The 57,671-nt window shown below is 56.5% G+C and carries 50 protein-coding genes and 1 pseudogene (2 of these 51 running past the window's edge); 21 read left to right on the top strand and 30 right to left on the bottom strand.

Annotated features, from left to right (window positions below; genetic code table 11):
* The 5 genes from KIF87_RS06095 to bglX form a co-directional block, all read right to left on the bottom strand.
* Positions 1-462 carry the 5' portion of an ABC transporter permease gene (locus KIF87_RS06095; RefSeq protein ID WP_213328204.1) on the bottom strand. The gene continues 276 nt to the left of window position 1, outside the view, so only the first 462 of its 738 coding nucleotides appear in the window; it begins with the start codon at positions 460-462; the stop codon falls past the left edge of the window.
* Positions 446-1,396 (bottom strand): ABC transporter ATP-binding protein, encoded by a 951-nt coding sequence (locus KIF87_RS06090; protein WP_213328203.1) that lies wholly within the window; start codon positions 1,394-1,396, stop codon positions 446-448. The genes KIF87_RS06095 and KIF87_RS06090 overlap by 17 nt, the downstream gene beginning before the upstream one ends.
* Positions 1,389-2,546, bottom strand: a complete 1,158-nt coding sequence (locus KIF87_RS06085) for an ABC transporter permease (RefSeq protein ID WP_213328202.1) — start codon at positions 2,544-2,546, stop codon at positions 1,389-1,391. The genes KIF87_RS06090 and KIF87_RS06085 overlap by 8 nt, the downstream gene beginning before the upstream one ends.
* Before the next feature lie 12 nt (positions 2,547-2,558).
* Positions 2,559-3,476 carry a glycine betaine ABC transporter substrate-binding protein OsmF gene (osmF, locus tag KIF87_RS06080; protein WP_213328201.1) on the bottom strand — a complete coding sequence of 306 codons (918 nt, stop codon included), beginning with the start codon at positions 3,474-3,476 and terminating at the stop codon, positions 2,559-2,561.
* Positions 3,477-3,623: 147 nt separating this feature from the next.
* Positions 3,624-5,921, bottom strand: a complete 2,298-nt coding sequence (bglX, locus tag KIF87_RS06075) for a beta-glucosidase BglX (protein WP_213328200.1) — start codon at positions 5,919-5,921, stop codon at positions 3,624-3,626.
* A gap of 189 nt (positions 5,922-6,110) precedes the next feature.
* On the opposite strand from bglX, the gene dld reads away from it, so the two are divergent.
* Positions 6,111-7,859: a D-lactate dehydrogenase gene (dld, locus tag KIF87_RS06070; protein WP_213328199.1), complete on the top strand. Its 1,749-nt coding sequence runs from the start codon at positions 6,111-6,113 to the stop codon at positions 7,857-7,859.
* Between the two features lie 112 nt (positions 7,860-7,971).
* Entirely contained in the window at positions 7,972-8,526 is a 555-nt protein-coding gene (locus tag KIF87_RS06065; RefSeq protein ID WP_213328198.1) for a GNAT family N-acetyltransferase, read from the top strand.
* Positions 8,527-8,618: 92 nt separating this feature from the next.
* Here the strand turns inward: KIF87_RS06065 and pbpG are convergent, their stop codons facing one another.
* Together pbpG and KIF87_RS06055 are read right to left on the bottom strand one after the other, a co-directional pair.
* Positions 8,619-9,542: a D-alanyl-D-alanine endopeptidase gene (pbpG, locus tag KIF87_RS06060; RefSeq protein ID WP_193939434.1), complete on the bottom strand. Its 924-nt coding sequence runs from the start codon at positions 9,540-9,542 to the stop codon at positions 8,619-8,621.
* A gap of 167 nt (positions 9,543-9,709) precedes the next feature.
* On the bottom strand, positions 9,710-10,297 hold the full coding sequence (locus KIF87_RS06055) for a Yip1 family protein (protein ID WP_033146018.1): 588 nt from the start codon (positions 10,295-10,297) through the stop codon (positions 9,710-9,712).
* Between the two features lie 157 nt (positions 10,298-10,454).
* Between KIF87_RS06055 and KIF87_RS06050 the strand changes: the two genes are divergently transcribed.
* Positions 10,455-11,027, top strand: coding sequence for a DedA family protein (locus KIF87_RS06050; protein WP_213328197.1), 573 nt, complete (start codon positions 10,455-10,457; stop codon positions 11,025-11,027).
* 96 nt (positions 11,028-11,123) lie between these two features.
* Here the strand turns inward: KIF87_RS06050 and KIF87_RS06045 are convergent, their stop codons facing one another.
* Positions 11,124-11,888, bottom strand: coding sequence for an SDR family oxidoreductase (locus tag KIF87_RS06045; RefSeq protein WP_213328196.1), 765 nt, complete (start codon positions 11,886-11,888; stop codon positions 11,124-11,126).
* Between the two features lie 50 nt (positions 11,889-11,938).
* Positions 11,939-13,357, bottom strand: a complete 1,419-nt coding sequence (gene mdtQ / locus KIF87_RS06040; protein ID WP_213328195.1) for a multidrug resistance outer membrane protein MdtQ — start codon at positions 13,355-13,357, stop codon at positions 11,939-11,941.
* Between the two features lie 204 nt (positions 13,358-13,561).
* Between mdtQ and yohP the strand changes: the two genes are divergently transcribed.
* Entirely contained in the window at positions 13,562-13,645 is an 84-nt protein-coding gene (yohP, locus tag KIF87_RS23575) for a small membrane protein YohP (protein ID WP_015572324.1), read from the top strand.
* Between the two features lie 39 nt (positions 13,646-13,684).
* Here yohP and KIF87_RS06035 read toward each other — a convergent pair whose 3' ends face one another.
* The 6 genes and pseudogenes from KIF87_RS06035 to KIF87_RS06010 all read right to left on the bottom strand — a co-directional run bounded on the left by KIF87_RS06035 (position 13,685) and on the right by KIF87_RS06010 (position 21,502).
* The gene (locus KIF87_RS06035) at positions 13,685-15,079 is read right to left on the bottom strand and encodes a glycoside hydrolase family 1 protein (protein ID WP_213328194.1); all 1,395 of its coding nucleotides are present in this window, start codon (positions 15,077-15,079) and stop codon (positions 13,685-13,687) included.
* Positions 15,080-15,091: 12 nt separating this feature from the next.
* Positions 15,092-17,058, bottom strand: a pseudogene (bglF, locus tag KIF87_RS06030) (PTS beta-glucoside transporter subunit IIABC).
* A gap of 24 nt (positions 17,059-17,082) precedes the next feature.
* The gene (gene licT, locus KIF87_RS06025) at positions 17,083-17,916 is read right to left on the bottom strand and encodes a BglG family transcription antiterminator LicT (RefSeq protein ID WP_032658940.1); all 834 of its coding nucleotides are present in this window, start codon (positions 17,914-17,916) and stop codon (positions 17,083-17,085) included.
* A 166-nt stretch (positions 17,917-18,082) separates the two neighbouring features.
* On the bottom strand, positions 18,083-19,372 hold the full coding sequence (locus KIF87_RS06020) for a carbohydrate porin (RefSeq protein ID WP_502757624.1): 1,290 nt from the start codon (positions 19,370-19,372) through the stop codon (positions 18,083-18,085).
* A 358-nt stretch (positions 19,373-19,730) separates the two neighbouring features.
* Positions 19,731-20,663 carry a tRNA dihydrouridine(16) synthase DusC gene (gene dusC / locus KIF87_RS06015; protein WP_213328191.1) on the bottom strand — a complete coding sequence of 311 codons (933 nt, stop codon included), beginning with the start codon at positions 20,661-20,663 and terminating at the stop codon, positions 19,731-19,733.
* Between the two features lie 41 nt (positions 20,664-20,704).
* Positions 20,705-21,502: an AraC family transcriptional regulator gene (locus KIF87_RS06010; RefSeq protein ID WP_213328190.1), complete on the bottom strand. Its 798-nt coding sequence runs from the start codon at positions 21,500-21,502 to the stop codon at positions 20,705-20,707.
* Between the two features lie 59 nt (positions 21,503-21,561).
* Between KIF87_RS06010 and KIF87_RS06005 the strand changes: the two genes are divergently transcribed.
* From KIF87_RS06005 to KIF87_RS05980, 6 genes are all read left to right on the top strand, one after another.
* Positions 21,562-22,272 (top strand): type 1 glutamine amidotransferase, encoded by a 711-nt coding sequence (locus tag KIF87_RS06005; protein ID WP_213328189.1) that lies wholly within the window; start codon positions 21,562-21,564, stop codon positions 22,270-22,272.
* A gap of 184 nt (positions 22,273-22,456) precedes the next feature.
* Positions 22,457-22,852, top strand: coding sequence for a CidA/LrgA family protein (locus KIF87_RS06000; RefSeq protein ID WP_213328188.1), 396 nt, complete (start codon positions 22,457-22,459; stop codon positions 22,850-22,852).
* A complete protein-coding gene (locus KIF87_RS05995; RefSeq protein WP_063143785.1) occupies positions 22,849-23,544 on the top strand; it encodes a CidB/LrgB family autolysis modulator in 696 nt (231 codons plus the stop codon). The genes KIF87_RS06000 and KIF87_RS05995 overlap by 4 nt, the downstream gene beginning before the upstream one ends.
* Positions 23,545-23,673: 129 nt before the next feature.
* Positions 23,674-24,558, top strand: coding sequence for a cytidine deaminase (gene cdd, locus KIF87_RS05990; protein WP_213328187.1), 885 nt, complete (start codon positions 23,674-23,676; stop codon positions 24,556-24,558).
* 126 nt (positions 24,559-24,684) lie between these two features.
* On the top strand, positions 24,685-25,401 hold the full coding sequence (gene sanA / locus KIF87_RS05985; protein WP_008500918.1) for an outer membrane permeability protein SanA: 717 nt from the start codon (positions 24,685-24,687) through the stop codon (positions 25,399-25,401).
* 124 nt (positions 25,402-25,525) lie between these two features.
* Positions 25,526-26,914, top strand: a complete 1,389-nt coding sequence (locus KIF87_RS05980) for a glutamine synthetase family protein (protein WP_213328233.1) — start codon at positions 25,526-25,528, stop codon at positions 26,912-26,914.
* A gap of 49 nt (positions 26,915-26,963) precedes the next feature.
* Here KIF87_RS05980 and mglC read toward each other — a convergent pair whose 3' ends face one another.
* The 7 genes from mglC to KIF87_RS05945 all read right to left on the bottom strand — a co-directional run bounded on the left by mglC (position 26,964) and on the right by KIF87_RS05945 (position 35,157).
* Complete coding sequence (gene mglC / locus KIF87_RS05975) at positions 26,964-27,974, bottom strand: galactose/methyl galactoside ABC transporter permease MglC (RefSeq protein WP_029740401.1); 1,011 nt, start codon at positions 27,972-27,974, stop codon at positions 26,964-26,966.
* Between the two features lie 15 nt (positions 27,975-27,989).
* Positions 27,990-29,510 (bottom strand): galactose/methyl galactoside ABC transporter ATP-binding protein MglA, encoded by a 1,521-nt coding sequence (gene mglA, locus KIF87_RS05970; RefSeq protein WP_029740402.1) that lies wholly within the window; start codon positions 29,508-29,510, stop codon positions 27,990-27,992.
* Between the two features lie 79 nt (positions 29,511-29,589).
* The gene (gene mglB / locus KIF87_RS05965; RefSeq protein WP_063143782.1) at positions 29,590-30,588 is read right to left on the bottom strand and encodes a galactose/glucose ABC transporter substrate-binding protein MglB; all 999 of its coding nucleotides are present in this window, start codon (positions 30,586-30,588) and stop codon (positions 29,590-29,592) included.
* A 294-nt stretch (positions 30,589-30,882) separates the two neighbouring features.
* Positions 30,883-31,905, bottom strand: a complete 1,023-nt coding sequence (gene galS / locus KIF87_RS05960) for an HTH-type transcriptional regulator GalS (RefSeq protein ID WP_213328186.1) — start codon at positions 31,903-31,905, stop codon at positions 30,883-30,885.
* 155 nt (positions 31,906-32,060) lie between these two features.
* Positions 32,061-33,218: a DUF418 domain-containing protein YeiB gene (gene yeiB, locus KIF87_RS05955; RefSeq protein WP_213328185.1), complete on the bottom strand. Its 1,158-nt coding sequence runs from the start codon at positions 33,216-33,218 to the stop codon at positions 32,061-32,063.
* A gap of 19 nt (positions 33,219-33,237) precedes the next feature.
* Positions 33,238-33,906 carry a GTP cyclohydrolase I FolE gene (gene folE / locus KIF87_RS05950; RefSeq protein ID WP_008500927.1) on the bottom strand — a complete coding sequence of 223 codons (669 nt, stop codon included), beginning with the start codon at positions 33,904-33,906 and terminating at the stop codon, positions 33,238-33,240.
* Between the two features lie 102 nt (positions 33,907-34,008).
* Complete coding sequence (locus KIF87_RS05945; RefSeq protein WP_032658970.1) at positions 34,009-35,157, bottom strand: YbfB/YjiJ family MFS transporter; 1,149 nt, start codon at positions 35,155-35,157, stop codon at positions 34,009-34,011.
* Positions 35,158-35,295: 138 nt separating this feature from the next.
* On the opposite strand from KIF87_RS05945, the gene fghA reads away from it, so the two are divergent.
* A complete protein-coding gene (gene fghA / locus KIF87_RS05940) occupies positions 35,296-36,123 on the top strand; it encodes an S-formylglutathione hydrolase (protein WP_213328184.1) in 828 nt (275 codons plus the stop codon).
* 103 nt (positions 36,124-36,226) lie between these two features.
* Here fghA and cirA read toward each other — a convergent pair whose 3' ends face one another.
* From cirA to yieE, 3 genes are all read right to left on the bottom strand, one after another.
* Positions 36,227-38,197: a catecholate siderophore receptor CirA gene (cirA, locus tag KIF87_RS05935; protein WP_213328183.1), complete on the bottom strand. Its 1,971-nt coding sequence runs from the start codon at positions 38,195-38,197 to the stop codon at positions 36,227-36,229.
* A gap of 224 nt (positions 38,198-38,421) precedes the next feature.
* Positions 38,422-39,891 carry an amino acid permease gene (locus KIF87_RS05930; RefSeq protein WP_213328182.1) on the bottom strand — a complete coding sequence of 490 codons (1,470 nt, stop codon included), beginning with the start codon at positions 39,889-39,891 and terminating at the stop codon, positions 38,422-38,424.
* 180 nt (positions 39,892-40,071) lie between these two features.
* Positions 40,072-40,938 carry a DNA-binding transcriptional regulator YeiE gene (gene yieE, locus KIF87_RS05925; protein WP_023312476.1) on the bottom strand — a complete coding sequence of 289 codons (867 nt, stop codon included), beginning with the start codon at positions 40,936-40,938 and terminating at the stop codon, positions 40,072-40,074.
* A 97-nt stretch (positions 40,939-41,035) separates the two neighbouring features.
* Between yieE and KIF87_RS05920 the strand changes: the two genes are divergently transcribed.
* Both KIF87_RS05920 and nfo read left to right on the top strand, forming a co-directional pair.
* Complete coding sequence (locus tag KIF87_RS05920; RefSeq protein ID WP_213328181.1) at positions 41,036-42,082, top strand: YeiH family protein; 1,047 nt, start codon at positions 41,036-41,038, stop codon at positions 42,080-42,082.
* Between the two features lie 64 nt (positions 42,083-42,146).
* Positions 42,147-43,004 carry a deoxyribonuclease IV gene (gene nfo / locus KIF87_RS05915; protein ID WP_213328180.1) on the top strand — a complete coding sequence of 286 codons (858 nt, stop codon included), beginning with the start codon at positions 42,147-42,149 and terminating at the stop codon, positions 43,002-43,004.
* 47 nt (positions 43,005-43,051) lie between these two features.
* On the opposite strand, the gene fruA is transcribed toward nfo, so the two are convergent.
* The 3 genes from fruA to fruB are packed head-to-tail and all read right to left on the bottom strand — an operon-like array spanning position 43,052 to position 46,822.
* Positions 43,052-44,737, bottom strand: coding sequence for a PTS fructose transporter subunit IIBC (gene fruA, locus KIF87_RS05910; protein ID WP_023312479.1), 1,686 nt, complete (start codon positions 44,735-44,737; stop codon positions 43,052-43,054).
* A 16-nt stretch (positions 44,738-44,753) separates the two neighbouring features.
* Positions 44,754-45,692, bottom strand: a complete 939-nt coding sequence (gene fruK, locus KIF87_RS05905; protein WP_023312480.1) for a 1-phosphofructokinase — start codon at positions 45,690-45,692, stop codon at positions 44,754-44,756.
* Positions 45,692-46,822: a fused PTS fructose transporter subunit IIA/HPr protein gene (gene fruB / locus KIF87_RS05900; RefSeq protein ID WP_023336356.1), complete on the bottom strand. Its 1,131-nt coding sequence runs from the start codon at positions 46,820-46,822 to the stop codon at positions 45,692-45,694. Before fruB ends, fruK begins: the two co-directional genes overlap by 1 nt.
* A gap of 362 nt (positions 46,823-47,184) precedes the next feature.
* Here fruB and setB point away from each other — a divergent pair, with 362 nt between their 5' ends.
* A complete protein-coding gene (gene setB / locus KIF87_RS05895) occupies positions 47,185-48,366 on the top strand; it encodes a sugar efflux transporter SetB (RefSeq protein ID WP_032658989.1) in 1,182 nt (393 codons plus the stop codon).
* On the opposite strand, the gene KIF87_RS05890 is transcribed toward setB, so the two are convergent.
* On the bottom strand, positions 48,363-48,617 hold the full coding sequence (locus KIF87_RS05890) for a YkgJ family cysteine cluster protein (RefSeq protein WP_023312483.1): 255 nt from the start codon (positions 48,615-48,617) through the stop codon (positions 48,363-48,365). The two genes, setB and KIF87_RS05890, sit on opposite strands and share 4 nt — an antisense overlap.
* A gap of 164 nt (positions 48,618-48,781) precedes the next feature.
* Here KIF87_RS05890 and yeiP point away from each other — a divergent pair, with 164 nt between their 5' ends.
* Positions 48,782-49,354, top strand: coding sequence for an elongation factor P-like protein YeiP (gene yeiP, locus KIF87_RS05885; protein ID WP_008500940.1), 573 nt, complete (start codon positions 48,782-48,784; stop codon positions 49,352-49,354).
* A 116-nt stretch (positions 49,355-49,470) separates the two neighbouring features.
* On the opposite strand, the gene uxuA is transcribed toward yeiP, so the two are convergent.
* Complete coding sequence (gene uxuA, locus KIF87_RS05880) at positions 49,471-50,661, bottom strand: mannonate dehydratase (protein WP_213328179.1); 1,191 nt, start codon at positions 50,659-50,661, stop codon at positions 49,471-49,473.
* Between the two features lie 205 nt (positions 50,662-50,866).
* Between uxuA and KIF87_RS05875 the strand changes: the two genes are divergently transcribed.
* From KIF87_RS05875 to KIF87_RS05850, 6 genes are all read left to right on the top strand, one after another.
* Positions 50,867-52,333 (top strand): mannitol dehydrogenase family protein, encoded by a 1,467-nt coding sequence (locus KIF87_RS05875; protein WP_213328178.1) that lies wholly within the window; start codon positions 50,867-50,869, stop codon positions 52,331-52,333.
* Positions 52,334-52,457: 124 nt separating this feature from the next.
* The gene (locus KIF87_RS05870; RefSeq protein WP_213328177.1) at positions 52,458-53,444 is read left to right on the top strand and encodes a CobW family GTP-binding protein; all 987 of its coding nucleotides are present in this window, start codon (positions 52,458-52,460) and stop codon (positions 53,442-53,444) included.
* Positions 53,445-53,477: 33 nt separating this feature from the next.
* Complete coding sequence (locus KIF87_RS05865; protein ID WP_213328176.1) at positions 53,478-54,191, top strand: phosphatase PAP2 family protein; 714 nt, start codon at positions 53,478-53,480, stop codon at positions 54,189-54,191.
* Between the two features lie 415 nt (positions 54,192-54,606).
* Positions 54,607-55,176: a bifunctional murein DD-endopeptidase/murein LD-carboxypeptidase gene (gene mepS, locus KIF87_RS05860; RefSeq protein WP_008500946.1), complete on the top strand. Its 570-nt coding sequence runs from the start codon at positions 54,607-54,609 to the stop codon at positions 55,174-55,176.
* Between the two features lie 127 nt (positions 55,177-55,303).
* Complete coding sequence (pdeN, locus tag KIF87_RS05855) at positions 55,304-56,860, top strand: cyclic di-3',5'-guanosine monophosphate phosphodiesterase PdeN (RefSeq protein WP_213328175.1); 1,557 nt, start codon at positions 55,304-55,306, stop codon at positions 56,858-56,860.
* 74 nt (positions 56,861-56,934) lie between these two features.
* Positions 56,935-57,671: the beginning of an extracellular solute-binding protein gene (locus KIF87_RS05850; protein WP_213328174.1), read on the top strand. 1,069 nt of this gene lie beyond the right edge of the window; only the first 737 of its 1,806 coding nucleotides appear in the window; its start codon is at positions 56,935-56,937; its stop codon lies beyond the right edge, outside the window.

Below are 57,671 nucleotides of genomic sequence, written 5' to 3'. Positions count from 1 at the left end.
ACTCATCCCCATCCCTTCAGCCACGCTTAGCACCGATGCCGGTACCGCCGCGAGGCCCGCCAGCGTGCCCTGCAGAACCGGCAGTACGCCGTATAAAATTAGCGCAATAATGGCGGGCTGCTGGCCAAAGCCCATCACCGGAACCGCTATCGCCAGCACCGCCACCGGGGGAAACGTCTGACCAATGGCCGCTATCGTCTCCACCAGCGGACGAAACTCCTTGCCCGCGGGCCGCGTGACCGCGATGCCTGCCCCTACCCCCAACACAACCGCAATGAAGCTTGAGAGCGCCACCAGCCAGAAATGCGCCAGGGCGAGATTAATAAAGCTCTCCTGCTGATAGACCGGCCGCGGCAGCCCGGGAAAAAGGGCGTTAAACAGCGCCGCGCTGTGGGGCATCAGAAACAGTAAGGCGACAAAGAGCGCTACCAGCCAGAGGAGCGGATCACGCAGTGCCTTCACGCGTCACCTCCCCGGCCAGCAGATCGCGAAAATGTAAGGTTCCGCACGGCGCCCCGCGTGAGTCCGAGACGGGCAAAACCTCGCACTGGCGAGCGACAAACGCGGAGAGAGCATCCCGCAGGCTCATCTGCGCCTGCAGCGGTTCGCCGCTCACCGGGATCTCCTCCCGACGCATATAGTCGCTGACCGTCCGCAGGGAGAGCAGCCTCACGCCCAGCTCGCTGCGGCCAAAAAACTCGCGCACAAAGTCGTTCTTCGGCCATGTTAATAGCTCAAGCGGCGAGCCCTGCTGCACCACTTCGCCATGATCCATCAGCACCAGATGGTCGGCCAGGCGCAGAGCTTCATCAATATCGTGCGTCACGAGAACGATCGTGCGTCCGAGAATGCGGTGAATGCGGGTCATCTCCGCCTGCAGCGCCCCGCGCGTGACCGGGTCCAGCGCGCCGAAGGGTTCATCCATCAGCAGCACCTGCGGGTTGGCCGCCAGCGCGCGCGCCACGCCCACGCGCTGCTGCTGGCCTCCGGATAACTGATGAGGATAGCGGTCGCGCAGCGCGGGCTCTAACCCCAGCAGAGACATCAGCTCATCCACCCGGTCAGCGATTTTTGCCCGCGACCATTTCTCCAGCTGCAGCACGGTGGCGATGTTCTGCGCCACCGTCCAGTGGGGAAACAAGCCGATAGACTGAATGGCATAGCCCATCCGACGGCGCAGCTCCAGCACCGGCAGGCTGCGGATCTCTTCTCCGGCAAAGCGGATCAGCCCGCTGTCATGCTCAACCAGCCGGTTGATCATCTTCAGGGTGGTGGATTTTCCCGACCCGGAGGTGCCAATCAGCACGGAAAACGCGCCCTCGGCAAAGTTCAGGTTCAGGTGGCTCGCCGCCGGACGGCCGGCAAAGGTCTTACTGACGTCATGAAATTCAATCATTGGCTCTTCTCCTGAGCAGCGCGAGCCATAAGGCAAACAGCGCGTCGACGACAACCGCCAGCGCAATCGTGGGCACTACGCCCAATAACACCAGATCGAGCGCACTGCTCAGCAGCCCCTGGAACACCAGCGCGCCAAAGCCGCCCGCGCCAATCAGCGCCGCAATCACCGCCATGCCGACGGTTTGTACCGCCACCACCCGCAGGCTGCGCAGCAGCAGGGGCAGCGCCAGCGGGAGCTGAATTTTCCAGAAACACTGCCGTGCGCTCATGCCCATCGCATGGGCGCTTTCCAGCACATCCGGCGCGACCTGACCCAGGCCCGCGACCACGCCGCGTACCAGCGGCAGCAGCGCATACAGCACCAGCGCGATGAGGGCGGGCGTTAGCCCCGTTCCGGCTATGCCGAGCGTTCCCAGCGCCGGGAATGACTTCACCAGCCCGGCCAGCGGGGCAATCAGCAGGCCAAACAGCGCGACGGAAGGAATGGTCTGGATCACGTTGAGCACGGCAAAGATCCCACCCTGGCGTGAAGGATGGCGATAGCACCACATGCCGAGCGGTATCCCGAGCAGGAGCGCCGGAAAGAGCGTGCCAAAAAGGATCGTCAGGTGTTGCGCCAGGGCATCATCAAACACCTCCTGACGGTTAGCGTACTCTTTTAACAGCGAGAGATTGTTCAGCTCACCGCTGAACAGCAGGAACAGTGGAATGCACCATATCTGCGCGTTAAGCACCCAGCGCCAGACGGCGCTGGAGATGAGTCGACGAATGGCATCGCTGCTGGCCAGCAGACACAGCGCCAGCCACAGCCAGAGGCCGCTGCCCACCGTGGTTCTCGCCAGCGGACTTTCCGCTGACGCCATATGCGTCGCCGCCTGCCCGGCCCCCCAGAACAGGATGATAAACAGCCCTTCCGCGAGAAGCAGCGTCAGCCACTGCGCCGTACGCCCTTGCCAGAGCGATAGCGCAACCCACGCGCCCAGCGCCGCCGCCAGCCACCACGGCGTGAACGCCCACACTTCCCAGAGATAGCGCCCCTCCCCTGACATCAGGCGGTTTGGAGCAACATTCACAAACGGCAGCGCGACTGCCGCGATGGCCACGCAGGCCAGCAGCAGCAGTACGCGGTTATGACATTTTATTGGCACAGCCCTTTCCCGTTACTTCACAAGCCCTTGTTGTTTCAGGAAGTCGGCGGCCACTTTTTTGGCATCCAGCCCCTCGACGGCAATGCTGGCATTCAGCTGCTGCAGCGTTTTTTCATCCAGCTTTTCGAAGACCGGTTTAAGCCAGTCGGCAATCTCCGGATAGGCTTTCAGCACCGCCTCACGCACGACCGGGGTCGGGGCGTAAATCGGCTGTACGCCTTTAGGATCGGTCAGGGTTTGCAGACCGAGCGCCGCCACCGGGCCGTCGGTGCCGTAGGCCATGGCCGCGTTAACGCCAGAGGTTTGCTGCGCCGCCGCTTTGATGGTCACCGCGGTATCCCCGCCCGCCAGCGAAAGCAGCTGCGCCTGGTCGAGCTTGAAGCCATAGGCTTTTTCAAACGCGGGCAGCGCGTCAGGGCGTTCGATAAACTCCGCGGACGCCGCGAGCTTAAAGTCGCCCTTCTCTTTCAGATAGCGGCTAAGATCTGCAAGCGAGGTCAGCTTACCTTTCTCCGCCACGTCCTTGCGCACCGCGATAGTCCAGGTATTGTTGGCCGGTGCTGGGGTCAGCCAGACCAGTTTGTTCTGTTCCGCATCGAGTTTTTTGACTTTCTCATACCCGGCGCTGGCGTTTTTCCATGCCGGATCGTTTTCTTGTTTGAAGAAGAATGCGCCGTTGCCGGTGTATTCCGGGTAGATATCCAGCTCGCCGGAGGTAATAGCACCGCGCACGACGGGCGTGGTACCGAGCTGAACTTTGTTGACCGTTTTGACCCCGTGACTCTCAAGCACCTGCAAAATAATATTGCCGAGCAGCGCCCCTTCGGTATCAATCTTTGATCCCACTTTGACAGGCTCAGCCGCCTGAAGCGGCAGACTCAGCGCCGCCAGCAGCACCGCAGATCCCAACATCCCCTTTGCAATCGTCATTCTACTATCCTCATTTATTTTGCTGCCTTTTTCAGAGGCTTGAGAGAAAAGCGTAGCTTAAAACGGCCGAATTAACCGTCAAAATGCCTTTTTAGCATAAGGTAAGACGCATCCCCCGCAGAGCGGGGGATGCAAAGGAGGGAAAGGTTACAGTAGCTCGAACTCGCCTTTATTCACGCGGGCAGAATCCACCCCGATAAAGACGTTAAACTTGCCGGGTTCCGCATCGTATTTCATCTGCTGGTTCCAGAACTTCAGCGCGTCCACGTCAATCGGGAAGCTGATGGTTTGGGTTTCGCCAGGCTTCAGGTTGACCTTCTCGAAGCCGCGCAGCTGCTTCACGGGACGGCTCATCGACGCGGTGACATCCTGCACGTACATCTGAATCACCGTTGCCCCTTCGCGCTTGCCGGTGTTGGTCACCTCAACGCTGGCGGTGACTTTGCCGTCACGCTTCAGGCTCGGTGCCGACATTTTCACGTCAGAGACCTTGAAGGTGGTGTAGCTCAGGCCGTAACCAAACGGATAAAGCGGGCCGTTAGCTTCGTCGAAGTAACGGGACGTGTACTTGTTCGGCTTGTCGGCGTTGTACGGGCGACCGGTGTTGAGGTGGCTGTAGTAGACCGGGATCTGCCCGACGGAACGCGGGAAGGACATCGGCAGCTTGCCCGACGGGTTGTAATCACCAAACAGCACGTCGGCGATGGCGTTACCGCCTTCGGTACCGGCGAACCAGGTTTCCAGAATAGCGTCAGCCTGCTGATCCTCTTTCACCAGCGCCAGCGGACGCCCGTTCATCAGCACCAGCACCAGCGGCTTGCCGGTGGCTTTCAGGGCGGCGATCAGATCGCGCTGGCTCTGCGGAATGGTGATATCGGTACGGCTGGAGGCCTCGTGCGCCATACCCTGCGCTTCTCCCACGACCGCGACCACAACGTCAGACTGCTTCGCGGTATTCACCGCCTCGTCAATCATCTCCTTCGGCGTGCGCGGATCGACCTTCACCGCTTCCTCATACTGGTTAAGGAAGGTGACGATGTCTTTATCGTTGGTGACGTTCGCCCCTTTGGCGTACACCACTTTCGCGTTATCACCCACGGCGCTCTTGATCCCAGTCAGCACGGTCACGGACTGATCGGCCACGCCCGCGGCAGACCAGCTGCCCATCACGTCGCGCTTGCTGTCGGCCAGCGGGCCCACCACGGCAATGGTGCCGGATTTTTTCAGCGGCAGCGTGTCGAGACGGTTTTTCAGCAGTACCAGACTTTCGCGCGCCACTTCACGCGCGTCTTTGCGGTGCAGGCGGCTTTCGGCATTGGTATCTGCCGGGTCAGAATCTTTCGGCCCCAGGTGGCTGTACGGATCGTTAAACAGCCCCATGTCGTATTTCACGTTCAGCACGTGGCGCGCGGCATCGTCCAGCTCCGCCATCGTGACCTTGCCGCTCTTCACCAGCCCCGGCAGGTATTTGCTGTAGTATTCGTCGCTCATGCTCATGTTGATGCCGGACTTGAGCGCCACGCGCACGGCGTCTTCCGGATCGGAGGCGGTACCGTGTTTGATCAGCTCTTTAATCGCGCCGTGGTCAGAAACGGTGATGCCTTTAAAGCCCCACTGGTCGCGAAGCACGTCTTTCAGCAGCCAGGAATCGGAGGTCGCAGGCGTACCGTTCAGCGAGTTCAGCGCGACCATCACCGCGCCGCTGCCCGCATCCAGCCCTGCCTTGTACGGCGGCATGTAGTCGTTGAACAGGCGCTGCGGGCTCATGTCGACGGTGTTGTACTCTTTACCGCCTTCCACCGCGCCATAGGCCGCGAAGTGTTTGACGCTGGTCATCACCGAGTAGCGATCCGCCGGGCTTTTGCCCTGCATCGCTTCCACCATGGTTTTACCCATCGTGGAGGTTAAATACGTGTCTTCACCAAAACCTTCCGAGCCGCGGCCCCAGCGCGGATCGCGCGAGACGTCCACCATCGGCGCCCAGGTCATGTTCAGGCCGTCATCCGCCGCTTCATAGGCGGACACGCGCCCGACGGTTTTCACCGCATCGAGGTTAAAGGAGGAGGCTAAGCCGAGGCTAATCGGGAAGACGGTACGCTGGCCGTGCACCACGTCATAGGCGAAGAACAGCGGAATTTTCAGGCGGCTGAGACCCATCACCTGATCCTGCATCTTGCGGATATCCTCGCGGGTGACGGTATTAAAGATCGCCCCTACCTGCCCGTCTTTGATCATCTCGCGGATGGCCTCTTTCGGGTTATCCGGGCCGACGCTGATAAGACGCAGCTGGCCGATTTTCTCATCGACCGTCATTTTCTTGAGCAATTCAGTGACAAACGCGTCCCGTGCTTCAGGCGTGAGCGGGTGATTACCAAACAAATCCTCTGCCAGCGCAGGTTGCAGCGCCAGGCTGACGGCGACACCTACAGAACATAGCCATTTCATGTCGTTTTACTCTCTCATCAATAACCGCCGGACGATCTCGGCCATACCGTGCGAAAAGCGCAGTGTGCCACAAACCCTCTGAACGTTGCAGGGTTATTCTCTGATTTTTCTCGTGAATACTCGACCGCTTAACAGTTAATCGCGCTATGCTTTACAGCGAGAAATTTGCCCCACCACAAGGAGTGGAAGATGTCTTCTGTTCGAACAAACGATAACACGGCTTTTATTAACGAACTGTCGCGCCTGGTTGGCTCCTCTCACCTGCTTACCGACCCGGCCAAAACCGCCCGCTACCGTAAGGGTTTCCGCTCTGGTCAGGGCGAGGCGCTGGCGGTGGTCTTCCCCGGCACGCTGCTGGAGCTGTGGCGCGTCCTGAGCGCCTGCGTCGCCGCCGACAAGATTATTTTAATGCAGGCCGCCAATACCGGCCTGACCGAAGGCTCCACGCCGAACGGCAACGATTACGATCGCGACATCGTGATTATCAGCACCCTGCGCCTCGACAAGCTGCACCTGCTGGATAAAGGCGAGCAGGTGCTTGCGTTCCCCGGCACGACGCTCTACTCCCTGGAAAAAGCGCTTAAGCCGCTGGGCCGCGAGCCGCACTCGGTGATTGGCTCCTCCTGTATTGGCGCCTCGGTGGTCGGAGGGATTTGCAACAACTCCGGCGGCTCGCTGGTGCAGCGCGGACCGGCCTACACCGAGATGTCGCTGTTTGCCCGTATTGACGAAAACGGCAAGCTGACGCTGGTGAACCATCTGGGCATCGATCTCGGCGTGACGCCAGAGCAGATCCTCAGCAAGCTTGACGACGATCGCGTGAAGGACGAAGACGTGCAGCACGATGGCCGCCACGCGCACGATCACGACTACGTGACCCGCGTGCGGGATATCGATGCCGATACGCCAGCGCGCTACAACGCCGACCCGGACCGCCTGTTTGAATCCTCCGGCTGCGCCGGGAAGCTTGCCGTTTTTGCCGTGCGTCTGGATACCTTCCCGGCAGAGAAAAAGCAGCAGGTGTTTTACATCGGTACCAATCAGCCTGAGGTTCTGACGGAGATCCGCCGTCACATTCTGGGTGAATTCAGCCATCTGCCGGTGGCGGGCGAGTACATGCACCGGGACATTTACGACATCGCCGAACGTTACGGCAAAGATACGTTCCTGATGATCGACAAGCTCGGCACCGACAAAATGCCGTTCTTCTTCACCATGAAGGGCCGCACCGACGCGATGCTGGAGAAAGTGTCGCTGTTCAAACCCCACTTCACCGACCGCTTTATGCAGAAGCTAGGCAACGTTTTCCCGGCGCATCTACCGGAGAGAATGAAAGCCTGGCGCGATAGGTACGAACACCACCTGCTGCTGAAAATGGCCGGAGACGGGATTGCCGAAGCGCAGACCTGGCTGACTGAATTTTTCAAAACCGCCGAAGGCGATTTCTTTGCCTGTACGCCTGAAGAGGGCAGCAAAGCCTTCCTGCACCGTTTTGCCGCCGCAGGCGCCGCCATCCGCTATCAGGCGGTGCATTCCGAAGAGGTGGAAGATATTCTGGCGCTGGATATCGCCCTGCGCCGTAACGACACCGAGTGGTTTGAGCACCTCCCGCCGGAAATCGACAGCAAGCTGGTGCACAAGCTCTATTACGGCCACTTTATGTGTTATGTCTTCCATCAGGATTACATCGTCAAAAAAGGGGTCGATGCACACGAACTGAAGGAGCAGATGCTCGCCCTGCTGCATGAACGCGGCGCACAATATCCTGCGGAACATAACGTCGGGCATCTTTATAAAGCCCCTGACGCACTTAAGCAGTTTTATCGCGAGAATGACCCTACAAACAGCATGAATCCCGGGATTGGTAAAACAACGCGGAAGAAATACTGGAAAGAGAGCGAAGATGCGGAGCAGCGCATAACGCAAGCGTCTGATTAATTCCTACAGCCAAATTTGAGAGATTGTTTAGCGCGCCTTAATCGTAATAGAGTGACTCTCTGACGCCGGAGTAAGGTTTCTCCGGCATTCTATTACGAGGAGCAGGCACATCATGTCGGCTGTTGATGTTTTATCCGAGACCGAACTGGAAGTGCGCGATGCCCTTCCCGATGATGTGCATGCCATCGCCGCCATCTATGCCTGGCATGTGCTTCACGGGCGCGCGTCATTTGAAGAAGTCCCCCCGACTATCGACGAAATGCGTCAGCGTATGAAAAGCGTGGCTGAGAGCGGTTTGCCGTGGCTTATCGCGCTGTATCGCGGCATCGTGGTGGGCTACTGCTACGCCACGCCTTATCGTCCGCGACACGCCTACCGCTATACCCTGGAAGAGTCGATTTACGTGGATGCCAGCATTACCGGGCGCGGTTTTGGCTCGGCGCTAATGTCTGCGCTGATTGAACGCTGCGAGCAAGGCCCGTGGCGGCAGATGATTGCCGTTGTGGGAGATGGCAACAATAATTCCGGCTCGCTGCGGCTGCATAAAAAGCACGGCTTCGAGATTGTCGGTCAACTGCGCAGCGTGGGGTATAAGAAAGGCGACTGGCGGGATACGGTGATTATGCAGCGCCCGCTCAACGATGGAGACTGGACGCTGCCGGAATAAAAGCAAAACGGTAACCCAGGTTACCGTTTTTAGTGTTTTCTCCCTCCCCGTGGGAGAGGGTCGGGGTGAGGGCATCAGCGCGCACAAACGGCTCAGTCGTTCTGCGCCGTCGCCATCTGTTCCGCTTTCTGCTTTTTATACGTCAATGCTGCGGCCGGAACGGGCTGCACTTTCCCGGTCTCAATCCAGGTACGCAGGCGGCTCGCGTCCGCAAAGTGCGTATATTTGCCGAAGGCATCCATCACCACCAGCGCCACGGGCTTACCGTTAAACACCGTGCGCATCACCAGACAGTGTCCTGCCGCGTTGGTAAAGCCGGTTTTCGTTAACTGAATATTCCAGTTATCACGGTATACCAGGTGGTTAGTATTGCGGAACGGCAGCGTATAGGCCGGGTTCGCAAAGGTCGCCATCTCTTCACGGGTGGTACTGAGCTGACCAATCAGCGGATACTGTTTGCTGGCAATCAGCAGTTTCGTCAGATCGCGGGCCGTGGAGACGTTGCCGATCGACAGCCCCGTCGGTTCAACATAATGCGTATTGTTCATCCCCAGCGATTTGGCTTTCGCGTTCATCGCGCGGATAAAGGCGTCGTAGCCGCCCGGATAGTGGTGCGCCAGGCTCGCCGCCGCACGGTTTTCAGACGACATCAGCGCCAGCAGCAGCATATTTTTACGGCTGATTTCACTGTTCAGACGCACGCGAGAGTAGATCCCTTTCATCTCCGGCGTGTGGCTGATATCCACTTTCAGCTTTTCGTCCAGCGGCAGATGGGCATCAAGCACCACCATCGCGGTCATTAATTTGGTAATCGAGGCGATCGGGCGCACCAGGTCCGGGTGGCTGGCGTAGATCACCTTATTGGTGTTGAGATCGACAATCATCGCGCTGCCGGAAGCAATTTGCGGTTGGGCAGCGGCGGCGGTCACCGCGGGCGTTTTAGCGACAGCCGGCACGGCAGCGGACGCGCCCAGCAGCAGCGCCAGGCTAAGTAAAGAGACTCGGAATTTCAGCATGGTGAGACTTCTGATAATTATTCACGCACGTCATGACGTACACCGCCTGTATCAACGGATAAACACAGGCTGGCTTCGGCATCATAGCGGTCACCGGACGTTGTCGCCAGCGGATAATCGTGAACAGATGCTGCATTGCTGGCATTTACGCCAGCAATGCAGTGAACTCAGAAGAGACGGTATCCATAACCCCAAAGAATAACCGTCAGCGCCAGTAGTGCCTCCAGCACCAGCACCCCGATAGCGAGCGTTGAACTGGAAAAACTCAGGCCCTCTTCTTTGTTGATATTCAGGAAGGTTGGAACCCCCAGATACAGCAGATACCCGGTGTAAAAGAGGGCAATGGTACCGATCAGCGCGCACAGCCAGACCAGTGGATAGAGCGCAACAATACCGCTTAAGAACAGCGGGGTCGCGACGTATCCGGCAAAGACCATACAGTGCGCCAGCGATGGACGCTGTGGGTAGTTACGCGCCATCCAGTGAATGACGCGCCCCATTATCGCCACACCCGCCAGCATCAGGCCATAAAAAACAATGGCAAGATAGAGCCCGGTAAACCAGGAAAGCTGAACCACGGTGCCGTCACCGAAGTTCCAGCCGATTTGTGTTGTTCCGATAAAAGCGCATATTACCGGCACCGCAGCCATCAGCAGCACATGATGCGTGTAATGATGCGAGACCGTTTCGTTCTCACTTTTAATGACATGCATTTCACGATCGGGATGGGAGAAAAGTCCCCAGACATGGTTCATAGCGCCCCCTTGTTGTCGGCCCGTCAGCGATACCTTAAGTATAATGCAGGCTTTAGATTATTTTCTGTACAGTGGGAAATTTCCGTTGATTTCCCCGCTGTTGATTCATGGGGTATATGATTAAACGAGGTACGCAGAGGGAGATAACATTTACGTAATGGATATTAACGCACTCATTGAACAATATGGCTATGCCGCGCTGGTCATCGGTAGCGTGGCAGAAGGTGAAACCATCACGCTGTTAGGCGGCGTCGCCGCGCATCAGGGATTGCTTAAATTCCCGCTGGTCGTTGCCGCGGTCGCGCTGGGCGGGATGATTGGCGATCAGCTGCTCTACTTTCTCGGGCTGCGCTTCGGGCCCGCGCTGCTTAAGCGTTTCGCAAAGCATCAGAAGAAAATCCGCCGCGCTCAACGGCTCATTCAGCGTCATCCCTATCTGTTCGTCATCGGCACGCGCTTTATGTATGGCTTTCGCATCATCGGGCCGATACTGATTGGCGCCAGCCATTTGCCGCCAAAAATTTTCCTGCCGCTCAACATTGTGGGTGCGATTGCCTGGGCGCTGATTTTTACGACGCTCGGCTACGTCGGGGGAGAAGTGATTGCGCCATGGCTGCATAATCTCGACCAGCATATTAAACACTGGGCTTGGCTGATTCTGGTGGTGGTTGCGGTGATTGGGGTCAGGCTGTGGCTGAAGCATCGGGAAAAGACGCGGGATGAGGAGTAAGTGCGGCCTGATGCCCTCACCCCGGCCCTCTCCCAGAGGGAGAGGGGGTTTTTAGTTCCCTCTCCCTCTGGGAGAGGGTTAGGGTGAGGGGGAAACTTACCCCTCCGGCTTAAACTGCGGGTTCGCCAGCATAAAACCCCCGTCGACAATAAACGATTGCCCCGTCGTGTAGCTGGCGTCGCTGTCGCACAGCCACGCGACCAGGCTGGCAATCTCTTTGGTGTGGCCCGGTCTTGCCAGCGGGATTTCCGGCATTGAACCTTCCTTCACTTCGCTGTCGTCCATGTCGTTCATCGGTGTGGCAATGGCTCCCGGCGCGACGGCGTTCACCAGAATATTGTGCTTAACCAGTTCCATCGCCATGGATTTGGTTAACCCGCCGAGCGCATGTTTTGCCGCGGTGTAGGCGCTCGCCTCCGGCAGCGGCGTGTGCTCATGCACCGAGGTAATGTTTACAATTCGCCCCCCTTCCCCCTGCTTCACCATCTGCCGCGCGGCAATTTGTGAACAGAGAAACGCGCCGTCCACGTCGACGGTGAAAATTGTCCGCCAGTCGTCAAACGGCATATCAAGGAACGGCGCTTTGGTCATCGCACCCGCATTGTTGACCAGCACGTCCAGCCGACCAAAACGCGCAATCAGCGTTTCAATGGCCTCTGCACCTTCCGGCAGGGTGCTTAAATCAAGATGGATAGCCTCTGCGCGCTGCCCCTGCGCTTCGACCTCGCGGCAGGTTTCCAGCGCCCCTTTTTCATCCGAGTGCCAGGTGACGCCAATATCAAACCCGCGTTCTGCCAGCATCAGCACGGTAGTTTTACCGATACCGGAATCCGATGCCGTTACAATTGCTACTCGGGTCATACTCACCTCCTGAAAATGTGCAAAGAGGTAAGTATAGATAATGACCTTTTTTAGCCGTGGTGATAGCCACCGCCCAGGGCGGACGTCAGCTGTAGCGTGGCTTCCACGTACTGCCCTTTCAGGGTCAGCGTAGCGATATGTTCCTTCAGTGCCGGAATTTTGGCCTCGCTAACGCGGGAACCTGCAATAATCCCGGCGCTGAAACGCGCCTGTGCCAGTGCCACCACGCGCGCGGCATCTTTCTCGACCTGCCGCTGCTGCTGGTTTTTGGCGGTCAGAGTTTCAACTTCACTGGCCGTGCGCGCCACCTGGTTAACGGCATCGACCACTGCCTTGTTGTAGTTCGCCACCGAAAGATTGTTCTGCGCCTGGGCGATATCCAGATTCGCATTCAGCCTGCCGCTGTCGAAGATCGGCAGCGTCAGGCCGGCGGTGACGCCCATTTGCTGGGCGGAGGAACGGAACAGATCGCTCAGATGGAGGGCATCCTGCTGCAGGAATGCCATCAGGTTCACGTCAGGATAGAAGGCGGCTTTGGCGGCATCCACTTCGCTAAGGGAAGCTTCAATGTACCAGTGCGCCTCCTGCAGATCCGGACGGCGAGCCAGCAGCTCGTATCCCAGCGTGGCGGGCAACGCCGCTTCCGCTGTCGGTAAAGCATGGCGAGTCAGTTTCATAGAGGAGGTGTTGGTCAGGGCCTGCAGACGTGCCTCAACGGCTTTCATTTTGCCTTTTACCCCGGCAAGCTGCTCTTCGGTTTTACTGGCATTAATATCGGTTTCGACACCTTCTACCGAAGAGGTGATCCCGTGCTGATACAGCTCCCGGTCGGCACCGATGATATTTTCCTGCTCGTGTTTAATCTGCACGAGGACATCCCCCACCGCGGCCTGAGTCTGCCACTCCCAGTAAAGCCGCGCGACGCTGCTGGCCAACAGCTGACGGGTCTGCTCCATCTCGGCTTTTTGGGCGTTGACCTTGCCGATGCGGGCTTCAACCTGCGCGCGTTTTTTGCCCCACAAATCGAGATCCCAGCCCGCTGTCAGGCCAAATGTTCCGTTGGTGTACCATGGCCCGGTGGTGCCCGCGGCCGGATCGGTAATGGCGAAGGGTCCCATCAACCCTTCCGCAGACATTTTTTGCCGTTCCGCATCGGCGGAGAAATCAATCTGTGGGCCGTCTGCCGCCATGGTGGCTTTCGCCTGCGCTTCCGCGAGCGTAATACGCTGTCGGGCGATTTGCATATCCGGCGCATCATTTAGCGCCTTCGCAATCAGCGAATTAAGCTGCGGATCGTTATAGTCTTTCCACCATTCGTTTTTCGGCCAGCTGGTTTGACTTAGCCGTGTATTCACCGACGCCGCAGCGGCTTGCGTTTTAATCGGCGACACGCTGGCATGTTCCGGCGCGCAGGCAGCCAGCATTAAGACAAGAGGAGCACTCAGAGATAAAATATGAGAACGTTTCATTACGCCATAACTCAAAAAATTAAAGGCGCAAATTACGCTTGATGCCGCTCTGTTTTTTAGTAACGCGTGGCAATCCGCAAATTGTCATACATTTTCATATTCGGCAATTTATTTCCAACCACAATGAATAAATTCAATATATTCATGCGAATTATAAATTGGCTGCTACACTTATTCAGTGTCATACACGGGCAGGAGAAGGGAATGAAAATATTACTGTGGGTTATTTTAATTATATTTTTGATAGGGCTGTTAGTGGTTACCGGCGTATTCAAAATGATTTTCTGATCTATTTGCCCGGCACTGCGCCGGGCGATGTTATTCATCTCAGGCTTTCAGCGAAGCGCCTTTCGTGGCAATAACCTCTTTATACCAGTAGAAACTTTTCTTACGGCTGCGCGCCAGCGTGCCGTTACCGCTATCATCGCGATCGACGTAAATAAAGCCGTAACGCTTAGAAAGCTCAGCTTTAGACGCGCTCACCAGGTCGATTGGCCCCCAGCTGGTATAGCCCATCACCTCAACGCCGTCTTCAATCGCTTCACGCACCTGTACCAGATGGTCGTTAAGGTAGCTGATGCGATAGTCATCCTGCACCACGCCGTCCGCATCCGGTTTATCCTTCGCGCCGAGGCCATTTTCCACGATAAATAACGGCTTCTGATAGCGATCCCAGAGCACGTTCAACAGGATACGCAGACCGATGGGGTCAATCTGCCAGCCCCATTCGGAACTGGCCAGATGCGGGTTTGGCACCATGCTCAGGATGTTGCCCCGCGCCTGCTGGTTGAGGGCCTCATCCGCGGTGACGCAGCCCGTCATGTAGTAGCTGAACGAGATAAAGTCGACGGTCGATTTCAGCGCCTCGCGGTCGGCATCCGTGACCTCAAGCTGGATACCGTTGTCGCGGAAGAAGCGCTGCATATACCCCGGGTAGGCGCCGCGGCACTGTACGTCGCCAAAGAATTGCCAGGCGCGGTTTTCCTGCAGCGTCTCCAGGACATCTTCCGGCTTGCAGGTCAGCGGATACATCAGGCCGCCCAGCAGCATGTTGCCGATTCTGGCATCCGGGATAATCTCATGGCAGGCCTTCACCGCCAGCGCGCTGGCCACCAGCTGATGGTGGATCGCCTGATATACTTCCCCTTTGCTGCTGGTTTCCGGCAGGCCCACGCCGGTCATCGGCGCGTGCAGGGACATATTGATCTCGTTGAAGGTCAGCCACAGCTTTACCTTCTCCCTGTAGCGCGTAAAGACAGTACGGGCGTAGCGCTCGAAGAAGCCAATGGTCTGGCGGCTGCCCCACCCGCCGTACTGCTTCACCAGCCCCCACGGCATTTCGTAGTGCGACAGCGTCACCAGCGGGGTAATGTTGTGCGCGGCCAGCTCGTCAAACAGCCTGTCGTAAAACGCCAGCCCCGCCTCGTTCGGCTGCTGCTCATCGCCGTTCGGAAAAATGCGGGTCCAGGCAATGGAGACGCGCAGGCAGCTAAAGCCCATCTCAGCGAACAGCTTGATATCTTCCGGGTAGCGGTGATAGAAGTCGATGGCGACATCCTTGATGCCGCTGTCGCCCGCCACGCGCTCAACCACCGGGCCGAAGACCCCCTGCGGCTGAACGTCTGAGGTGGACAGCCCTTTGCCATCCTCCAGATACGCGCCTTCTACCTGATTCGCGGCAACCGCGCCGCCCCATAAAAAATCGTCCGGGAAAGTTTTCATCACATTCTCCTGTTATTGATGGCTTACGCTGAGCAGCGGTGCACCGGCGTTGACGGACGTTGCCGCCACGGTCGCCACCTCGCGATACTCGTCGCTGTTACTGATAATAATCGGGGTCGCCAGGTCGTATCCGGCGTCGATAATCGCCTGTCGGTCAAACTCCAGCAGCAGGTCGCCCGGCTGCACCCTGTCGCCCACCTTCACGTGGGCGGTAAACGGCTTGCCGTCGAGCTTCACGGTGTCGATCCCCACGTGGATTAACACTTCAATCCCGCTGTCGCTGAGCAGGCCGATGGCGTGTTTGGTCTGAAACAGCGAGGCAACAACGCCCGCAAACGGGGCAACCACCCTGTTGTCGGAGGGAATGATCGCGGCACCGCTGCCCAGCAGGCCGCTGGCAAAGGTGGTATCGGGCACCCGATCGAGCGCCAGCACGGTGCCGGTCATCGGTGCCAGCACATCGTTTTCACTCGCTGGCGCAACCGCCTCGGGCGCTGAGCGTGCCGGCATGCCCGCCGCCAGCGTCAGGACGCAGCTCAGCACCAGCGCCACCGCGGTGCCGATAATGCCGCCCCACAGCGTGGCGTCTACCCCACCCGGCGGGATCATCTGGGCGATAGTAAAGACGTTGGCAAAGCCAAAAGAGTACACGTGGGTGTCGCTGAAGCCGACAATCGCGCCGCCGATTGCCCCCGCCACGCAGCCGAAAATAAACGGTCTGCGCAGCGGCAGGTTTACGCCATACACTGCGGGCTCGGTGATGCCGAAGATCCCCGCCGTCACGGACGACCCGGCCAGCATTTTCTGACGCGCGTCACGGGTACGCAGGAAGATCCCCAGCGCCGCGCCGACCTGGCCAAACACCGCGGGCAGCAGCATCGGCAGCATGGAGTCATGCCCCAGCACCGCCAGGTTGTTAATCATCAGCGGCACCAGTCCCCAGTGCAGGCCGAAGATGACGCAGACCTGCCACAGCGCGCCCATCGCCGCGCCCGCCAGCCACGGTGCCAGGACGTAAATCCACTGGTAGCCGTTGGCCAGCAGCTGGCTGAGCCAGGTCGCCAGCGGGCCAATCACCAGGAAGGTCAGCGGCACGGTTAATCCTAAGCAGATCAGCGGCGCGAAGAAGTTTTTCATCGAGGACGGCAGCAGCCTGGTGCTCTGTTTTTCCAGCCAGCAGCTGACCCACGCGGCGAGAATGATTGGGATCACCGACGAGCTGTAGTTAAACCAGGTCACCGGGATGCCGAGAAACGCCTCGGAAACCGCCCCCGGCTGCTGGCTTGCGTTAAACGCCGCAATCATCATCGGATGGGTGAGCGCCCCGCCGATCACCATGGTAATAAACGGGTTGCCGCCGAATTTTTTCCCGGCGGTATAGCCCAGCACCAGCGGAAAGAAGAAGAACAGCGCGTCGCTGGCGGCGAACCAGATTTTATAGGTGCCGCTCTCGGTGCTGAGCCAGCCGCACACCACGGCCAGGGCCAGCAGCCCTTTCAGAATACCGGACGCGGCCAGAATACCGATAAACGGGGTGAAGATCCCGGAGACGATGTCGATCAGGCGACCCAGCAGGTTGCCCTTGTCGCCCTTCTCTTCCACTGCTGGCGCGTCATCGGTAAGGCCTGCTTCATTGCGCACCGCCTGCCACACGTCGTGAACGTGGTTGCCAATCACCACCTGAAACTGGCCGCCGCTTTCGACCACCATGATCACGCCCGGGTTTTTCTTCAGCCCTTCCGCATCCGCCCGTTGATTCTCTTTTAGTTTGAAGCGAAGCCGGGTGGCGCAGTGTACAAGACTGACGATGTTCTCTTTTCCGCCAACGTGGCCGAGAATATCCTTCGCTAAAGCCTGGTATTCCATCTCGATTTCCTTACATCCGATGCCTGCAGGCACCTGTTGACTGAGTACAAAAAATAAAAAAACCCGAGAACGTCCTTCTTACGAAGGCCGCGCTCAGGTTTTGCCTGCGTGATGCAGTAACAATCCTGTTTTGAGGCTTAACGCCCCTCTTTTCTCACCCGCTCGATATGAATGGCGAGGAACATAATTTCTTCGGTTGTCAGCTCACGCTGATAGCTTTTGTTCAGGTGCTGAGCGATTTTCTCAGCGCATTTCCACGCTTTCGCGTAGTTGTCTTTTACCGCGGTATGCAGCGAGACGTCGTCATCTTCCACCACCGTGCGGGTCAGCATCCGCTGGGCAAAAAACTTCAGATGCGTGACAAAACGCTGATAGCTGAGCGAGTCTTCATCGTACTCAAGCTGCAGCTGATACTTCACCAGCTGCAGGATCTCCTGCATCACCCGCGTCACGTGCATCACTTCCGGCATTTCGCTGTTCAGCTGCGCGGTGACCAGATGCAGCGCGATAAACCCGGCCTCATCCTCCTCCAGTTCGACGTTAAGGCGTCTGGCGATAATGGCCCGCGCCTCCTGCCCTAATTCGAACTCCTTCGGATACAGCCGTTTAATATCCCACAGCAGCACGTTTTTGATGGCCAGCCCGTTCTTCTGCCGCTCAATCGCAAAGTAGCAGTGATCGGTTAGGGTGATATACAAACTCTCCTGCAACTTGCCCAGCCGCTGCGCCGCCAGCCCGATGATGCGGTCGCAGGTGGTCATCACCTCCAGCGGAATTTGACTCAGCAGCTCCCCAAGTCGACGCACCAGCTCATCGCTTTGTAACGCAAACACCTTTTCAACCAACGCGGTATCCAGCGCTTCACCGACGCGCTTCTGAAAGGCCAGCCCGCGGCCCATCACCACCTGTTCGCGCCCGCGCTCATCCTGAACAACCACCACGTTATTATTGAGTATCTTGGCGATTTTCATCTGAACCCCAGAAACAAAAAAACCTGACCTCCGGCAGATGCCAGAAAATCAGGTTTTGCCTGCCTAAGCAGTAACAATCCAGTTCTGGCACTCTATCAGTTTCATTCGTAGCCTCAATGCGTCACGCATCAGAAACGTGACGCGGATCGAACTTGCTACGCTGATATCAGAAGCTCACCACCGTTTTCAGCTCGGTGACCCAGGCATCCTGAGTGCGACTGACCCCGCCGGGATGGTGCCAGTACTGAATGCCCGGCTGCAGTTCAAGCCATGACACCGGACGAAAACGGTAGTAAAACTCGCCGTTCAGGGAATGGCCCGGCACCGGGTGATATGCCGGATTGGTGTAATCGCTATCGCCGCTCAGGCTGTTCAGGTAACGCTGATTGCGGGCGTAATGGCTGCTCATATCAATCCAGGTTAAGCCAAATCCAATCCAGTCCTCCGGTCGCGCATCAAACAGCCCCCGATAGCGCAGCGAGGCGGCGTAAACCTGATGCATGTAGTTAGTGCTCTGATCCGCAAGGCTCATGCTGAAAGAGGTGCTCAACCCGCGATTCGGGTCATCCGGATGCTGCGTAAGCTGCTGATTTAGCCCGGCGTACATGAACCAGGTCCGGCTGTGGGTATCAAACCCGTCCGGATCCGTCGCACCCGCCCCGCCGGATTTGCCGCGATAGAGATCGGTTTGCGGCGCGTTGGTAAACACCACGCCCAGGTTGTACGCGCCCGGCAGGCCGTTAATCAGCGGACGCGCTTCGATTTCAACCGGCAGCAAGACCCCTTTGCTGCCCTTCGTCGACCAGCTCCAGGCGTGGCTGCGGCTGGAGGCGTCAGGATTTTGCTCCATCACGCCGCCTTTTAAGGTGACGGCTGGCGTGAGCTTATACTCCAGCGTGGTGCCCCAGGTATGAACGTTCCAGTTGTTCCAGGTCAGCGAGTTGGCTGACTTCCCGCCGCACTGCGACAGCAGTTGGAAATCACAGGGGATAATTTGATCGAAGGTTTGCACCTTGTTCATCATCCCGATGCGCCAGGTCAGACGCCGGTCGTCAAAGCTGCGGGCAAAGGTCAGCCAGCCGAGACGAGTAATCGACTGTCCGCCCCAGCTCTCCTGGGTCAGGTCGTTAAAGTTGACGCGAGGGTCCTGCACGCGTTTGGTGGTGAGGTCGTCATTGTGGTTACGGTTGACGATGTTCCCCTCGATGCGCGCATCCGGGATACCGGTCCAGCGCTCCAGGTCCTGGTTGAAGGTCAGCGCAAACTGGTCAATATAGGCCACGTGGGAGTCGTGGTTATATCCGCCACCGCCGTTCCAGCCAATTTCATTCAGGTATCCGAGGTTATAGGTAAAACCGTTATCGTTAAGGATTTTACGTATGCCGAGCATTTCGCCCAGAACAGGCTCCGGCGGAGCTTCAAATCCTAATACCGTTCCGTTCCAGTCCTGCGCCATCGACAGCGGGGATATCGCCAATAAGGCGAACGCGTAGAGTTTATTTTTATATGCCATGATAACAACCTGTGCTTGAGTATTGAGTGCGTAACCGGCCGCAGGAAATTTTCTATTTCCTGTCGAGATTTCATTTTTTTAAAATCGGTAAAAAGCGCTAAGCCAAATGTCTCTCCTGCGTAAACGACAGGCAAAAAAAAACCTAAGCGCTCCACAGCGAAAATGCTGTGAAACGCTTAGGTTTTGCCTGTTAACCAGTAACAATCCTGCGTTGAAAACAGTGGCACCTTAACACCGTCGCGCCACGTTGAAAACCTGAACTGTTTTCTGGTTTAAAAAAGTGTGAGCAATTTAACGCTTATTATTTGGACTGAATCACCCGGGCAATATCAGCAGAAGTCTGTAATGTCCGAATCTCCTGAAATAACCCCAGCGCTTCATCGTACTCTTTGCGTAAATAGCTCAGCCACTGTTTAATTCGCGCGACGTGATACAAGCCGGTGTCGCCCTGCTTTTCCAGACGGCTGTATTTTTGCAGCAGCGTGACGACGTCTGCCCACGGCATCCGCGGCTCGTTATATTTCACCACCCGGCTGAGGTTGGGCACATTCAGCGCGCCGCGACCGATCATTACCGCATCGCAGCCGGTGGCGTTCAGACAGGCCTGCGCGCTCTCGTAATCCCAGATTTCGCCGTTGGCGATCACCGGAATGGTGAGGCGTTTGCGGATCTCACCGATAGCCTGCCAGTTAATGCGTTCGGCTTTGTAGCCATCCTCTTTGGTGCGGCCATGCACCACCAGCTCGGTGGCCCCGGCCTGCTGCACCGCATCGGCAATTTCAAACTGCCGCGCGTCGCTGTCCCACCCCAGGCGCACCTTCACCGTCACCGGCAAATGCGAAGGCACGGCCTCACGCATGGCTTTCGCGCCGCGATAAATCAGCTCAGGATCTTTCAGCAACGTCGCCCCGCCGCCGCTGCCGTTAACCAGCTTCGACGGGCAGCCGCAGTTGAGATCCACCCCGTAAGAGCCCAGCTCAACCGCGCGGGCGGCGTTTTCCGCCAGCCATTCGGGATACTGGCCGAGCAGTTGAATACGCACCAGCGTGCCGGAAGAGGTCCGGCTCTGGTTGTGCAGCTCGGGACACAGGCGGAAGAAGGATTTTACCGGCAACAACATATCGACCACGCGCAGAAACTCCGTCACGCAGAGATCGTAATCGTTCACCTCGGTCAGAAGCTCGCGCACGAGGGAGTCGAGCACGCCTTCCATTGGGGCCAGTAAAACACGCATAGCAGTACCTGTGAAAAAAGACGCGCTATAGTAGCCGCTCTCTATATCGCTGGGAAGCGCTTCTGTTCAGGGAAAAAGTCAGCCGGCGTTGCCCCGACAATGGCGCGAAACGCCGCCGCAAATGCCGCCGGACCAGAAAACCCCAGCATCCAGGCCACCTGCTTAGCCGGGTATCCGTTTGCGAGCAGGTCCAGCGAGGCACAAATCCTTGCGCGCTGTCGCCAGGCCCGGAAGCTAAACCCTGTATCTTTGATAAACGCGCGTGAAAATGTGCGTTCAGACATCGCGGCCTGTTCCGCCAGCCTTTCCATCGAAACGTCCCAGAGATTGTTGGCAATGATGTCACAGGCAACGCGATGTAACCGCTCATCAACGGGCATCGGTAATTCGGCCGAAATCTGCTGCGCCTCGCTGAGGATGTCGAGCAGCAAAACGGCCATGCTGCGCTGGCTTGCCGGCCGGTATTCCGCGCTGAACAGCCCGGCAATCAGCTCTTTGAACAACGCTGTCGCCATAATCACGTGAACCTCCTCTTTCCGTTTAAAAGGCTCACATTGCGCTATCAGCGCCGGGCTAAACCAGACCGCGCGGAGCTCCGTTGTGGATAACACGCTGTAGGTGTGTTCCTGAAAGGGAGGGATCCACAGCGCGCGCTGTGGCGGTATGACCCAACGCTTATTGCCGGTTTCGACCAGCATCACCCCTTTAATGGCAAACAAAAGTTGCCCCTGTGAATGCCGGTGAGGCGGATCCACTTCGCCGCGCGTATAGCTAATTGCCCCTCTGGACCATCCGATGGCATCGTCGTGAATTGGCGTTTTATCGATAACGGTTGGCATTTCACATTCCTCCCTTCCTCTTATGATGCTGCTTGTACACGTAACCGGAGAGAGACGCAATGCACATTCATTTTATCATTCATGAACATTTCGAAGCGCCAGGCGCCTATGAAATCTGGGGGGAAAACCGCGGCTGTAGCCTGAGCTACTCCAGAGTTTATCAGGGCGATCCGTTACCCGAAGACCTGGAGAGCACAGACCTGCTTATCATCATGGGAGGCCCGCAGTCACCTGCCACCACGCTTAAGGAGTGCCCCTGGTTCGATGCGCAGGCGGAAATGCGGCTCATTGGCCGTGCAGTAGAGGCGGGTAAAACGGTGATTGGCGTTTGTCTGGGCTCACAGCTTATCGGTGAAGCGCTGGGCGCAGCGTTTTGCCATAGCCCGGAAAAAGAGATCGGCAAATTTCCCGTCAGGCTCACAGAGGCAGGCAAGGCCAACCCGCTGTTTGAGGATTTTGGCCACGAGCTGAGCGTCGGTCACTGGCATAACGACATGCCAGGGTTGACGCCGCAGGCTAAGGTGCTCGCTTACAGCGAGGGCTGTCCCCGTCAGATCGTGCAATATGGCGAACGGGTTTACGGTTTTCAGTGCCATATGGAGCTGACGCCGGAGGTCGTTGAGTTGCTGATTGAACATTCGCAGAACGATCTCCGCCGCGCGGCTGAATTTCGTTTTGTCGAAACGGCGGAAAAACTTCGCTCGCATGATTATCGCGAAATGAATCAGGTGCTGTTTTCTTTTCTCGATAAACTGACCGCCTCGCGCTGATGCATTCTCTGGCTCGTCACTTCGCCACCGCACGCCCTTTCCTCTAAACTGTAGCCTGCCCCTGTAAGGGGATACCAGACGTTCCATTCTGGAATGTCTGGTATGCTCAAATTTCATGATGTGATCCGTGGCACATTTTTAGGTTTAATTGTATGATGAATGCGTTTCAGCAAGGACTATCACCATGAGCAAATCATTGAACATTATCTGGCAATATCTGCGCGCATTCGTCCTGATATACGCCTGCCTGTATGCCGGGATATTCATCGCGTCGCTGCTGCCCATCGTCATTCCCGGCAGCATTATCGGCATGCTGATCCTCTTTGTTTTGCTGGCGCTGCAAATCCTGCCCGCAAAATGGGTCAACCCCGGCTGCTTCGTCCTCATTCGCTATATGGCGCTGCTTTTCGTGCCTATCGGCGTCGGGGTTATGCAGTATTTTGATTTGCTCAAAACCCAGTTCGGCCCGATTGTGGTCTCCTGCGCGGTCAGCACGCTGGTGGTTTTCCTGGTGGTGAGCTGGAGTTCGCACCTGGTGCACGGTGAACGTAACGTGGTTGGGGAGAAAACAAAAAAATGATGGCCAATATCTGGTGGTCGCTGCCGTTAACCCTGGTGGTGTTCTTCGCCGCGCGCAAGCTTGCCGCTCGTTTCAAAATGCCGTTGCTGAACCCGCTGCTGGTGGCGATGGTGGTCATTATTCCGTTCCTGCTGCTCACCGGCATTCCTTACGAACGCTACTTTGCCGGCAGCAAAATTTTAAACGACCTGCTGCAGCCCGCCGTTGTGGCGCTCGCCTTTCCTTTATATGAGCAGCTCCACCAGATCCGCGCCCGCTGGAAATCCATCATTACCATCTGTTTTGTGGGCAGCCTAGTGGCGATGATCACCGGCACGTCGGTGGCGCTGTTGATGGGGGCCTCCCCGCAGATTGCCGCCTCTATTCTGCCTAAATCGGTGACCACGCCTATCGCGATGGCAGTGGGTGGCAGCCTCGGCGGGATCCCGGCCATTAGCGCGATGTGCGTCATTTTCGTCGGTATACTCGGCGCGGTGTTTGGTCACACCCTGCTGAACGGCATGCGTATTCATACTAAAGCGGCACGTGGACTGTCGATGGGGACCGCCTCCCACGCCCTGGGCACTGCACGCTGTGCGGAGCTGGACTATCAGGAAGGGGCGTTTAGCTCGCTGGCGCTGGTGATCTGCGGGATTATCACCTCCCTGCTGGCCCCGTTCATTTTCCCGCTGATTCTGGCGGTGATGGGCTAAAATTTGCGATGCGTCGCGCAAATTTCATTTTGATTTCATAAGTTGCATACATAATGAGAAGTGGATCACATATAAAGCCCTGACGGCTCCGTAAACTACCGATCCATTAACCTTTATGAGGCAAACGCCATGCACCCACGTTTTCAAGCTGCTTTCGCCCAGCTTGCAGAGAATTTGCAGTCAGCCCTGGCTCCCGTTCTGGCAGATGCACACTTCCCCGCCCTGCTGACCGCGGAGCAGGTCACGATGCTGAAACAGGCAACGGGACTGGACGAAGACGCGCTGGCTTTCGCACTGCTCCCTCTGGCCGCCGCCTGCGCGCGGGCCGATCTCTCCCACTTTAACGTCGGGGCCATTGCGCGCGGCGTCAGCGGCACCTGGTACTTCGGCGGCAACATGGAGTTCCTGGGCGCGACCATGCAGCAGACCGTTCACGCCGAGCAGAGCGCCATCAGCCACGCCTGGCTGCGCGGTGAAAAAGCCCTGAGCGCCATTACCGTTAACTACACCCCCTGCGGCCACTGCCGTCAGTTTATGAACGAGCTGAACAGCGGACTGCAGCTGCGCATCAACCTGCCGGGCCGCGCGCCGCACACGCTGGGGGATTATCTGCCTGACGCGTTTGGCCCGAAAGATCTGGAGATCAAAACGCTTCTGATGGACGATCAGGACCACGGTTACGCCCCGTCCGGCGATGACCTGAACCAGGCGGCCATTCGCGCGGCCAACAAGAGCCACACGCCGTACAGCAAGTCCCCGAGCGGCGTGGCGCTGCAGTGCCGTGATGGCCGGATCTTTAGCGGCAGCTATGCGGAAAACGCCGCGTTTAACCCAACCCTGCCACCGCTGCAGGGCGCGCTTAACCTGCTGAGCCTGAACGGCTATGACTATCGGGACATTCAGCGCGCCGTTCTGGCTGAGATTGCCGATGCGCCACTGATCCAGTGGGATGCCACCGCCGCAACGCTCAAAGCGTTAGGCTGTACGACAATTGACCGCGTACTGCTTGCCTGAACCTTCCGGCGGGCAGAAATGCCCGCCAGTTTGCTGAAAAACCCCTCAGTTGAGTCGCTGTTTCTTGCGCTAACCAGGCGGGTAAAGTAGCCTGAGTTAAATTTCATCCACGAACGAGCCATCTCCATGTTAAAGCGCGTTTTTTACAGCCTGTCTGTCCTGGTCGGCATACTGCTGTTGATCGTGCTGGGTCTCGACCGCTGGATGAGCTGGAAAACCGCCCCCTACATCTTTGATGACCTGCAGGACCTGCCCTATCGTCAGGTTGGCGTGGTCCTCGGCACCGCCAAGTATTACCGCACCGGCGTCATTAACCAGTATTACCGTTACCGCATTCAGGGCGCGCTGAACGCCTACAACAGTGGCAAGGTAAACTACCTGCTGTTAAGCGGGGATAACGCCCTGCAAAGCTACAATGAACCGGTGACGATGCGGAAGGACCTGATTGCGGCGGGCGTCGATCCTGCCGACATCGTGCTCGACTACGCCGGATTCCGCACTCTGGACTCCATCGTGCGCACGCGCAAAGTCTTCGACACCAACGACTTCATCATCATCACCCAGCGCTTCCACTGCGAGCGCGCGCTGTTTATCGCGCTGCATATGGGCATTCAGGCGCAGTGTTACGCGGTGCCGTCGCCAAAAGATATGCTGAGCGTGCGCGTCCGCGAGTTCGGCGCTCGTTTTGGCGCTCTGGCAGACCTGTATATTTTCAAACGCGAACCGCGCTTTTTAGGCCCGCTGGTGCCCATTCCGGCGATGCATGAAGTACCGGAAGACGCGCAGGGTTACCCGGCCGTCACGCCCGAACAGCTGCTTGATATGCAGAAAAAAGAGAAATAACAGGCCCGCCTTTATACTTTCTTTACGCCGGGCCTGACGCTTTTTATCCCCCCTTTACGCCGGCTCTTTTAAGCTGAGTTCACTGCCGCTACGGCTTCATTGAAGAATGACTATGAACTCGATAATGAATGCGTTTTTCCTCAAAAGTCTCCGTCCGTATTTTAACTTTCCCGGTTTATCACTTCCTGGCGCACTTAATTCCGGTCTGTGGCTTGATGAAAAAATTGACGCCCTGCAGCACAACATTTCAGTGGAAGTGGCAGATTATCTGGAACGTTACCCGCAGACGAAACATGTAGACGTTTACCTGAACGATATCAACGGCACGATGCGCGGCAAGCGTCTGTCGGTGGAGAGCATGCTGACCCTGGAAAAAGGCTGTTATTTTCCCCTTTCGGTCTACTCGATGGATCAGAAAGGAAAAATCTCCGCCCCGCTTCATGATGAACCGGACCGACTCTGCGTTCCGGTCGCCGGCTCCCTGCGCCCCTGCCCGCAGGATCCGCAGCACAACGCGCAGATCCTGCTGACGATGAAAGACAGCGACGACAACCCCTGCCCGCTTGAGCCGCGCGTGATACTGCAGAACGTGCTGGCCCGCTTCCACCAGCACGGCCTCTTCCCGGTGGTTGCCCCGGAAATCGAGTTCTATCTGACGGGGCATGACGATCGGGATCCGCAAAATCAGGGCTGTTTTCACATGGATACTACGACAGCCCACGCGGCGCTGTTTGACGAGCTGGAACAGCTGGCGCACCTGCAGCGCATCCCGCTGTCCGGGATCGTGGCGGAGGCCGAGTCCGGTCAGTACGAATTAAACCTGAAGCACGGCCATCGCGTCGTTGAGGTCTGCGATAACGTGCTGGCGCTTCGTCGCCTGACCCGGTACGTTGCCGAAAAGCACGGCCTGCAGGCCAACTTTATGGCTAAGCCTTTCAGCCAGCTGTCCGGCAGCGGCCTGCACTTCCATTTCAGCCTGAACAATCGTCACGGCGAAAACGTCTTTGCTTCCCCGGTGAAGGCGCTTAACAGCATGATGCGTTTGTGCATCGCGGGCCAGCTGGCGCTGATGCCCGCCTCAATCGCCATTCTTGCGCCGGGCGTCAACGCGTTTCGTCGCCTGCGTAAAAACCTGACGGAACCCGTATTTAACTCCTGGGGCTATAACACCCGCTCCGCCGCTTTGCGTATTCCCTGCTCGGATGACCACAACCGTCGTATCGAATACCGGCTGGCCGGGGCTGATGCCAATCCGTATCTGGTGGCAGCCGCTATCCTGACCGGCATGCTGTACGGGCTGGAAAACATCGACGAGGAGGATTTGCCCGAACCGCAGGACGAGCAGCCCGAACTGCCGCTGTTTCAGCAGGAGGCGATTGAGACCTTTGCCCGCTGTCAGTACCTCACCGACAGCCTGGGCGACGCCTTTTCCGAACAGTGGGTCGCCTGCAAGCTCTCTGAACTCGACTGGTTTGAACGCATTGTGACCCGAGAGGAGTCACAGCTGGCATAAGGCATAAAAAAGCCCGCTCGATGAGCGGGCCGGATAACGCGAGGAGCAATTACTTCTTACGCGCGTACTTCAGTGAATCCAGCGCGACCGCGAAGATAATGATGGCGCCTTTGATGATGTACTGCCAGTACGGGTTCACGCCGATATAGGTCAACCCGTAGTTGATGACGGTGAAGATGATCACACCGGTCACCACGCCCAGTACCGTACCCACACCGCCGCTGAAGGAGACGCCGCCCACCACGCAGGCTGCGATCGCATCCAGCTCGTACATGAAGCCAAGGTTGTTGGTTGCAGAGCCGATACGGCCCGCTTCCAGCATCCCGCCGAAGGCGTAGAACACGCCGGACAGCGCATAGATGAAGAGCAGGTTCAGGGCAACGTTTACGCCGGAGACTTTCGCCGCTTCCGGGTTACCGCCGATTGCGAAGATGTTTTTACCAAAGCGCGTTTTGTTCCACAGGATCCAGACGAAGGCCACCGCGATCAGCGCATAGAAGGTGATATACGACAGGCGGAAGCTGCCCAGCGCGATAAACCCTTGCGTAAAGGTCGAGAAGCCGCTGTCAAAACCCGAGATAGGTGAAGCACCGACAAAGTCGTAGTACAGTGAGTTGATACCGTAAACGATGATCATCGTACCCAGCGTGGTGATAAACGGCGTCACGTTCAGGTAGGCGATGATAATACCGTTGATCAGACCAATCACCGCACCGATGGCGCAGACAATCAGGATCACCACGAAAATCGGCATGGTGGCCATTTCCGGGAAGACCTTGTTGGCGTTTTCCATCGACTGCAGCAGGGTTGCCGCGATAACCGCCGCCAGACCCACCTGGCGACCGGCAGAAAGGTCCGTCCCCTGGGTCACGATCAGGCCCGCCACGCCCAGCGCAATGATAATACGCACGGAGGACTGGGTCAGAATGTTACTCAGGTTCAGCAGGCTTAAGAACGTAGGGTCCTGGAAAATAATGATAGCCAGCAGTACTAAAAGAACAACGTAAATACCGCCTTCTTTCAGGTAAGTGAGAAAACTTTTTTTATTTAACGCACTCATGAGGAGCCCCTGATCTTAAAGGTGCAAAGACGCAAGACGCAAAATTTCGTTTTGCGTTGTCGTTTTGGTGTCAACAATACCGGCAACGAGACCATTGCTCATAACCAGAATACGATCTGTGATCCCTAACAATTCCGGCATTTCGGAAGAAATAATAATGATCCCTTTATTCTTTTTCGCCAGCTCGGCAATCAGCTGATAAATTTCAAACTTCGCGCCGACGTCAATACCGCGGGTTGGTTCATCCAGCATCAGAATTTCTGGCTGGGTTAATAACCAACGTCCGATAATGACTTTCTGCTGGTTACCGCCTGACAGCGAACCAATTTGGGTGCGGTGTCCCGGCGTTTTCACGCGCATGGAGTCAATAACCCATTGGGTATCGCTCTTCATGCGGGAGTTATCCAGTAGTCCGACTTTGTTTTTGTAATTGCGAATGTTAGAAATTAACGAGTTAAAGTTAATATCCAGATAGGCATAAATACCGGTCGAACGACGCTCTTCCGTCACCAGCGCAAAACCATTATTAATGGCTTCGTTGGCGTTGTGGTTGTTAATTTTCTTTCCGTGCAGCGTAATGGTGCCCTGCGCTTTCTCACGGATGCCAAACAGGGTTTCCACGATATCGGTGCGTTTTGCACCGACCAGACCGGCAATCCCCAGGATTTCACCCTTGTGCAGGTCGAAAGAGACATCGCGGATGGACGGCTGGCGTAACGAGGTCAGATTGCGCACTTCCAGGATCACTTCGCCCGGCTTGTTTTCTTTGTCCGGGAAGCGCTGGTTCAGGGAACGGCCGACCATCATGGCGATGATCTTGTCCATATCCAGCCCTTCCAGCGGCTGCGTGGCAATCCACTGACCGTCGCGCAGGATGGTGATCTCATCGCACAGCTGGAAGATCTCTTCCATTTTGTGGGAGATATACACAATGCCGCAGCCGCGATCTTTTAGCTTACGAATAATGGTAAAAAGGTGATTAACCTCTTTTTCCGTTAATGACGATGTCGGTTCGTCCATGATCACGATTTTCGCATCATAGGAGAACGCTTTGGCGATTTCGATCATCTGCATCTGGGAGACGGATAATGTTCCCACGCGGGCGCGCGGATCGATATCAATATCCAGCTCATCGAAAATCGCTTTGGTGTCGCGATACATTTTGTCCTGGTCGACAAAGACACCCTTGGTTGGATAACGCCCCAACCACATGTTATCCATGACTGAACGCTGCAGCACCAGGTTTAATTCCTGGTGAACCATCGAGATACCGTTTTCCAGTGCTTCTTTCGCTGAATGGAAATCGATCTCTTTCCCCTGAAAAAGAATGCTGCCAGAATCTTTTTGATAGATCCCAAAAAGACATTTTAATAATGTTGATTTACCCGCACCGTTCTCACCCATTAAGGCGTGAATAGAGTGAGGACGCACTTTTAAATTAACATTATCGAGTGCCTTAACACCGGGAAAGGACTTGTTGATCCCGCTCATTTCCAACAAGTATTCACCGGACGACTGAGTATTTGTGCTGACCATAATTATACCTTGTTGGCCTCGCATATCGCGTTATAAATGGGCGCAACGAATTGCGCCCAGTGGAGACATAACAACTAACTTATTTACCGATAAACTCAGCCAGGTTGGACTGGTCTACGCCCACGTAAGGTACGCGAACGATTTTGTTTTCAATTTTCCAGTTGGTGCCATCAGCCGCACCTTTACCGTCGGCCAGGTTTTTCGCCAGATCGAAGGTCGCTTTCGCCTGGTTGTTGGCATCGTTCAGAACGGTACCGGCCATTGCACCAGATTTAACCAGCGCCAGTGCTTCCGGCAGCGCATCCACGCCGAACACAGGAATGGAGGATTTGTTGTGCGCTTTCAGCGCTTCTACCGCACCCATTGCCATCGCATCGTTGTTGGCGATAACCACCTCGATTTTGTTCGCGTTAGGGCCGGACAGCCACGCGTCCATCTTATCTTTCGCCTGAGCGGTATCCCACATCGCGGTATCTAACGCCAGCTGCTGGGTTTTCAGACCCTTGTCGTTCAGCTCTTTGATAACGTAAGTGGTACGGGCTTCAGCATCCGGGTGTCCTGGTTCGCCTTTCAGCAACACGAACTGAATTTGACCGTCTTTGTTCAGGTCCCAGTTCGGGTTCGCCGCCCAGTGTTTGGCGATCAGATCGCCCTGAATAATACCGGACTCTTTGGAGTCGGTACCGACGTAAAACGCTTTGTCATAGCTATCCAGCGCCTTACGGGAAGGTTCTTTGTTGAAGAAGACGATTGGCACGTTCTGGCCGCGCGCTTTTTCAATAACCGTGCCTGCTGCAGCCGGGTCAACCAGGTTGATGGCCAGGGCTTTCACGCCTTTCGCCAGCAGAACGTCGATCTGGTCATTCTGTTTGGACTGGTCGTTCTGGGAGTCGTTCATCAGCAGCTGAACGTCTGGCGCTGCTTTCGCATCTTTCTCAATCGCTTTACGCACAACAGACATGAAGTTGTCGTCGTATTTATAGATGGTCACACCAATACGGGTATCCGCAGCGTGCGCTGCTGCACCAAAAAGCATGCTTGCCATTACAGCAGACAGGGTCAACACCTTCTTATTCATGGTATCTCCGGTTTTTTTATGCAGGGTAGTTCTTGTGAATAACGATCGGCGGGCAGGTGTTAATAAAACGTTACTGACAGCCGAAGTTCACTTATAAAATTTCTATCTTCCGTGTTCGGTAACGCTCCAGAAATGCGTTTTATTCGTTGTTTGCGGCACGTTGGCTATAGTGAAAGTGAATAATCACCGTTACATAGCGTTTCAGCTCCTAAAACGCTGACATCATAGTCAGCGCCTTGTTAAGATACTGTGAATTTACTCACAGATTGAAAACGGTTACATCACCTGATGTGATCAGTTAGTGATCGGAACCACAATTTGCCGGGCCGCGACGGAGTGACGACGCACTAAAGTCGGCATGAAACAGTGCGTTGCGCCCGGATCCAGCAGTCCTGCCGCCCCCTGTAACGCCAGCTCAGTCGCCAGTTTCGCCATAGAGGCAATGGGGTAGCGCACCGTGGTCAGCTGCGGGTCGGTGTAACGGGCAATCGGAATATCATCAAAGCCAATGAGTGACAAATGCTGCGGCACCGCAATACCGTTATCTTTCAGCGCCGTCAGGGCCCCTGCCGCCATGCTGTCGTTATAGGCAAACACCGCAGAGAGCTGCAGGTTGCGGCCCAGCAGCTCGACCATTGCCGCCTCACCGCCCTGCATGTCCGGCGTACCGGTGCCCGTCCAGCTTTCTGACGGCGTAATACCGTGCTCTTTCAGGGCGTTTTGCCACCCCTCGCGCCGCAGGTCGTCATCTTCAATATGATGGCTGGAGGCCAGATAACCGATCCGCTGATGCCCGTTGTTGATGAGCATCTTCGTGGCCATCATGGCGCCGCTGACGTTATCCAGCCCGACGCAGCGATGGGCATAGCCAGGAACGATGCGGTTGATCAGCACCATGCCCGGGATTTGATCCATAAAGCCGGTTAGCTCTTCATCGCTCAAGGCTTTTGAGTGGACAATCAAGGCGTTACAGCGCTGGCGAATCAGCACTTCGATGGCGTGGCGCTCTTTTTCCGCCTCATGATAGCTATTGCCGATCAGGACGTATTTCTGATGCTGCTGGGCGACCACGTCGACCGCTTTCACCAGCGCGCCGAAAAAGGCATCCGATACATCCATCACCACCACGCCGATGGTGTCGCTGACCTGCGTCGCAAGCGCCTGCGCATTGGCATTTGGCCGGTACCCGAGCTGGGTCACGGCTTTCATTACGGTTTCACGGGTTTCAGGGCTGACCAGCGCGCTTTTGTTGAGCACGCGTGAGACGGTAGCCACGGAAACGCCCGCCTGACGGGCGACGTCACGAATGGTGATCATATTCACCATCCTTCAAAGGATTGCAGCAACTCACAGACACCCCCTGTGTTTAGCAAGGTGGCTATTTTGGCAGCGAGAGGAAGGGGACTACGTGAAGAAGCTCACACTCATGAAAACGCTTACATCCGTTTTGTTAATGATTGTGATCCAGATCGTTATCTGGATGTGTTCCTCAATGATACCCCTGAAGCATGTGCGGTTAACTGACGCCACACCCACTCCAGCGGTCCCTGGCGGAAGTAACGTAGCCAGAGAACAGAAAACGCCAGGTTAATCACCCAGACCGGGATAACAAACGCCAGCAGCGCGAGGCGGTCGAATTTCATAAACAGGCCAAAGCGATAGAAAAGCGTGGTGCATATCAGTGTTTGCAGGAGGTAATTGCTCAACGCCATGCGGCCCACGCAGGCGATGGCGCTGACGATCCACAGGCGGGAAAGCGTTGGCCAGAAGCCATAGATCAGCGCCGCGTAGCCGATGGTCTGGAACGGTGCGCTCAGCTCGCGTGGCACCTGGAGCAGGAATGCGCACCAGCGGTAATCCCAGTGGATGTGCCACTGCGTAATGACCGCCGGGAGGTTAATCAGCACGCCGAGCAGCACCAGCCCGGCACCCGTTCGCCGATAGTGACGCAGGCTGAATTCGCCTTTCAGCCAGCCGGTGCGCATCAATGACGCGCCCATCAGCATCATGCCCGCCAGCTGCCAGCCGTATTGCGCCCCCAGCGCAAGGAGGTTATCCCCCAGCATATCCGCGCGGTTGCTTATCGCTTCCGTACCGCCCTTCAGCTTCCAGTACTGTTCGTACTGCAGGTTAGCGGCATCCGGGATCCAGGCACGGTTTGTCGCCTCGCCGGAGATCATCCCCAGCAGCAGCAATACGGCAAGCCCCATGACGTAGAGCATCGCGCCGGTGTTAAACAGGCTTTTTACGCTGTGCGCATCGCGAATGAGACGCCAGCAGATAAGCCCGACTAACCCATACGCGAGAAGAATATCGCCATCCCAGAAGAACAGGCCGTGGATAAAGCCGAGGAGAACCAGCAGCGTCAGGCGCGACTGGATCCAGCGCGTACCGCGTTTGAGGAGCAGTTGCAGACCGGCACCAAACAGCAGGGCAAACAGGGTGAGGAATTTAACCTGCGCGAAGAGATCGAGGACGGCCCACGTCCAGGCATCACTGCGTGTGATGTCGCCATACCAGGCAGGATTGAGATAAGCCGCCTTCGGCAGACCGAAGGCGCTGATATTAAGCAGCAGGATACCGAGAATGGCGACGCCGCGAACAAAATCGAGCGTGACGTTTCGCTCCATGGTTCCTGCCCTGTAAGACTTAGTTGTGGTGACGTACCGCGCGCAGGAACTCCTGGCGGGTATTCTGGCTCGATTTAAACAGGCCGCCCAGCGAGGTTGTTGTGGTCGCACTGGTTGCATCACGCACGCCGCGCGCCTTCACGCAGTAGTGAACCGCGTCGATAGAGACGGCCACGTTATTGGTGCCCAGCAGCGTTTGCAGCGCGGTCAGGATCTGCTGCGTCAGACGCTCCTGCACCTGCGGACGCTGGGCAAAGAACTGCACGATGCGGTTGATCTTCGACAGGCCAATCACCGTATCTTTTGGGATATACGCCACGGTCGCTTTACCGTCGATGGTCACAAAATGGTGTTCGCAGGTGCTGGTCAGCGTGATATCGCGTACCGTCACCATCTCATCCACTTTCATCTTGTTTTCAATGACGGTGATTTTCGGGAAGTTGGCGTAATCCAGCCCGGAGAAAATTTCGTCGACGTACATTTTCGCGATGCGGTGCGGCGTCTCCATCAGACTGTCGTCACTCAGATCGAGATTCAGCAGCTCCATGATATCGGTCATATGACCGGCAATCAGACGCTTGCGGGTTTCATTGTCCAAATCCTGTACGGGCGGACGCAGTGGCGTTTCAAGACCGCGCGCAACCAGGGCTTCGTGGACCAGGGCAGCTTCTTTACTGAGTGATGACATTTTGTTCTCCTGCAGGTGTGGCGTCTTTTGCCCTCGTTGTGGCAAAAGTATGCGCTCATTGTGCGTGAGGCGGCGCACATAATCCAGTATTCACGACGATAATTATTGCAATTGCTGTTGCCTTTCAGCGCGACGATTCCAGACCAGGGCTCCCCCGACGAACAGCGCAACGCCCGCCAGCCCCAGCGCGGGCTCCAGCCGGTGGGTAAGCCAGGTTGATAACGCCGAGGTCATCGGGCCGATCAATTGCCCAATCGCATACCCGGTGGTGAGCAGGCCTGCCATATAGCGCGTGTGGTTTGGCGCCAGCTCGCGACCGTATAAAAGAGAGAGCTGAACGGCACACAAGAAGCCGCCACCCACCAGCAGCCCGCCCGTCAGCAAACCGCCAATCCCCGGCAGCAGCCAGGCCGCCAGCACGCCAGCCCCCTGTAACCACAGCACGATAGCCAGCCTGCGGTTAGCCGTTGAGGTGTGGCGTAAAAGAATACTGAGCGCAATGCCCACCACGGCGGCGATACCAAAAATCGGCCAGACAAACTGGGCAAACAGGCTGCCGGGAAAACGCACCGCCGCCATTTGCGACAGGAAGGTCGCCGGGAGGATATAGCCAAACCCGGCCAGGCTGTAGCTCCAGACCAGGCGCTTTAAATCCGCCGTCAGCACCAGCGGCTCCGGCGCGGTGCCGGGGCGATGGAGCTGGCCGGATCGCGGAAGGTAGCGCGCCACCAGCGCAATCAGCACCAGCGCCAGCACGCCGTAGATTTGCCATGCCGCCCCGGCCGAAAGGGATTTTGCCTGGATATAGACGGCGAGTAGCCCGCTCAGGGCAATGCCCGCCCCCGGTCCGGCAAACACCGCAGCGCTCAGGCCCGGTTTACCCAGCTGCCCCAGCCGTTCGTTGGTCCAAGCGGCAATGAGTACCATCGACCAGCCGCTCATGCAGCCAATCACGAAGCGCAGCAGGCCGTGCACGACGGCGTTATCTGCCGCCGCGGAGAGTAGCGTTAGCGCAACCGCACCGGTGATGCCAAGCCAGAGGCGCGTTTCCACAAAGCGGTGCGCGCGCATGGCATCCCATGCGCCCACCAGATAGCCCAGATAATTCATCGCCGCGACCAAACCCGCGCTGGTCAGCGTAAGCTGCCCGGCAGCAATCATGAGCGGCACCTGAGGCGTAAAGGCAAAGCGCCCTATCCCCATCGCCACCACCAGAACGACAAACCCACTGAGCGCAATACGCAGCGCCATGACGGCTCCAATTGTTAAATAAAAGTAAATTTATGATGCAGCATCTCGCCGCCTGGCGAAAGTGAAAGTTACTCACAGGTCAATGAAAAGGCTGTATTATGGTTTTTATGAATACGCATTCTCATTAAGGAGCCCTGCATGGAACTGCTCGAAGAGCACCGTTGTTTTGAAGGTCGACAGCAGCGCTGGCGGCATGACTCCACCGTCCTGAACTGTGCGATGACGTTCAGCATTTTCCTGCCGCCGACGGAAAATCCACCGGTTCTGTTCTGGCTGTCAGGCCTGACCTGCAACGACGAAAACTTCACCACCAAAGCAGGCGCGCAGCGACTTGCCGCCGAGCTGGGCATTGCGCTGGTGATGCCTGATACCAGCCCGCGTGGCGATGATGTGGCCGACGATGCAGGATACGACCTGGGCAAAGGCGCCGGGTTTTATCTGAATGCAACCGAGCAGCCCTGGGCGCGCCACTACCGCATGTATGATTACATTCGCGACGAGCTGCCCGCGCTGATTCAGTCCGGGTTTGCGGTAAGCGATCGCTGCGCCATCAGCGGACACTCCATGGGTGGACACGGGGCGCTAATCATGGCGCTAAAAAATCCGGGAAAATACGTCAGCGTGTCGGCATTTGCGCCAATAGTGAACCCAACGCAGGTGCCGTGGGGGCAGAAAGCCTTCACGAACTATCTGGGTGAAGATGAAGCGAATTGGCAGGAATGGGACAGCTGTGCGCTGATGCTGGCCAGCAGCTCGGCAAATGCGATCCCGATGCTTATCGATCAGGGCGATGCGGACCAGTTCCTCGCCGGACAGCTGCAGCCTGCGGTGTTTGCCGAAGCCGCGCGCCAGAAGGACTGGCCGCTGACGCTGCGCATTCAGCCGGGATACGACCACAGCTATTACTTTATCGGGTCCTTTATTGAGGATCATCTCCGCTTCCATGCGGAGCATTTGTTCGCGTAAGTGCGGCCTTTATTGCCCGGTGGCGCTTTGCTTACCGGGCCTACGGGACTGTGCCCTTATGTAGGCCGGGTAAGGCGCAGCCGCCACCCGGCACATGACCTCATCAGAACTTATAATCCACACCGACAAAGTAGCGACGGCCATCTTCCGTGTAGCTGTAATCGTCACGGCTCAGATCTTTATCCAGCAGGTTCTGCACGCCCGCGCGCAGCTTAACGGCTTTCGTTACCTGCCATGCCGCACCGGTATTCCAGATCACGTAGCCACCCGGCGTTGGTTCACTGCTGGTCAGCGCGCGTTTCTCACCGGTGTAGTTGCCCTGAACATAGAACGACCAGTCCTGCGTTGCCTTCCAGTCAACGGTTCCGTTGGCGGTATGGAACGGCAGATCCGACAGCGGCTTGTTACCGCCGTTGCTGATGTCACGACCGTCGTTGTAGGTGTAGTTCAGCGTCACTTTCCAGTCGTCCGCCAGCGGGACTTTCAGCTCGGTCTCCACCCCGCGGATGCGCGCCTTGTTAACGTTGTAGTAGCGGAAAATCGGTTCACCGTCCGCATTCAGTCCAACGTAGTTAGGGTAGCCCTGGGCCTGTTTCGCATTGGCCGTACGGCTGATGCTGATGCGGTCATCCACATTATTCTGGAAGGTGGTGACGCTGGCCTGCACGCCCTCTAACCAGCCCTCTTCCCCGCTGTAGTAGAGACCGAATTCGAAACTCTCGCTGGTTTCCGGTTTCAGATCCGGGTTACCGACAATCTCACAGGCACCGCGACACGAGCCGGTAACCCAGTCCGGGCTCAGCTGCAGCAGCGACGGCGCTTTAAACGCGGTGGCCCAGCCCCCTTTCACCGTTACGGTATCGGTCGCGCTGTAGACCAGATAGGCTCGCGGACTCCAGTGATCGCCGTAGGTATCATGGTCGTCCATACGGATGCCGGTGGTCAGCGCCAGAGGTTCAAAGATACGCCACTCATCTTCAAGGAACAGGGCATACTGGCTTGTCGACGTGCTGCTGCTGGAACCGCCCGTCAGGTTGACCGGATCTTTCAGCTTATCGTGGCGCCATTCGCCGCCGAAGGTCAGCAGCTGGTTGATTTCGCCCAGCGGCAGCACGTATTTTCCGTCCACCGCGTTGCTCTCGGAGGTAATCGGATTGCTGTTGCCCGGGTTTTTGTTATCCACCTTTTCGCCGTAAACCTTCAGCTCGCTGTTGCCGACGCCCCAACGACCGTTGTGGCTGAGAGAGTAGTTCTGACGCTCAAGGCGGTTTTTGTCGAGGGAATCCGAGTCGCGATCCTGACGGTCGAAACCGTAGCCCGCCGTAAAGTCGTGATTTTCAGACGGTGTCCAGGCGAACTCCACATTCGCATCGCGGCTGGTGAAGCCTTCAATGCGCGGCGTTTCACCGCTCGCCGTAGTGGAGGATTTCTGCTGACCGTCTTTCTCACGCTTCGCGAGGCTACCGTAGGCCTTCAGCCCCAGCAGGCCATCCACCAGCGGACCGCTGGTATAGAACTGGCCGTTATACGTGTCTCCACGGTCGCGGTGTTCCTGAACCGTGGAATCGGCGCTCAGGGTGCCCGTCCATTTCTGGCCGATTTTTTTGGTGATAATGTTCACCACGCCGCCCAGCGCATCGGAACCGTACAGAGAAGACATCGGTCCGCGCACCACTTCGATGCGTTCGATGGCGTCAACCGGCACCCAGTTGAGGTCGAAATCATTATGGCGGAATACTGCGTTACGCGAGTTAACGCGCTTGCCGTCGACCAGGATCAGCGTATAGCTGCTGTCCAGTCCACGAATACTTACCCCTTTACGGTTGTCCCCTTCGCTCGTGAGCTGAACGCCCGGCACCTCCCGTAACACATCTTTCAGATTCTGAACGGGTTTGCGCTGCAAATCTTCCTGGGTAATCACGCTGATGCTTGCCGGTGCGTCTTTCAGGTTTTGCTCGGTCGCGGAGGCCGTTACAACCATTGTGTCGCCGGATTCCGCTGCGATAACAGGCAGGGCCAGGGACATTGCGGACGCACAAAGTCCTCCCCTGACGAAGGGATTCAACCTAAACATTCCATATCTCCATGAGGTAAATACAACTAAATCAAATCATCATTGCTCACAGCGTCTTCCCTGCCGCCCACGTCTGCGGTGGGTCGGTGACACGCTTATTTTTGATAACGATAAAGCAAACGATAATTATTATCAATTAAATTGTTAAGAAATATATCTTTGTTTCAGCCTGCAAGAATAAAAAAACCCGCTCGAATGAGCGGGTTAAAAGAGAGGAAGTGCGGTTATTGTTTAAATCGTCCCGGGAATTCCATTTCACTGTAGCGAACGAATTTTGTTCCTTTCGTCAGCTTGTAGCCAAACCAGATGACGAGGAACAGCGGAATACCAATGTAGGTCGCCGTGACGGCACCCCAGTCAATGGTGTCCGCCAGGAACGCTTCATAGTTCTGTCCAAGCGTAATGATCAGGCACAGAATGAAGGCGAAAATGGGACCCAGCGGGAAGAAGCCGGAGCGATACGGCAGCGAGTTAATATCGTGACCCTGCTTGACGAAGCCACGGCGGAAACGGTAGTGGCTAATGGCAATCCCCAGCCAGGCAATAAAGCCCGTCATCCCGGACGTGTTAAGCAGCCACAGGTACACCGTCTGGTTGCCAAACATGGAGGTCAGGAAGCACAGACCGGCAATTACCGTGGTGGCGTACAGCGCGTTACGCGGCACGCCGCCACGGGACAGCTTCGCGAAGATACGCGGGGCTTTACCGTCACATGCCAGCGTGTAGAGCATACGGGTGGACGCGTACATCCCGGAGTTACCGGCAGAAAGCACGGCCGTCAGGATAACGGCGTTCATCACTGCCGCGGCTGAAAGCAGACCGGCGTGCTGGAAGACCAGCGTGAACGGGCTGACGCTAATGTCTTTTACGTCATTACGCAGCAGGCTTGGATCGGTGTACGGGATGATCAGGCTGATAATCAGGATAGCGAACACATAGAACAGCAGGATACGCCAGAATACCTGACGGACCGCGCGCGGAATATTTTTCTCCGGGTTCTCTGACTCACCGGCGGCGATACCAATCAGCTCGGTCCCCTGGAAGGAGAAGCCGACAATCATCGCCACGCCAATCATCGCCGACAGTCCACCGGCAAACGGCGCATCGCCTATCGTCCAGTTACTCCAGCCCACAGGTTCAGCGCCTTTGAAAATACCAACGATCATCGCCACACCGACGACGATAAAGATGATGACGGTTGCCACTTTGATCAAAGAGAACCAGTATTCCGCTTCGCCGAAACCGCGCACGGAGATGTAGTTCAGCAGGAAGATGACGGCCAGGAACAGGGCACTCCAGATCCAGCCCGGCGTATCGGGGAACCACCAGTTCATCACCAGCTGTGCGGCGACAAGGTCAACGGCGATAGTGACCGCCCAGTTGTACCAGTAGTTCCAGCCCAGCGCGAAGCCAAAGCCTTCTTCAACGTATTTTTGACCGTAGGTCGAGAACGAACCGGATACCGGCATGTACGCGGCCAGTTCGCCGAGACTGGTCATCAGGAAATACACCATCAGGCCAATCAGGATATAAGAGAAGAGCGCCCCACCCGGGCCTGCTGCCGAAATCGTTGCGCCAGAGGCAACGAAAAGACCTGTACCGATTGAGCCGCCAATGGCGATCATCGTCAGGTGACGCGCCTTGAGTTCACGACGTAGCGTGGGCGCTTCTGTGGTTTTAATTTCTGAAACCATATGAAAATGCTGTCCATTTAATAAATGAGGCGCGATTGTAGCAGACGATCCGCGTTCCTTCCGGCAGAAATACTCAGTTATAAGAGAGCTTCATGACTCGGCCAGGATTATAAGTAAAGCATAAAAATGTGGGGTGACAGGCGCGCGTAGCCCCGGTAAGCGAAGCGCCACCGGGGAACGTTAAATGGCGCAGTAGCGCAGAAAACGCTGCAGCGAGCTGGAAAGGTGTTTCTGGCGGTGATGGATGCACCATAGCGTGCGCACCAGCTTCGGCAATGGAACCGGGATTTCAACCAGCGACCCCGTCTCAAGCTGTTCGGCAATGACGCGCCGGGAAAGACAGCTGATCCCCAGGCCATGACGCACCGCGTGCTTGATGGCCTCAGAGTTCCCCAGCTCCATCCCTAACTGGAAATGCGGCAGATGGGAAAGCAGCAGATAATCGACAATTTCACGCGTGCCGGAGCCCTGTTCGCGCAGGATCCACTGCGCCTGTGCCAGGCGCTCCAGCGTCACCTCGCCCTGCAATAACGACGAGGCTGGGGACGCAAACACCACCAGCTCATCTTCCAGCCAGGGCTCGGCAATGATATCCACGTTGTGGCACGGCCCTTCAATCAGGCCGATATCCACGCGGAAATCGATCACCGCGTTGATAACGTCCTGGCTATTGCCCACGCTCATCTCCAGCGGCAGGGTCGGGAAATCCCGGCGGTAGCGGGCAATCACTTCCGGCAGAATGTAGTTCCCAATGGTGCTGCTGGCATAGACGCGGATCGCGCCGTTGTCTTCGCGGAACAGCTGTTCGATTTCGATAGCCTGCTCCAGCAGCGCCAGCGCGCGTGGATAAAGAAGACGACCGTGCTCGTTGACCACCAGACGCTTCCCTACCCTGTCGAAAAGCTGAACGCCCAGCTGTCCTTCAAGATCGGTCAGCGCCGCGCTGACCGCAGACTGCGAGAGCGCCAGCATTTGTGACGCCTGGGTCGTCGAGCCGCTTTTCAGCACCTCGGCAAACACTTCCAGCTGACGCAATGTAATGTGCATGGTTGCTTACCACTTATATAGATTGATTATAAGTATATAATCAATTTTATTTTTAAGCCAGAGCGCCGTAACCTTTAGCCAGACAAAGGAGAAGGTTATGTCAGAAATCACCTTACAACATCATCGTACAGTGTGGCACTTCGTGCCGGGCCTCGCGCTTAGCGCAGCAGTGACCGCCGTAGCATTATGGGGCGGCAGCATCCCGGCTATCGCAGGCGCGGGTTTTAGCGCGTTGACGCTGGCCATTTTGCTGGGCATGGTCGTGGGAAATACCGTTTACCCACATATCTGGAAATCCTGCGACGGCGGCGTGATCTTTGCCAAACAGCACCTGCTGCGTCTCGGGATCATCCTTTACGGCTTCCGTCTCACCTTTTCGCAGATTGCGGACGTGGGCGTGAGCGGAATTGCCATCGACGTCCTGACCCTGACCAGCACCTTTTTACTGGCCTGCTTTATCGGCCAGAAAGTCTTTGGCCTGGATAAGCAAACCAGCTGGCTGATCGGTGCCGGGAGCAGTATCTGTGGGGCGGCGGCGGTGCTGGCAACAGAGCCCGTCGTAAAAGCCGAAGCCAGCAAGGTGACCGTGGCGGTGGCAACGGTGGTGATCTTCGGTACGCTGGCGATCTTCCTCTACCCGGCAATGTATCCGCTGGTGGCGCACTGGTTTAGCCCGGAAACCTACGGCATCTACATCGGTTCGACCATGCACGAAGTGGCTCAGGTGGTGGCGGCAGGACATGCCATTAACCCGGAAGCTGAAAACGCGGCGGTGATTGCCAAAATGCTGCGCGTGATGATGCTGGCACCGTTCCTGATTTTCCTCGCCGCGCGGGTTAAGCAGCTGGCACCGACAGGCGGCAGCGAGAAAAGCAAAATCACCATTCCGTGGTTTGCGATCCTGTTTATCGTGGTGGCAATTTTCAACTCCTTCCACCTGCTGCCGAAAGCCGTTGTCGATATGCTGGTGACGCTGGATACCGTGCTGCTGGCGATGGCCATGGCGGCGCTGGGGGTCACCACACACGTTAGCGCGCTGAAAAAAGCCGGTGCCAAACCGCTGCTGATGGCGCTGGTGCTCTTCATCTGGCTGATTGTCGGCGGCGGTGCCATTAACCTCGCGGTGCACAGCCTGATGGCATAAACCATCTCGTCCTTCTCCTGCTAACCCGCTATCATAAGCGTTTCCGGTTAGCAGGAGTTTTTTTATGAAATATGTTGGAGCGCACGTCAGCGCTGCAGGTGGCCTTGCGAATGCCGCCATTCGCGCCGCCGAAATCGAGGCGACCGCTTTCGCCCTGTTCACCAAAAACCAGCGCCAGTGGCGCGCCGCAGCGCTCACCGCTGAGGTGATTGATGATTTCAAGGCTGCCTGTGAGAAGTATCACTACGGGCCAGGCCAAATCCTTCCCCACGACAGCTACCTGATCAACCTCGGTCACCCGGTTGAAGAGGCGCTGGAAAAATCCCGCGAGGCGTTTCTTGATGAAGTACAGCGCTGCGAACAGCTGGGGCTGACGCTGCTGAACTTCCATCCGGGTAGCCATCTGATGCAAATCGATGAAGATGCCTGCCTGGCGCGCATTGCCGAGTCCATCAACATCACGCTGGACAAGACCAAAGGCGTCACCGCGGTGATTGAGAATACTGCCGGTCAGGGCAGCAACCTCGGCTTTAGGTTCGAACATCTGGCGGCGATCATCGACGGCGTGGAGGATAAATCCCGCGTTGGCGTGTGCATTGATACCTGCCACGCGTTTGCCGCCGGTTATGACCTGCGCACCACCGAGGCAACGAAAAACACGTTTGATGAGTTCGAGCGCATTGTGGGCTTTAAGTACCTGCGCGGCATGCACCTGAACGATGCAAAAAGTGCGTTCGGCAGCCGCGTTGACCGCCACCACAGCCTGGGTGAAGGCAACATCGGCCACGATGCGTTCCGCTTCATTATGCAGGACGCCCGCTTCGACGGTATTCCGATGGTGCTGGAAACCATTAATCCGGACATCTGGGCAGAAGAGATTGCCTGGCTGAAGGCACAGCAACCCGCTGAACAGGCGGCATAAAAAAAGCCGGGTGCATAATGCTACCCGGCTTTTTTGTTGTTTATCGCTTACGCTGCTTTTGCCACAACTTCCGCTTCCGGACGTTTCAGCACCGCGTAAGAGAGACCCGCCACCAGCGTACCGGCAACGATGGCCAGCAGATAGCCCAGGACCGGGGTGATGGCGCCTGGGATCAGCAGCACAAACAGACCGCCGTGCGGTGCCATCAGCTTCGCGCCAATCGCCATGGAGATTGCACCCGTTACCGCACCACCCGCGATACAGCACGGCAGAACGCGCATTGGGTCACGTGCTGCGAACGGAATCGCGCCTTCGGTAATGAAGCACAAGCCCAGAACCAGCGCCGCTTTGCCGCCTTCCTGCTGTGCTTTATCGAACTTACGACGGGCAATAATCGTCGCCAGGCCGAGCGCCAGAGGAGGCACCATGCCTGCCGCCATGATGGCTGCCATCGGCGCGTAGGTCTGGGTACTCAGCAGGCCAACACCAAAGGCGTACGCCGCTTTGTTCACCGGACCACCCATGTCGGTACACATCATGCCACCGAGGATTGCACCCAGCAGAACCGCGTTCGCGGTACCCATGGTTTGCAGCCAGTGGGTCAGACCCGCCAGGATGCCCGCAACCGGCTTACCAATCAGGTAAATCATCGCCAGACCGACCACCAGGCTGGAAATCAGCGGGATGATCAGAATCGGTTTCAGCGCTTCCATACTCTGCGGCAGCTTGAGCTTCGAGCTGATGAGCTTCGCGACGTAACCGGCCAGGAAGCCCGCGATAATCCCGCCGATAAAGCCAGAACCGGTGCTCACGGCCAGCATACCGCCGATAAGGCCCGGCGTCAGGCCAGGACGGTCAGCGATGGAGAAGGCAATAAAGCCCGCCAGTACCGGCACCATCAGAGCGAAGGCTGAGCCACCGCCGATCTGCATCAGCGCAGCCGCCAGCGTCCCTTGCTCTTTAAACGCGGTAATACCAAATGCGAACGAGAGGGCAATACACAGACCGCCCGCAACCACCATCGGCAGCATGTAAGACACACCGGTCAACAGATGACGATAGGCGCCTGCAGACTCTTTCTTACCTTCCGTCGCGGTTTGACGCGCGCCGGTTGCCTGATACGGCTTCGCTTCTACCAGCGCTTTATCAAACTCCTGCGCGGTCTTTTTCAGCGCCAGGCCAGTAGACGTACGGTACATTGGCTTACCGGCAAATTTCGCCAGGTCCACTTCGATATCCGCCGCCACGATCACCAGATCGGCCTCAGCCACTTCTTCTGGGGTGATAGCGTTACCGGCACCGACGGAGCCACGCGTTTCAACTTTTACCCACCAGCCGCGTTTTTTCGCTTCGGTTTCAATGGCTTCAGCTGCCATAAAGGTATGAGCCACGCCCGTCGGGCAGGCCGTCACCGCAACAATGCGTTTCGGACCCGTGGCCGCAGCCGGTGCCGTCGCGACAGGCGCGCTGTAGACAGACGCGTGACCTTTCGCTTCGCTCAGGAACAGTTCCGGATGTGCCACCGCGCGATTAATATCGCCCAGCCACACTTTTTTGCCGTTCAGCGCACTGTCAGCCGGGATTTTGTCGCCCAGTACAATGGCCAGTTCCGCATCGCCTGGATTATCGATAATGTCCAGATGTGCTTTTTGTGCCGCCGCGCCCAGCAAGGTCTTCGCCATATAGGCGCGGGCCTGTCCGAGACCGGAGTCAATGATCAGCAGCGTTTTCATTATTCCTCTCCTGCTGTTAGTTAAAAGGTTTTAAGTCAACGCGCGCCATCATCGCGGCTAACTGGGTACGATCGGTAATGCCGACATTGCTCTGGCTTACGGCCAGGGCAGCAACGGCGGTGGCAAGACGTAAAGTATGTTCACTGGATTCACGCATCAGCAGGCCATAAATCAGGCCGCCAACCATGGAATCCCCTGCGCCAACGGTGCTCACAACTTCCATTGACGGCGGTTTGGCGATCCATTCACCAGACGCGTTAACCCACAGCGCGCCTTCTGCACCAAGAGAGATCACCACGTGAGCGATACCCTGCTCGCGCAGCGCATGGGCAGCGTCAATCACATCTTTTAATTCTGGCAGCTTACGACCCGCCCAGATCTCCAGCTCGCGGCGATTCGGCTTCACCAGCCACGGCGACGCTTTCAGACCGGCAACCAGCGCGTCGCGGCTGCTGTCAAAAATGATGCACGGGCACTGGCTGCGCAGGCGCGTCATCCAGTCGGTAAACGCTTCCGGGCTGACGCCGGACGGCAGGCTGCCGCTGACGCAGACCATGTCAAACTGACCAAGCCAGGTCAGAGAGTCGTTAACAAAACGCTCCCAGTCTGACGGCGTCACTTCGAAGCCAGAGAAGTTCAGATCGGTCACTTCACCGTCTTTCTCCGTCAGCTTAACGTTGATGCGGGTACGGCCCTGAACAATCTGAAAACGGTTGGCAATGCCCAGCTCGCTGAACAGCTGCTGGAAACCATCCTGGTTATCTTTACCGAGGAATCCACCCACGGTGACGTCGATACCGAGATCCTTGAGCACTTTCGCGACGTTAATCCCTTTACCCGCAGCATGCAGGCCAGTGGTACGCACGAGGTTGACTTCGCCGCGCTCAATTTCCGGGCAAAATCCTACCAGGTCATAAGCCGGGTTCAGCGTAATAGTCGCAACACGTCTGCTCATTATGCGCCCTCCCCCAGACCCGCCGCGATGGCGTCGCCAATCGCTTTCAGCGCCTGTTCAGCATCGGCACCCTGCGCGGTGAAACGCAGACGGTGGCCTTTCTTCACGCCCAGCGCGACAACTTTCATTAGACTACGGCCGTTGGCCGGTTTGCCCGTGCCATCAAGATTCGCCACGGTGATCTCACTCTCGAATTGTTTAATGGTATTCACCAGCATGGTGCCTGGACGGGCATGCAGGCCGTGCTCGTTACGTACCACGAACTCAGCGGTCTGCACGTCTTCAGTCGGCGCATCATCACTGGTCAGCAGTGCCAGCACGGTGGAGGCATCAGCGTTCAGCAGTTTTTCAGCTTTGTTGTTCAGCAGCAGATCGCCCAGACGCTTCAGCACGGAAACCGGCTGATCGTCATTCATCGCCACGGTCACCAGCATGGCCGCGCGCTCGCCTTCCACGTCAAACGCATTGGCCGCGCGGCTCACGGCGATAGCGCTGCGCAGGTTGCCTTCAGCACTGTCGTTCAGCCAGATACCCTGACCCAGATTCAACGGTTTATCGTTAATCACGCGCGTCACAAACGTGGCATCCGCCGCGCCGGCTTCTTTCAGACGACCCGCGTTCAGCGCCTGCAGCGTCACCAGATCGGAGGCAGCCACATCCAGCGTCAGCGTTTCATTATCCAGTTTCAGCGCTTCGCTCTGTTTTTCGCCCATCAGCAGGGCGCGCAGCTCTTCAGCTGTGGTGGCGGACTTAAGCTGTTCAGCCACGTCGTCATCGCTCAGGACATGCGTCAGCTGACGCAGCAGGCCTAAGTGTTCATCGCTACTGGCCGCGATACCGATAGCCACGTAGGCCACCTGACCGTCGCCCCAGAGCACGCCCTGCGGGAACTGATAAACCTGAACGCCGGTTTTCAACACCTGATCGCGGGTGTCGGTTGTGCCGTGCGGAATGGCAATGCCATTGCCGAGGAAGGTTGAGGTCTGCTGCTCGCGGGCCAGCATGCCGTTGACATAGCCGTCCGCGACGTTACCCGCCTGCACGAGCGCAGCGGCAACCTGGCGAATAGCCTCTTCTTTATCCCCGGCCTGAGCGCCCGGGTGGATATCCTGAACAGATAACTGGAACATGGTTCTCCACTCCTGCTGAACTTGAATCGTTTCAGCTTTAATGAGAAAAAATGCGCTAGCCTGCTCCGTTTGTTAAAACAAGATAGCGCTGAAACGTTTCAAAAAGTCTTGCGCTTTCTGCAATGTCTTGCAAGTAAACTCGTATTTCCGATCTCAGAATTTAGAGATACAGCACATTTCTTCTTCGTTCAGCTGAATTTTGCTGAAGTTCAGCAAGACAGTTTCAGCTAAGTTCAGCCGGATGAGAGATAACTTGAAATGCCATTTTGATTTTTCGTGGGATCATTGACCGCACCCACTGTTTATTTTTTAGCTGACGGCGTAAACTCCGCCTCCTCTCTGCTACTCGCTAATTATAAAACATGCATAACACCCCTGCGGCCGTCTCGCCGAAGCCCTTTGATTTGACCTCCGCGGCATTCCTGGTTGTTGCCTTCTTCACGGGCATTGCCGGTGCGTTACAGACGCCGACATTGAGCTTATTCCTGACAAACGAGGTTCACGTCCGCCCGGCAATGGTCGGCTTCTTTTTTACCGGAAGCGCCATCATCGGCATCCTGGTCAGCCAGTTTCTGGCGGGGCGATCCGACAGAAAAGGCGATCGTAAAAGCCTGATCGTTTTCTGCTGTCTGCTGGGGGTCATGGCCTGCGTTCTGTTTGCCTGGAACCGCAACTATTTCATTCTGCTCTTCGTCGGGGTATTCCTGAGCAGCTTTGGCTCAACGGCGAACCCTCAGCTGTTCGCCCTTGCTCGCGAACACGCGGACCATACCGGACGTGAAGCGGTGATGTTCAGCTCTGTCCTGCGTGCTCAGGTGTCGCTGGCGTGGGTGATTGGCCCGCCGCTGGCCTACGCGCTGGCGATGGGTTTTGGCTTTACGGTGATGTACCTGAGTGCGGCCGTTGCGTTTGTGGCGTGCGGCGCGCTGGTGTGGTTCTTCCTGCCGTCCATGCGCAAAGAGCCAAAAGTGACAACGGGCGTGCTGGAAGCGCCGCGCCGCAACCGCCGCGATGCCCTACTCCTGTTTGTTATCTGTACGCTGATGTGGGGTACCAACAGCCTGTATATCATCAATATGCCGCTGTTTATTATTGATGAACTGCACCTGTCGGAGAAGCTGGCGGGCATCATGATGGGCACCGCGGCCGGGCTTGAGATCCCGACGATGCTCATAGCGGGCTATTACGCAAAGCGCTTCGGAAAGCGTTTTTTAATGCGCATCGCCGCCATCGCCGGTCTGCTGTTCTATATCGGTATGCTGACGGTACATACGCCGGGGCTGTTGCTGGCTTTACAGCTGCTGAACGCCATCTATATTGGCATTCTCGCCGGGATAGGCATGCTCTACTTCCAGGATCTGATGCCGGGTCAGGCAGGCTCTGCCACCACCCTTTATACTAATACCACCCGCGTGGGCTGGATTATCGCGGGCTCAATGGCCGGTGTTGTGGCCGAAATCTGGAACTATCACACGGTGTTCTGGATTGCGCTGGTGATGTGTACGCTGACGATCGGCTGCCTGGCGAGGATTAAAGACGTTTAAGGCGCGGTGAGCGCTTCCAGCTCAAGAAGGTACGTCATCGCCTGCCCTCGCGTGCTGCCACACATTTCGGCAGTGGGCTGAAGCCCGGAGCAGACTTTCGGGCGCAGCGGTGAGCCAAAAATCATGCACAAATTCGTTTCCGAGAGCTGGACGCAGCGGGTATTGGCAGGCTTACCCTCCGGCATTCCTGGAATGGGGCTTGAAATGGACGGTGCAGTACAGCACGCGCCACAATCGGGACGGCAATCCATAAATGCTCTCTTTCGCTGACGATCGCCCGCGCAGTCGGGCATCGCGCGCACAGTAACACCTTTTGCGTATTGATAGCAAAAGCCACGAATTCCTCTTGCCTGAAAGGCCGCGCGCGAGTAATTTGGCGCGATATTTTTTACCTCCCGTAAACAGGATTACTGCAATGCCAAGAGCGAACGAAATTAAGAAAGGTATGGTGCTGAATTACAACGGCAAACTGCTGATTGTGAAAGATATCGACATTCAGGCCCCGAGCGCCCGTGGTGCAGCAACGCTGTACAAAATGCGTTTCGCCGATGTGCGTACCGGCCTGAAGGTGGAAGAGCGCTTTAAAGGTGACGATATCGTCGATACCGTGACCCTGACTCGTCGCTACGTTGATTTCTCCTACATCGACGGCAACGAATACGTGTTCATGGACAAAGAAGATTACACCCCGTACATCTTCACCAAAGATCAGATTGAAGAAGAGCTGCTGTTCATCCCTGAAGGCGGCATGCCTGACATGCAGGTCCTGACCTGGGACGGCGTGCTGCTGGCGCTGGAGCTGCCGCAGACCGTCGATCTGGAAATCGTTGAAACCGCACCAGGTATCAAGGGCGCATCAGCAAGTGCCCGCAACAAACCGGCTACCCTGACGACCGGCCTGGTTGTGCAGGTGCCGGAATACCTCTCCGCTGGCGAGAAAATCCGTATCCATATCGAAGAAAAACGCTATATGGGTCGCGCTGACTGATTGCGGCATTTGCCCGGTGGCGCTACGCTTACCGGGCCTACGAAAAACCGGCCCTGAAGCCGGTTTTTGTGTTTTTGTAGGCCGGGTAAGGCGAAGCCGCCACCCGGCAATTCCGGTTACAGAAGCTCCGGATACTTCGTCATCTTCAGCGCCAGCTCAACGCCGCGCACTTCCGCCATCCCTTTAAGACGACCAATCGCCGAATAGCCCGGGTTGGTTTTCTTACGCAGATCGTCCAGCATCTGGTGGCCGTGATCCGGACGGAACGGAATAGGACGCACATCGCCCGCCTGCTTGCGACGCGCCTCTTCCGCCAGAATGGCGTCTACCACCGCTACCATATTCACATCGCCGCCCAGATGCGCCGCCTCGTGGAAGGTTTTTGGATTCTCTTCGCGGCAGGTCGCGCGCAGATGCGTGAAGTGGATACGATCGCCGAAGGTTTCAATCATCCGCACCAGGTCGTTATCCGCACGCACGCCGTAGGAGCCGGTACACATGGTAAAGCCGTTATAGATGCTGTTTACCGTTTCTTTCAGCCACTGCATATCTTCAAGGGTGGAAACGATACGCGGCAGGCCGAGGATAGGACGCGGTGGATCGTCCGGATGCACGGCGAGGCGTACCCCGACCTCTTCTGCAACCGGCACGATAGCGCGCAGGAAGTGCGCCATGTTTTCACGCAGCTGGTGCTTATCAATATCGCCGTATTCCGCCAGGCGCGCGCGGAACTGATCCAGGGTATACCCCTCTTCAGCCCCCGGCAGGCCAGCAATGATGTTGCGGGTCAGCTTTTCGATGTCCGCGTCACTGGCTGCATTGAACCATTCGAGCGCCTGCTGCTGCTCTTCCGCGGTGTAATCCGCTTCGGCGCCAGGGCGTTTCAGAATGTGCAGTTCGAATGCCGCAAAGGCAATCTGATCGAAACGCAGCGCTTTCGAACCGTCCGGCATCTGGTATTCAAGGTCGGTACGCGTCCAGTCGAGGATGGGCATAAAGTTATAGCAGACCGTATCAATGCCGCAGGTCGCCAGGTTGCGAATGCTCTGCTGATAGTTAGCAATCCAGGTCTGGTACTCCCCTGAATGGGTTTTGATGTCTTCGTGAACCGGGATGCTTTCCACCACAGACCAGGTTAACCCCTTCTCCGCCAGCAGCGCCTGACGCTGTTGAATTTCCTCAACCGGCCATACCTGACCGTTTGGAATATGATGCAGCGCCGTGACGACACCCGTTGCGCCAGCCTGGCGCACATCATCAAGAGAAACCGGATCGTTCGGCCCGTACCAACGCCAGGTTTGTTCCATTGCCTCACCCTCTTAAGTTGTTATACCAATATGTGTTACTGCAATGACGACTACCATACATGTTTGCCGCTAAGGGTCAACATACCGCCACACATTGATTGATCAAACTCACAGAACGGGGATATTTACGGCTCACCAATTTTATTTGCTGTCATATAACTTTACACTGGCATTGTTAATTAATGGTTAATCAGGTGTGTATCTCATGAAGACAATTGCCTCCACCGCCCTTCCAGCCCATATTCAGCAACCTCGCTACGATCGCGCGCAATTACGCTCCCGCATCGTCCATTTTGGCTTTGGCGCGTTCCACCGTGCGCACCAGGCATTGTTAACAAATCGGGTGCTGAATGAAAAAGGCGGCGACTGGGGTATTTGTGAGATTAGCCTCTTCAGCGGCGACGTGCTGATGAGCCAGCTGCGCGCGCAGGACCACCTGTTCACCGTGCTGGAGAAAGGTGCAGAAGGCAATGAGGCGATTATCGTCGGCGCCGTCCATGAATGCCTGAACGCAAAGCTGGACTCCCTGCCCGCCATTATTGAGAAATTTTGCGAGCCGCAGGTCGCTATTGTGTCGCTCACCATCACGGAGAAAGGCTACTGCATCGATCCCGCCACCGGAAAACTCGATCTGCACAACGCCCGGATAATCCACGATCTTGAGAACCCCTCAGCGCCGCATTCCGCCCCCGGGATCCTGGTCGAAGCGCTTCACCGCCGCCGCGAGCGCGGCTTGCCTGCGTTTACCGTGCTTTCCTGCGACAATATCCCTGATAACGGACACGTGGTAAAAAACGCGGTGCTGGGCATGGCGCAAAAGCGTTCCGCGGCGCTATGTGAATGGATAGATAGCCACGTAAGCTTCCCGGGGACGATGGTCGACAGGATTGTTCCCGCCGCGACGGACGCCTCACTGGCGGAAATCACCGACGCGCTCGGCGTTGAAGATCCGTGCGCCATCAGCTGTGAGCCGTTTATTCAGTGGGTGGTGGAAGATAATTTTGTCGCCGGCCGTCCGGAGTGGGAGGTCGCGGGCGTTCAGATGGTGCAGGATGTTCTGCCCTGGGAGCAGATGAAATTACGCATGCTTAACGGCAGCCACTCTTTCCTGGCGTATCTGGGATACCTCGCGGGCTACGCCCATATTAATGAATGCATGGAGGACGCTGCGTTCCGCGAAGCCGCCCGTCGGCTCATGCTGGACGAGCAGGCGCCCACATTACGCATTAAGGATGTCGACCTCACCGCCTACGCCGATAGTCTGCTGGAGCGCTTTGCCAACCCGGCACTTCAGCATCGGACCTGGCAAATCGCGATGGACGGTAGCCAGAAGCTTCCGCAAAGAATGCTGGACGGGATCCGCGTTCATCTTGAGCGAAAAACACCGTGGCCGCTGCTGGCCCTGGGCGTGGCCGGCTGGATACGCTACGTCAGCGGCACCGACGACCGTGGCAACGCGATTGATGTTCGAGATCCCCTCAGCGATAAAATTCGCACGATGGTCAATGCCAGCAGCGACGCCGAGCGCGTTAACACCCTCCTGGGGCTGAGCGAGGTCTTTGGTCACGATCTCGCGCAAAACAGCGCGTTTGTGGAGGCTGTCAGCCAGGCATACCAGCGCATCACCCGCCACGGCGCACGTCAGGCTGTTATCGAAACGTTAAATGTTTAACGATTATTGCGCTTAACGCGAACGGATGCGGCCTCCGTTCGCCCTTCCCCTTCTCACAGGTCACGTTTTTCGCCAGGATAGAGAGAATAGTGTTATAGCATCACCATTCTCATCTGGAGCGCACGTGACCAAAACCAACCTCATCACCGGTTTTCTCGGCAGCGGTAAAACCACCTCAATTCTCCACCTGCTGGCAAATAAAGATCCGGCCGAGAAATGGGCCGTGCTGGTCAATGAATTTGGCGAGGTGGGCATTGACGGCGCGTTGCTGTCATCCAGCGGCGCGATGATTAAAGAGATCCCCGGCGGATGCATGTGCTGCGTCAATGGCCTGCCGATGCAGGTCGGGCTCAATACGCTGCTGCGTCAGGGCAAACCTGACCGCCTGCTGATCGAACCCACCGGGCTGGGTCACCCGAAGCAGATCCTCGATTTACTGACCGCCCCGGTTTACGAGCCGTGGATCGATCTGCGCGCCACCCTGTGCCTGCTCGATCCGCGTCAGCTTCTGGATGACAAGGCGGTGGCCAATGAGAACTTCCGAGATCAGCTCGCCTCGGCTGACGTTATTGTCGCGAATAAAGCAGATCGCGCCACGGCTGAAAGCCAGGCCGCGCTGGACGCGTGGTGGCAACAATTCGGCGGCAATCGCACGCGGGTGGAGACTACCCAGGGGAATATTGATAGCGCCCTGCTTGACCTTCCTCGTCTGAACCTGGCTGAACTTCCGGCCAGTGCGGAACATGCTCACCATCATCCGGTGAAACAGGGTTTAGCTGCCCTCAGCCTGCCAGAACACCAGCGCTGGCGTCGTAACCTGAACAGCGGTCAGGGATATCAGGCCTGCGGGTGGATTTTTGATGCTGAAACCGTTTTCGATACCATCGGGATCCTGGAGTGGGCCAGGCTGGCTCCCGTCGATCGCGTGAAAGGGATCATGCGCACGCCGGACGGGCTGGTGCGGATCAACCGTCAGGGCGAGGATTTCTTTATTGAAACGCAAAATGTGGCGCCGCCTGACAGCCGTATAGAGTTAATTAGTGCGGTTAACGCCGACTGGAATGCCCTCCAGTCCAGCCTGTTGAGGATTCGTTTAAGTTCGGGCGGCTAACGTTGCCCCAGTTTTCACTCTATGCAGAACGTTATGACAACTCGATTTCCCTTGATATTACTGCTTAATGTCGCCGGTCTGGCGCTTTTCTTCTCCTGGTATATCCCGGCGGATCATGGTTTCTGGTTCCCGCTGGATTCTGCCATTTTTCACTTCTTCAACCAGGAGCTGGTGAAGAGCAACGCGTTCCTGTGGCTGGTGGCAATTACCAACAACCGCGCCTTCGACGGCTTCTCGCTGCTGGCCATGGGCTGCCTGATGCTCTCTTTCTGGCTGAAAGAGGATAAAGTCGGGCGTCGGCGGATTCTCATTATCGGTTTGGTGATGCTGCTGTTTGCCGTTGTCATTAACCAGCTGGCAACCGCGATTATTCCGGTTAAGCGTTCAAGCCCAACGCTATTCTTCACCGATATTTATCGCGTCAGCGAACTGCTGCATATTCCAACAAAAGATGCGTCGAAGGACAGTTTCCCCGGCGATCACGGCATGATGCTGCTTATTTTTTCCGCAATTATGCTTCGCTATTTCGGCAGAAAAGCCTTTGCCATAGCCCTGATTATTTTTGTGGTTTTTGCCTTCCCGCGCGTAATGATTGGCGCTCACTGGTTCACCGATATTGCCGTCGGTTCGCTCTCCGTGGCGCTGATTGCGCTGCCGTGGTGTTTAATGACCCCACTGAGCGACAGGATAATAGCGCTGTTCGATCGCTATCTTCCTGGTAAAGCGCAACAACAATTAAACAAATAACTAACCTAAATTAACGTGGGCTATCAGGGATCGACATGATCCCTGATAGCGTTCTCGCCGCGATCTTTCCCCTCTGTCATATTCTCGTCATCATATTCATGATAAAAATGAAGCAATTGCATACTGGCGAAGCGGATCCGTCGCTATTTTGAGCAATTCTATGTTTTTACTTTCTGTATCACATTTTCTTATAAAAAAAAGGCTTTTTTTACTCGCAATACCCCTGGCAATCGGTTAATCTCGAACTCGTTTTGCCCCATAGAGATAATTATTTCGCTGGTGAATAATTTTGTGCGCTGCGCCACAAATGTGACCAGAAAGAATTGTCTCAATGTGAACAGATAATTAGTCTCGTCACGTTTGGCATTTTTATAACGATATTTGTCGTTAAGGACTTCAAGGGATAATAAACAAAATGGTCAAATCTCAACCGTTTCTGAGATATATCTTACGGGGGATCCCGGCGATAGCAGTCGCGGTACTGTTATCTGCATGTAGTACATCGAACACCGCAAAGAATATGCATCCTGAGACGCGTGTTGTGGGAATGGAAGATTCCTCGTCACTGCAAGCCTCTCAGGATGAATTTGAAAATATGGTACGTAATCTGGACGTGAAGTCCCGCATTATGGACCAGTATGCTGACTGGAAAGGCGTGCGCTATCGTCTTGGCGGCAGCACAAAAACAGGTATTGATTGTTCCGGTTTTGTACAGCGTACGTTCCGTGAGCAATTTGGGTTAGATCTTCCGCGTTCAACCTATGAACAGCAGGAGATGGGCAAGTCGATTTCACGTACCAAACTGCGCACCGGTGATTTAGTCCTGTTCCGTGCCGGTTCTACAGGTCGACATGTTGGCATCTACATTGGTAATGACCAGTTTGTACATGCCTCCACCAGCAGCGGTGTGACCATTTCCAGCATGAATGAACCATACTGGAAGAAGCGCTACAACGAAGCGCGCCGCGTACTGACCCGCAGTTGATATGACTATTGTATCGTTGGTTATCCCTTGGCTGACGATATGATGAAAAAAAGCACTGCTTCGGCAGTGTTTTTTTTTGCCCGTTACACTGAATACATCCAGCGGCATTTCAGGAATCACGACGTCTATGTTTACCCGCTACTTCTCCAGCAATCGCAAGATATTAATCCTCAGCATTATCACAGGCCTGATCGCCGCCCTGCTCCTGGGTTCGTTGCAATTTTTCTGGAGCTACCACAAGCGGGAAGTCAAATTCGACACCCTGATCCGCGACGTGAGCATCTATATGGAGAGCTATTTCGATGAGTTAAAAAACGCAGTCGATACCCTCCAGCCGCTCACGTTAAACAGCTGCCACGACGTCAATCAGGAACTCACCTCGCGCGCGGCCTTTAGCATTAACGTTCGCGCATTCCTGCTGGTCAGAGACAAAATGGCGTTCTGTTCTTCTGCCACGGGCCCGATGAATTTCCCGATGGAGGAGCTGATACCCGAGCTGCACATCGATAAGCAGATTGATATGGCATTGCTTCCAGGCACCCCAATGTTGCCCAATAAGCCCGCGATTGCCATCTGGTACCGTAACCCGCTAGTGAAGGACGGCGGCGTGTTTACCTCGGTGAATCTCAATCTGACGCCTTATCTGCTCTACACCGCGCGCCAGGACGAATTTGCCGGCATCGCCATCATTATCGGCGATCATGCGCTGTCAACGCGGTCCAGCACGCTGGTCCTTGCGCATGATCTACATGAAACCCCGGCCCGTACCGCGACGCTGAAAGACGTTCCCCTGACCATAAACCTGTATGCGGACGCATGGACCAGCGATGAAATTCTCTACGCCCTGTTCTTCGGGCTGGTATGCGGCATTTGTGCCGGATCGCTCAACTACTATATCCTCAGCATTCGGCTCAATCCGGGTAAAGAGATTTTAAGCGCCATTAAGCGCGGCCAGTTTTACGTGGTCTATCAGCCCGTCGTCGATGCCAAATCGCTCAAAATGACCGGGCTTGAAGTGCTGATGCGCTGGAAGCACCCGACAATGGGGGAAATTCCGCCGGACGCGTTTATCAACTTTGCCGAAGCGCAGAAGCTGATTGTTCCGCTGACGCTGCATCTCTTTGACCTTATCATTCACGATGCACCCGTGTTACAAACGCTGTTACCCCCGGGTGCCAAGGTGGGCATTAACATTGCGCCGGGGCACCTGCATGCGGAAAGCTTCAAAGACGATATGCGCACCTTCAAAGCGTTACTGCCGCCGGATTACTTCCAGATCGTGCTGGAAATTACCGAGCGCGACATGCTGAATCACCGGGAAGCCAACAGCCTTTTCGAATGGCTGCATAACGAAGGGTTTGAGATAGCCATTGATGATTTTGGCACCGGCCACAGCGCGCTGATTTATCTTGAGCATTTCACCATGGACTACCTCAAAATCGACCGTGGGTTTGTTAATGCGATAGGTACTGAGACGGTGACGTCACCGGTGCTGGATGCCGTGCTGACGCTGGCAAGGCGGCTGAGTATGCTGACCGTCGCCGAAGGGGTGGAAACGCCGGAACAGGCCGCCTGGCTTCGCGAACACGGCGTTAACTACCTGCAGGGATACTGGATTAGCCGCCCGATGCCGCTGGCGCAGTTCCGCGAATGGCGGCCTGATATTTCGCCAGAGGGCGATTAATTTCACATTGCCCGTGACGTCACTTATTATTCAGCTTAACCGAGTCGGTCTGTAAAAGAGGGAGCTGCCGCGAGATGCTTATGCGCTTCATGTTGCTGCTGTTGGCACTAACGAGCCTGTCCAGCCAGGCGCAGGCCATCAAAGAAAATATCGCCTTCGCGGTGATTGGCGAGCCGAAATACGCGGTCAATTTTACGCACTTCGATTACGTTAACCCTGCCGCGCCGAAGGGCGGAAAGGTCACGCTTTCCGCCACGGGGACATTCGACAACTTCAACCGCTTCGCCCTGCGCGGCGTGGCGGCCGCACGGACGGAATCGCTTTACGATACGCTCTTCGTCACGTCTGATGATGAACCCGGCAGCTACTATCCGCTGATTGCCGATAACGTGCGTTACGCCGACAACTTCGCCTGGGCGGAAATCTCGCTGAACCCGCGGGCCCGCTTTCATGACGGTACGCCGGTCAAGGCCAGCGACGTTGCGTTCACCTTCCATAAATTCATGACCGAAGGCGTTCCCCAGTTCCGCATCGTGTATAAAGGCGCGTCGGTCAGAGCCATTGCGCCGCTCACCGTGCGCATCGAGCTGAGCGAACCGAATAAAGAGAATATGCTCAGCCTGTTCTCTCTGCCCGTCATGCCGGAATCGTTCTGGAAAAACCATAAGCTAAGCGACCCGCTCTCCACGCCGCCGCTGGCAGGCGGCCCGTACCGCATCACCGACTGGCGCATGGGGCAGTATGTGGTCTATTCCCGCGTCAAAGACTACTGGGCAGCCAACCTTCCGGTAAACCGCGGGCGCTGGAATTT

This window comes from Enterobacter sp. 120016 (genome assembly GCF_018383635.1).
Taxonomy (GTDB): domain Bacteria; phylum Pseudomonadota; class Gammaproteobacteria; order Enterobacterales; family Enterobacteriaceae; genus Enterobacter; species Enterobacter asburiae_D.
Note: the sequence above shows the minus strand (reverse complement) of the source record. Positions and strands in the feature narration are given on the sequence as shown.

Bases quoted from the DNA above. Each gene is read 5' to 3' on its own strand.
- KIF87_RS06090 (WP_213328203.1), bottom strand. From the start codon at position 1,396: ATGATTGAATTTCATGACGTCAGTAAGACCTTTGCCGGCCGTCCGGCG.
- osmF (WP_213328201.1), bottom strand. From the start codon at position 3,476: ATGACGATTGCAAAGGGGATGTTGGGATCTGCGGTGCTGCTGGCGGCG.
- bglX (WP_213328200.1), bottom strand. From the start codon at position 5,921: ATGAAATGGCTATGTTCTGTAGGTGTCGCCGTCAGCCTGGCGCTGCAA.
- dld (WP_213328199.1), top strand. From the start codon at position 6,111: ATGTCTTCTGTTCGAACAAACGATAACACGGCTTTTATTAACGAACTG.
- KIF87_RS06065 (WP_213328198.1), top strand. From the start codon at position 7,972: ATGTCGGCTGTTGATGTTTTATCCGAGACCGAACTGGAAGTGCGCGAT.
- pbpG (WP_193939434.1), bottom strand. From the start codon at position 9,542: ATGCTGAAATTCCGAGTCTCTTTACTTAGCCTGGCGCTGCTGCTGGGC.
- KIF87_RS06055 (WP_033146018.1), bottom strand. From the start codon at position 10,297: ATGAACCATGTCTGGGGACTTTTCTCCCATCCCGATCGTGAAATGCAT.
- KIF87_RS06050 (WP_213328197.1), top strand. From the start codon at position 10,455: ATGGATATTAACGCACTCATTGAACAATATGGCTATGCCGCGCTGGTC.
- KIF87_RS06045 (WP_213328196.1), bottom strand. From the start codon at position 11,888: ATGACCCGAGTAGCAATTGTAACGGCATCGGATTCCGGTATCGGTAAA.
- mdtQ (WP_213328195.1), bottom strand. From the start codon at position 13,357: ATGAAACGTTCTCATATTTTATCTCTGAGTGCTCCTCTTGTCTTAATG.
- yohP (WP_015572324.1), top strand. From the start codon at position 13,562: ATGAAAATATTACTGTGGGTTATTTTAATTATATTTTTGATAGGGCTG.
- KIF87_RS06035 (WP_213328194.1), bottom strand. From the start codon at position 15,079: ATGAAAACTTTCCCGGACGATTTTTTATGGGGCGGCGCGGTTGCCGCG.
- licT (WP_032658940.1), bottom strand. From the start codon at position 17,916: ATGAAAATCGCCAAGATACTCAATAATAACGTGGTGGTTGTTCAGGAT.
- KIF87_RS06020 (WP_502757624.1), bottom strand. From the start codon at position 19,372: ATGGCGCAGGACTGGAACGGAACGGTATTAGGATTTGAAGCTCCGCCG.
- dusC (WP_213328191.1), bottom strand. From the start codon at position 20,663: ATGCGTGTTTTACTGGCCCCAATGGAAGGCGTGCTCGACTCCCTCGTG.
- KIF87_RS06010 (WP_213328190.1), bottom strand. From the start codon at position 21,502: ATGCCAACCGTTATCGATAAAACGCCAATTCACGACGATGCCATCGGA.
- KIF87_RS06005 (WP_213328189.1), top strand. From the start codon at position 21,562: ATGCACATTCATTTTATCATTCATGAACATTTCGAAGCGCCAGGCGCC.
- KIF87_RS06000 (WP_213328188.1), top strand. From the start codon at position 22,457: ATGAGCAAATCATTGAACATTATCTGGCAATATCTGCGCGCATTCGTC.
- KIF87_RS05995 (WP_063143785.1), top strand. From the start codon at position 22,849: ATGATGGCCAATATCTGGTGGTCGCTGCCGTTAACCCTGGTGGTGTTC.
- cdd (WP_213328187.1), top strand. From the start codon at position 23,674: ATGCACCCACGTTTTCAAGCTGCTTTCGCCCAGCTTGCAGAGAATTTG.
- sanA (WP_008500918.1), top strand. From the start codon at position 24,685: ATGTTAAAGCGCGTTTTTTACAGCCTGTCTGTCCTGGTCGGCATACTG.
- KIF87_RS05980 (WP_213328233.1), top strand. From the start codon at position 25,526: ATGAATGCGTTTTTCCTCAAAAGTCTCCGTCCGTATTTTAACTTTCCC.
- mglC (WP_029740401.1), bottom strand. From the start codon at position 27,974: ATGAGTGCGTTAAATAAAAAAAGTTTTCTCACTTACCTGAAAGAAGGC.
- mglA (WP_029740402.1), bottom strand. From the start codon at position 29,510: ATGGTCAGCACAAATACTCAGTCGTCCGGTGAATACTTGTTGGAAATG.
- mglB (WP_063143782.1), bottom strand. From the start codon at position 30,588: ATGAATAAGAAGGTGTTGACCCTGTCTGCTGTAATGGCAAGCATGCTT.
- galS (WP_213328186.1), bottom strand. From the start codon at position 31,905: ATGATCACCATTCGTGACGTCGCCCGTCAGGCGGGCGTTTCCGTGGCT.
- yeiB (WP_213328185.1), bottom strand. From the start codon at position 33,218: ATGGAGCGAAACGTCACGCTCGATTTTGTTCGCGGCGTCGCCATTCTC.
- folE (WP_008500927.1), bottom strand. From the start codon at position 33,906: ATGTCATCACTCAGTAAAGAAGCTGCCCTGGTCCACGAAGCCCTGGTT.
- KIF87_RS05945 (WP_032658970.1), bottom strand. From the start codon at position 35,157: ATGGCGCTGCGTATTGCGCTCAGTGGGTTTGTCGTTCTGGTGGTGGCG.
- fghA (WP_213328184.1), top strand. From the start codon at position 35,296: ATGGAACTGCTCGAAGAGCACCGTTGTTTTGAAGGTCGACAGCAGCGC.
- cirA (WP_213328183.1), bottom strand. From the start codon at position 38,197: ATGTTTAGGTTGAATCCCTTCGTCAGGGGAGGACTTTGTGCGTCCGCA.
- KIF87_RS05930 (WP_213328182.1), bottom strand. From the start codon at position 39,891: ATGGTTTCAGAAATTAAAACCACAGAAGCGCCCACGCTACGTCGTGAA.
- yieE (WP_023312476.1), bottom strand. From the start codon at position 40,938: ATGCACATTACATTGCGTCAGCTGGAAGTGTTTGCCGAGGTGCTGAAA.
- KIF87_RS05920 (WP_213328181.1), top strand. From the start codon at position 41,036: ATGTCAGAAATCACCTTACAACATCATCGTACAGTGTGGCACTTCGTG.
- nfo (WP_213328180.1), top strand. From the start codon at position 42,147: ATGAAATATGTTGGAGCGCACGTCAGCGCTGCAGGTGGCCTTGCGAAT.
- fruA (WP_023312479.1), bottom strand. From the start codon at position 44,737: ATGAAAACGCTGCTGATCATTGACTCCGGTCTCGGACAGGCCCGCGCC.
- fruK (WP_023312480.1), bottom strand. From the start codon at position 45,692: ATGAGCAGACGTGTTGCGACTATTACGCTGAACCCGGCTTATGACCTG.
- fruB (WP_023336356.1), bottom strand. From the start codon at position 46,822: ATGTTCCAGTTATCTGTTCAGGATATCCACCCGGGCGCTCAGGCCGGG.
- setB (WP_032658989.1), top strand. From the start codon at position 47,185: ATGCATAACACCCCTGCGGCCGTCTCGCCGAAGCCCTTTGATTTGACC.
- KIF87_RS05890 (WP_023312483.1), bottom strand. From the start codon at position 48,617: ATGGATTGCCGTCCCGATTGTGGCGCGTGCTGTACTGCACCGTCCATT.
- yeiP (WP_008500940.1), top strand. From the start codon at position 48,782: ATGCCAAGAGCGAACGAAATTAAGAAAGGTATGGTGCTGAATTACAAC.
- uxuA (WP_213328179.1), bottom strand. From the start codon at position 50,661: ATGGAACAAACCTGGCGTTGGTACGGGCCGAACGATCCGGTTTCTCTT.
- KIF87_RS05875 (WP_213328178.1), top strand. From the start codon at position 50,867: ATGAAGACAATTGCCTCCACCGCCCTTCCAGCCCATATTCAGCAACCT.
- KIF87_RS05865 (WP_213328176.1), top strand. From the start codon at position 53,478: ATGACAACTCGATTTCCCTTGATATTACTGCTTAATGTCGCCGGTCTG.
- mepS (WP_008500946.1), top strand. From the start codon at position 54,607: ATGGTCAAATCTCAACCGTTTCTGAGATATATCTTACGGGGGATCCCG.
- pdeN (WP_213328175.1), top strand. From the start codon at position 55,304: ATGTTTACCCGCTACTTCTCCAGCAATCGCAAGATATTAATCCTCAGC.